Annotated in this window: 54 protein-coding genes and 2 pseudogenes (2 of these 56 only partly in view); 24 read left to right on the forward strand and 32 right to left on the reverse strand. The window is 54.2% G+C overall.

Going from position 1 to position 57310, the window contains the following annotated elements; translation table 11 throughout:
• The 5 genes in view from pta to eutS are tightly spaced (at most 12 nt apart) and all read right to left on the reverse strand, a layout consistent with a single transcriptional unit that may run on beyond the window.
• A protein-coding gene (gene pta, locus ACLW56_RS06415) for a phosphate acetyltransferase (protein WP_330982965.1) crosses the window boundary here: on the reverse strand, positions 1-88 show its 5' portion. Its footprint begins 929 nt before the window's first position; 88 of the gene's 1017 nt are visible here — the first part of the coding sequence; its start codon is at positions 86-88; its stop codon lies beyond the left edge, outside the window.
• Positions 85-888 (reverse strand): ethanolamine utilization cob(I)yrinic acid a,c-diamide adenosyltransferase EutT, encoded by an 804-nt coding sequence (gene eutT, locus ACLW56_RS06420; RefSeq protein WP_330982966.1) that lies wholly within the window; start codon positions 886-888, stop codon positions 85-87. Before eutT ends, pta begins: the two co-directional genes overlap by 4 nt.
• Positions 889-897: 9 nt before the next feature.
• The gene (gene eutQ, locus ACLW56_RS06425) at positions 898-1581 is read right to left on the reverse strand and encodes an ethanolamine utilization acetate kinase EutQ (protein ID WP_330982967.1); all 684 of its coding nucleotides are present in this window, start codon (positions 1579-1581) and stop codon (positions 898-900) included.
• Entirely contained in the window at positions 1559-2038 is a 480-nt protein-coding gene (eutP, locus tag ACLW56_RS06430; protein WP_330982968.1) for an ethanolamine utilization acetate kinase EutP, read from the reverse strand. Before eutP ends, eutQ begins: the two co-directional genes overlap by 23 nt.
• 12 nt (positions 2039-2050) lie before the next feature.
• Entirely contained in the window at positions 2051-2386 is a 336-nt protein-coding gene (gene eutS, locus ACLW56_RS06435; protein WP_330982969.1) for an ethanolamine utilization microcompartment protein EutS, read from the reverse strand.
• A 134-nt stretch (positions 2387-2520) separates the two neighbouring features.
• On the opposite strand from eutS, the pseudogene ACLW56_RS06440 reads away from it, so the two are divergent.
• Positions 2521-2607, forward strand: a pseudogene (locus tag ACLW56_RS06440) (hypothetical protein); the annotation flags it as partial.
• On the opposite strand, the gene ACLW56_RS06445 reads toward ACLW56_RS06440, so the two are convergent.
• The 3 genes from ACLW56_RS06445 to maeB all read right to left on the reverse strand — a co-directional run bounded on the left by ACLW56_RS06445 (position 2604) and on the right by maeB (position 5638).
• Positions 2604-2966: a type II toxin-antitoxin system HicB family antitoxin gene (locus tag ACLW56_RS06445; RefSeq protein WP_330982970.1), complete on the reverse strand. Its 363-nt coding sequence runs from the start codon at positions 2964-2966 to the stop codon at positions 2604-2606. The pseudogene ACLW56_RS06440 and the gene ACLW56_RS06445 sit on opposite strands and share 4 nt — an antisense overlap.
• Positions 2963-3238 carry a type II toxin-antitoxin system HicA family toxin gene (locus ACLW56_RS06450; RefSeq protein ID WP_330982971.1) on the reverse strand — a complete coding sequence of 92 codons (276 nt, stop codon included), beginning with the start codon at positions 3236-3238 and terminating at the stop codon, positions 2963-2965. The genes ACLW56_RS06445 and ACLW56_RS06450 overlap by 4 nt, the downstream gene beginning before the upstream one ends.
• A 120-nt stretch (positions 3239-3358) precedes the next feature.
• A complete protein-coding gene (gene maeB, locus ACLW56_RS06455) occupies positions 3359-5638 on the reverse strand; it encodes an NADP-dependent oxaloacetate-decarboxylating malate dehydrogenase (protein ID WP_330982972.1) in 2280 nt (759 codons plus the stop codon).
• Between the two features lie 277 nt (positions 5639-5915).
• On the opposite strand from maeB, the gene tal reads away from it, so the two are divergent.
• On the forward strand, positions 5916-6863 hold the full coding sequence (gene tal, locus ACLW56_RS06460) for a transaldolase (protein WP_330982973.1): 948 nt from the start codon (positions 5916-5918) through the stop codon (positions 6861-6863).
• 21 nt (positions 6864-6884) lie between these two features.
• Positions 6885-8879 (forward strand): transketolase, encoded by a 1995-nt coding sequence (tkt, locus tag ACLW56_RS06465; RefSeq protein ID WP_330982974.1) that lies wholly within the window; start codon positions 6885-6887, stop codon positions 8877-8879.
• Positions 8880-8953: 74 nt separating this feature from the next.
• On the opposite strand, the gene ACLW56_RS06470 is transcribed toward tkt, so the two are convergent.
• Together ACLW56_RS06470 and nudK are read right to left on the reverse strand one after the other, a co-directional pair.
• A complete protein-coding gene (locus tag ACLW56_RS06470; protein ID WP_415377605.1) occupies positions 8954-10000 on the reverse strand; it encodes a DUF1176 domain-containing protein in 1047 nt (348 codons plus the stop codon).
• A gap of 75 nt (positions 10001-10075) precedes the next feature.
• Complete coding sequence (gene nudK / locus ACLW56_RS06475) at positions 10076-10651, reverse strand: GDP-mannose pyrophosphatase NudK (protein ID WP_330982975.1); 576 nt, start codon at positions 10649-10651, stop codon at positions 10076-10078.
• A 219-nt stretch (positions 10652-10870) separates the two neighbouring features.
• Between nudK and acrD the strand changes: the two genes are divergently transcribed.
• On the forward strand, positions 10871-13984 hold the full coding sequence (gene acrD, locus ACLW56_RS06480; RefSeq protein WP_330982976.1) for a multidrug efflux RND transporter permease AcrD: 3114 nt from the start codon (positions 10871-10873) through the stop codon (positions 13982-13984).
• Between the two features lie 113 nt (positions 13985-14097).
• Here the strand turns inward: acrD and ypfM are convergent, their stop codons facing one another.
• A complete protein-coding gene (gene ypfM / locus ACLW56_RS06485) occupies positions 14098-14157 on the reverse strand; it encodes a protein YpfM (RefSeq protein ID WP_087867655.1) in 60 nt (19 codons plus the stop codon).
• A 355-nt stretch (positions 14158-14512) separates the two neighbouring features.
• Between ypfM and ACLW56_RS06490 the strand changes: the two genes are divergently transcribed.
• The 5 genes from ACLW56_RS06490 to ACLW56_RS06510 are packed head-to-tail and all read left to right on the forward strand — an operon-like array spanning position 14513 to position 17180.
• Complete coding sequence (locus ACLW56_RS06490) at positions 14513-14866, forward strand: ArsC family reductase (RefSeq protein WP_330982977.1); 354 nt, start codon at positions 14513-14515, stop codon at positions 14864-14866.
• 3 nt (positions 14867-14869) lie between these two features.
• Positions 14870-15997 (forward strand): succinyl-diaminopimelate desuccinylase, encoded by a 1128-nt coding sequence (gene dapE, locus ACLW56_RS06495; protein ID WP_330982978.1) that lies wholly within the window; start codon positions 14870-14872, stop codon positions 15995-15997.
• A 27-nt stretch (positions 15998-16024) separates the two neighbouring features.
• On the forward strand, positions 16025-16219 hold the full coding sequence (locus ACLW56_RS06500) for a YpfN family protein (RefSeq protein ID WP_330982979.1): 195 nt from the start codon (positions 16025-16027) through the stop codon (positions 16217-16219).
• Positions 16216-16482 (forward strand): hypothetical protein, encoded by a 267-nt coding sequence (locus ACLW56_RS06505; protein WP_330983076.1) that lies wholly within the window; start codon positions 16216-16218, stop codon positions 16480-16482. Before ACLW56_RS06500 ends, ACLW56_RS06505 begins: the two co-directional genes overlap by 4 nt.
• Positions 16482-17180: an RluA family pseudouridine synthase gene (locus ACLW56_RS06510; protein WP_330982980.1), complete on the forward strand. Its 699-nt coding sequence runs from the start codon at positions 16482-16484 to the stop codon at positions 17178-17180. Before ACLW56_RS06505 ends, ACLW56_RS06510 begins: the two co-directional genes overlap by 1 nt.
• A 23-nt stretch (positions 17181-17203) precedes the next feature.
• Here the strand turns inward: ACLW56_RS06510 and ACLW56_RS06515 are convergent, their stop codons facing one another.
• Together ACLW56_RS06515 and ACLW56_RS06520 are read right to left on the reverse strand one after the other, a co-directional pair.
• Positions 17204-17743 carry a DUF2058 domain-containing protein gene (locus ACLW56_RS06515; protein WP_330982981.1) on the reverse strand — a complete coding sequence of 180 codons (540 nt, stop codon included), beginning with the start codon at positions 17741-17743 and terminating at the stop codon, positions 17204-17206.
• 194 nt (positions 17744-17937) lie between these two features.
• Entirely contained in the window at positions 17938-18375 is a 438-nt protein-coding gene (locus ACLW56_RS06520; protein ID WP_330982982.1) for a hypothetical protein, read from the reverse strand.
• A gap of 478 nt (positions 18376-18853) precedes the next feature.
• Between ACLW56_RS06520 and ACLW56_RS06525 the strand changes: the two genes are divergently transcribed.
• Both ACLW56_RS06525 and ACLW56_RS06530 read left to right on the forward strand, forming a co-directional pair.
• Positions 18854-19081: a hypothetical protein gene (locus ACLW56_RS06525; RefSeq protein ID WP_330982983.1), complete on the forward strand. Its 228-nt coding sequence runs from the start codon at positions 18854-18856 to the stop codon at positions 19079-19081.
• A complete protein-coding gene (locus ACLW56_RS06530) occupies positions 19078-19473 on the forward strand; it encodes an Imm63 family immunity protein (protein WP_330982984.1) in 396 nt (131 codons plus the stop codon). The genes ACLW56_RS06525 and ACLW56_RS06530 overlap by 4 nt, the downstream gene beginning before the upstream one ends.
• A gap of 238 nt (positions 19474-19711) precedes the next feature.
• Here ACLW56_RS06530 and ACLW56_RS06535 read toward each other — a convergent pair whose 3' ends face one another.
• The 7 genes from ACLW56_RS06535 to dapA all read right to left on the reverse strand — a co-directional run bounded on the left by ACLW56_RS06535 (position 19712) and on the right by dapA (position 26884).
• Complete coding sequence (locus ACLW56_RS06535; RefSeq protein WP_330982985.1) at positions 19712-20005, reverse strand: YciI family protein; 294 nt, start codon at positions 20003-20005, stop codon at positions 19712-19714.
• 209 nt (positions 20006-20214) lie between these two features.
• Positions 20215-20910, reverse strand: coding sequence for an esterase (gene ypfH / locus ACLW56_RS06540; RefSeq protein ID WP_330982986.1), 696 nt, complete (start codon positions 20908-20910; stop codon positions 20215-20217).
• Positions 20911-20988: 78 nt separating this feature from the next.
• Entirely contained in the window at positions 20989-22974 is a 1986-nt protein-coding gene (locus ACLW56_RS06545) for a tRNA(Met) cytidine acetyltransferase TmcA (protein WP_330983073.1), read from the reverse strand.
• A 17-nt stretch (positions 22975-22991) separates the two neighbouring features.
• Entirely contained in the window at positions 22992-23867 is an 876-nt protein-coding gene (locus ACLW56_RS06550; protein ID WP_330982987.1) for a neutral zinc metallopeptidase, read from the reverse strand.
• 289 nt (positions 23868-24156) lie between these two features.
• Positions 24157-24870 carry a phosphoribosylaminoimidazolesuccinocarboxamide synthase gene (gene purC, locus ACLW56_RS06555; protein ID WP_330982988.1) on the reverse strand — a complete coding sequence of 238 codons (714 nt, stop codon included), beginning with the start codon at positions 24868-24870 and terminating at the stop codon, positions 24157-24159.
• A gap of 111 nt (positions 24871-24981) precedes the next feature.
• Positions 24982-25989, reverse strand: coding sequence for an outer membrane protein assembly factor BamC (bamC, locus tag ACLW56_RS06560; RefSeq protein ID WP_330982989.1), 1008 nt, complete (start codon positions 25987-25989; stop codon positions 24982-24984).
• Positions 25990-26005: 16 nt separating this feature from the next.
• Positions 26006-26884 (reverse strand): 4-hydroxy-tetrahydrodipicolinate synthase, encoded by an 879-nt coding sequence (gene dapA / locus ACLW56_RS06565; RefSeq protein WP_330982990.1) that lies wholly within the window; start codon positions 26882-26884, stop codon positions 26006-26008.
• Positions 26885-27037: 153 nt separating this feature from the next.
• Between dapA and ACLW56_RS06570 the strand changes: the two genes are divergently transcribed.
• Positions 27038-27607, forward strand: a complete 570-nt coding sequence (locus ACLW56_RS06570; RefSeq protein WP_330982991.1) for a glycine cleavage system transcriptional repressor — start codon at positions 27038-27040, stop codon at positions 27605-27607.
• A 2-nt stretch (positions 27608-27609) separates the two neighbouring features.
• Positions 27610-28080, forward strand: coding sequence for a thioredoxin-dependent thiol peroxidase (bcp, locus tag ACLW56_RS06575; RefSeq protein WP_330982992.1), 471 nt, complete (start codon positions 27610-27612; stop codon positions 28078-28080).
• A 146-nt stretch (positions 28081-28226) separates the two neighbouring features.
• Here bcp and ACLW56_RS06580 read toward each other — a convergent pair whose 3' ends face one another.
• From ACLW56_RS06580 to ACLW56_RS06595, 4 genes are all read right to left on the reverse strand, one after another.
• Positions 28227-29369 carry a glycerate kinase gene (locus ACLW56_RS06580; protein WP_330982993.1) on the reverse strand — a complete coding sequence of 381 codons (1143 nt, stop codon included), beginning with the start codon at positions 29367-29369 and terminating at the stop codon, positions 28227-28229.
• A gap of 5 nt (positions 29370-29374) precedes the next feature.
• On the reverse strand, positions 29375-30643 hold the full coding sequence (locus tag ACLW56_RS06585) for a GntP family permease (RefSeq protein ID WP_330982994.1): 1269 nt from the start codon (positions 30641-30643) through the stop codon (positions 29375-29377).
• Between the two features lie 69 nt (positions 30644-30712).
• On the reverse strand, positions 30713-31837 hold the full coding sequence (locus tag ACLW56_RS06590) for a sugar diacid recognition domain-containing protein (RefSeq protein ID WP_330983074.1): 1125 nt from the start codon (positions 31835-31837) through the stop codon (positions 30713-30715).
• A 50-nt stretch (positions 31838-31887) separates the two neighbouring features.
• Positions 31888-32952 (reverse strand): AI-2E family transporter, encoded by a 1065-nt coding sequence (locus tag ACLW56_RS06595; RefSeq protein ID WP_330982995.1) that lies wholly within the window; start codon positions 32950-32952, stop codon positions 31888-31890.
• A 222-nt stretch (positions 32953-33174) separates the two neighbouring features.
• Between ACLW56_RS06595 and bepA the strand changes: the two genes are divergently transcribed.
• Both bepA and arsC read left to right on the forward strand, forming a co-directional pair.
• Positions 33175-34638, forward strand: coding sequence for a beta-barrel assembly-enhancing protease (gene bepA, locus ACLW56_RS06600; protein WP_330982996.1), 1464 nt, complete (start codon positions 33175-33177; stop codon positions 34636-34638).
• A 9-nt stretch (positions 34639-34647) separates the two neighbouring features.
• Positions 34648-35004, forward strand: coding sequence for an arsenate reductase (glutaredoxin) (gene arsC, locus ACLW56_RS06605; RefSeq protein ID WP_330982997.1), 357 nt, complete (start codon positions 34648-34650; stop codon positions 35002-35004).
• Here the strand turns inward: arsC and ACLW56_RS06610 are convergent.
• Positions 35001-35822 carry a helix-turn-helix domain-containing protein gene (locus ACLW56_RS06610; RefSeq protein ID WP_330982998.1) on the reverse strand — a complete coding sequence of 274 codons (822 nt, stop codon included), beginning with the start codon at positions 35820-35822 and terminating at the stop codon, positions 35001-35003. The genes arsC and ACLW56_RS06610 overlap by 4 nt on opposite strands.
• Before the next feature lie 156 nt (positions 35823-35978).
• Here ACLW56_RS06610 and celB point away from each other — a divergent pair, with 156 nt between their 5' ends.
• Genes celB through ACLW56_RS06625 form a run of 3 tightly spaced genes read left to right on the forward strand, consistent with a single transcriptional unit; the run spans position 35979 to position 39721 of the window.
• The gene (gene celB / locus ACLW56_RS06615) at positions 35979-37298 is read left to right on the forward strand and encodes a PTS cellobiose transporter subunit IIC (RefSeq protein WP_330982999.1); all 1320 of its coding nucleotides are present in this window, start codon (positions 35979-35981) and stop codon (positions 37296-37298) included.
• 2 nt (positions 37299-37300) lie between these two features.
• Positions 37301-38254 carry a N(4)-(beta-N-acetylglucosaminyl)-L-asparaginase gene (locus ACLW56_RS06620; RefSeq protein ID WP_330983000.1) on the forward strand — a complete coding sequence of 318 codons (954 nt, stop codon included), beginning with the start codon at positions 37301-37303 and terminating at the stop codon, positions 38252-38254.
• A gap of 3 nt (positions 38255-38257) precedes the next feature.
• Positions 38258-39721, forward strand: a complete 1464-nt coding sequence (locus ACLW56_RS06625) for a leucyl aminopeptidase family protein (protein ID WP_330983001.1) — start codon at positions 38258-38260, stop codon at positions 39719-39721.
• Positions 39722-39829: 108 nt separating this feature from the next.
• On the opposite strand, the gene ACLW56_RS06630 is transcribed toward ACLW56_RS06625, so the two are convergent.
• From ACLW56_RS06630 to ACLW56_RS06650, 5 genes and pseudogenes are all read right to left on the reverse strand, one after another.
• Complete coding sequence (locus ACLW56_RS06630) at positions 39830-40531, reverse strand: DnaA inactivator Hda (RefSeq protein ID WP_330983075.1); 702 nt, start codon at positions 40529-40531, stop codon at positions 39830-39832.
• Positions 40532-40787: 256 nt separating this feature from the next.
• Entirely contained in the window at positions 40788-42077 is a 1290-nt protein-coding gene (uraA, locus tag ACLW56_RS06635) for a uracil permease (protein ID WP_330983002.1), read from the reverse strand.
• Positions 42078-42158: 81 nt separating this feature from the next.
• A complete protein-coding gene (gene upp / locus ACLW56_RS06640; RefSeq protein WP_330983003.1) occupies positions 42159-42785 on the reverse strand; it encodes a uracil phosphoribosyltransferase in 627 nt (208 codons plus the stop codon).
• Between the two features lie 272 nt (positions 42786-43057).
• Positions 43058-44488 carry a 6-phospho-beta-glucosidase gene (locus tag ACLW56_RS06645; RefSeq protein ID WP_330983004.1) on the reverse strand — a complete coding sequence of 477 codons (1431 nt, stop codon included), beginning with the start codon at positions 44486-44488 and terminating at the stop codon, positions 43058-43060.
• Between the two features lie 13 nt (positions 44489-44501).
• Positions 44502-45001: pseudogene (locus ACLW56_RS06650) on the reverse strand (ROK family protein).
• Positions 45002-45257: 256 nt separating this feature from the next.
• Between ACLW56_RS06650 and purM the strand changes: the two are divergent.
• The 4 genes from purM (at position 45258) to ppx (ending at position 50753) form a co-directional block, all read left to right on the forward strand.
• Positions 45258-46295: a phosphoribosylformylglycinamidine cyclo-ligase gene (gene purM, locus ACLW56_RS06655; RefSeq protein WP_330983005.1), complete on the forward strand. Its 1038-nt coding sequence runs from the start codon at positions 45258-45260 to the stop codon at positions 46293-46295.
• Positions 46295-46936, forward strand: a complete 642-nt coding sequence (gene purN / locus ACLW56_RS06660) for a phosphoribosylglycinamide formyltransferase (protein WP_330983006.1) — start codon at positions 46295-46297, stop codon at positions 46934-46936. The genes purM and purN overlap by 1 nt, the downstream gene beginning before the upstream one ends.
• Before the next feature lie 211 nt (positions 46937-47147).
• Positions 47148-49208 (forward strand): polyphosphate kinase 1, encoded by a 2061-nt coding sequence (ppk1, locus tag ACLW56_RS06665; RefSeq protein WP_330983007.1) that lies wholly within the window; start codon positions 47148-47150, stop codon positions 49206-49208.
• A gap of 3 nt (positions 49209-49211) precedes the next feature.
• Entirely contained in the window at positions 49212-50753 is a 1542-nt protein-coding gene (ppx, locus tag ACLW56_RS06670; protein ID WP_330983008.1) for an exopolyphosphatase, read from the forward strand.
• Here the strand turns inward: ppx and ACLW56_RS06675 are convergent.
• Positions 50733-52988 carry an EAL domain-containing protein gene (locus ACLW56_RS06675; RefSeq protein ID WP_330983009.1) on the reverse strand — a complete coding sequence of 752 codons (2256 nt, stop codon included), beginning with the start codon at positions 52986-52988 and terminating at the stop codon, positions 50733-50735. The two genes, ppx and ACLW56_RS06675, sit on opposite strands and share 21 nt — an antisense overlap.
• 316 nt (positions 52989-53304) lie before the next feature.
• Here ACLW56_RS06675 and ACLW56_RS06680 point away from each other — a divergent pair, with 316 nt between their 5' ends.
• Both ACLW56_RS06680 and ACLW56_RS06685 read left to right on the forward strand, forming a co-directional pair.
• Positions 53305-53505, forward strand: coding sequence for a YfgG family protein (locus tag ACLW56_RS06680; RefSeq protein ID WP_330983010.1), 201 nt, complete (start codon positions 53305-53307; stop codon positions 53503-53505).
• A gap of 163 nt (positions 53506-53668) precedes the next feature.
• On the forward strand, positions 53669-54967 hold the full coding sequence (locus ACLW56_RS06685; RefSeq protein ID WP_330983011.1) for an MFS transporter: 1299 nt from the start codon (positions 53669-53671) through the stop codon (positions 54965-54967).
• Positions 54968-55279: 312 nt separating this feature from the next.
• On the opposite strand, the gene ACLW56_RS06690 is transcribed toward ACLW56_RS06685, so the two are convergent.
• On the reverse strand, positions 55280-57310 hold the 3' portion of the coding sequence (locus ACLW56_RS06690) for a helix-hairpin-helix domain-containing protein (protein ID WP_330983013.1). It continues 123 nt past the right edge of the window; the window shows 2031 of its 2154 coding nt (coding positions 124-2154); its start codon lies beyond the right edge, outside the window; its stop codon occupies positions 55280-55282.

Genomic DNA, 57310 nt, shown 5'->3' on the forward strand with positions numbered 1-57310 from the left:
CCTTCAGCACCCGTACATCCAGCGCATCCGGGAACACCACCCGTGCGGGCGAGCGCTGGGCGAGTTGACGAGCACGTTCAATGATCATGGCTTCTCCCCCAGTCGCTGTTGAATTTGGCTAACCGTCAGCGGAGGCTTCGCAACGCTTAAAATCATCATCACGTAGACCGTACTGGAAAGGCGGTTGAGCGCCTGCAGGATGTCCGGTCGCATAACGTCAAAACTACGGGTGATGAAGACCTGGGCCGCCACCGTCTCCGTTTCACGGACTTTGGTACGCAGCAGATTAAGCCACGCGCAATCACGTCCGTGGCTGGCTTCAGGCACCAGATGGTCGTGGTCCAGATAGCGCAGCGGCTGATGCGAAAGCCGATGTAAATCTTCGTCACTTAAGCCGACGATAGCTTGTGCTGCCAGCGGCTCGTCCATCGCGTCAGCGCGCATAATGTTGCCCAGGCGCGAACGGATATCCGCCAGCCACGGCTGCCATGGTTGCGCCAGCTCTATCTGCAACCACACAGCCAACGCGATGGTGCTGTCCAGCGCGGCGCGAAATCCCAGGCGCGGATCGCTTTTAGCGACCATCTTGTCCGCCGTCAGATGCGTCAGCGTGTCTGGTTTCTTCAACACCGGTTGATGACACAGTTCGCAGCTGGCCTGTGGAGACGTATCACTGCTGGTTAACCCATGCACCGGCTGCGGCTGCTGTTCTTCGTTATCAATAAACAGGCTGCCCTGCTCGTCGATAAACTTAATGCGCAGATGTCGGCTTTCCAGTAATTCCCGGGCAGACGGCGTCAGGCGAGCGTCAGCGGGGAGATGAATTTCAGCCCCTTCGCTGAGCGTATGATTCGCTCTGAGCCATGCTTCGGTAATGAAATCCTTCATACAGCCGCCTTAGCAGGACTGCCAGTTCGCAGGCCAGGCCACATACAGAAACTTCACCGTCGAGGGCGTACCAAATTCGATGCTGGAGCCTTTCGGGATAAACATCACGTCCCCGGCTTTAGCAATCAGGGTTTCGCCTTCGTGGCGAACGTGCAGCTCACCTTGCAGAATCATGTCGATTTCGTCGTAGTTCAGCGTCCAGGGGAAAAAGGCGTTATCCCACTGCATGAACCCGGCGGCCATACTGCTACCGTCCTGGTCGGTCACCAGATCGGTTAACCCCACGCAGTGCGGCTGTGCGCCGTCAAAACGACCCAACTTCACGCTACTCCCGTCGATGACCTTGACGCCGCCTTTGCCGGTCACCGAGTGAAAGCTCGGCTGCATTCCGCCTTGCTCCAGCGACTGTTTCTCCTTCATGACTTTTTCCATCAGTTGGGTCACCAGGCTTTCGGTAAACTGCCCTTCCGGTAACTGTGCAATGATGGTTTCGCGAAGGCGTTGGCTTTCCGTTTTGCCCTCGTCCACCGCAGCCGGTGCCGATTCCTCGCACTCGCTGAGGGTGACGCCCAGCAGCTCCGCCACTTCGCGCGCCTCCGGGGTGATAATGCTGGCGCGCAGAACAACCGACATTTCCTGTTCGCCGCGTGCGTGGGCCGCACGAATATCGTTAGCCGTGATAAGTTTTTTCACCTGCCCTTTCCTCCTTTTGGCTGAGCTCAGTCAGATAATCCACCAGGTGCTGCACGCTGCGCGGGTCATGGTTATTGAGCTCAAAAATCGGCTCCTGAAACCCCATCCCGCGAAGGAGTTGTCGCGTTACGGCGACGTCGGCATCCGGCATGTCCGTCTTGCTGATCACGGCGATTTGTCGTTTACTGGCGCCGATATCCAACAGCCCGGCAGGTAAGCGACTTTCTTTATCATTTGCCGCGTGTATATAAATCAACGTATCGACATCCTGCAGTGTGGTAATTAAGGCGTGATACCATCGCGGATGGCTAAAATATTCCCCTGGCGTATCGATATCGCCATTTTCATTAAATTCCACGGCCTGTGTTTTTCTGGCGAGAGAATAATTTCCCTGTAGCGCATTAAAGAGCGTTGTTTTCCCCGCCCCCACCGCACCGACAAACGCAATACGTTTCATCACCGCCTCTGATTAACTTTTTGTCAGATTGCACAAAGTGAAATTTAATAACCGACCCAAACCACTGACCGTTTGTAATAACGCTTCTTCTACCGCACCGACCGAGCCGTAGATAACCAGCGCGCCGCTGAATCTATCGAGAAAGCCAATATGTACCTCTGCCGCCTTCAGGGCTAAATCACCGGCAATCATCGCGGTTTCACCTGGTGTCAGCGTCATGATGCCGATGGCGCCTACTTCGGGAACGCCAATTTTTTTCGCCAGTTCCTCGCCGGGGTGCGCAATGAGATGCGCCAGCGTGACCTGTTTCCCCGGCACAAATTCCTGAATAATGCGTTCTTTTTCCATAGCTCACCGCCTCCGCTAAAAACTGCCCTCATCGTGGCGTTTTTTTGTCAGAGTAAATAACAAAATTCGGCAAGCAGGTTTAAAAGGTGAAGTGGATCACTAAGAAAGGGAAAATAAAAAGGCGCGGGAGAAATCTGCGCCGGGAATACAATTTCCGGCCAGAAGAAGGCAGCCCGGAGGCTGCCTTGAGTGAGTTTATTCAAGTCCGGGAATGGGTTTAGCCGCGCTTCATCCGCTCGGCTAAGGTTTCAACAATATAGGCATTGACCGACTGTTGCTGCTCTGCCGCGGCGAGGCTAAGCCGCTCACCAAAAGACTCGGGATACCGCAGGGTGAAGGTTTTCACTTTTTCATCCTGCTCAAATGGCTCAATGCCATTTTCACGGCAGTCTTCCAGATATTCAGACAGTGAAATCAGCCCTTCCGACTTCAGTCCTTCAATGCTGTCGGCCACAAAATCACAATACCCCGTTAATCCGAGAAATTTCCCGCGAAACATACTCAGCTCAGGGACATAGGTGATGATCGCCGACTGGCCGTCGATAACCATAATATTGAGGATAGTTGGTGTTTTGGTCATGGCTTAACTCCCGTGCTTTCCAGCCACTCTCTCAGACTGGCCACTGCGCCCTTATCGGTATCCGGTGACGGATGAGGTCGATGAAACCGGGCGATGCTCCCATTTAACAAGAGGCGAACTCGCGATCCACTGCCCTGCTTAATCTCACCACCCAGCGCAACAACCAACGCCTCAACAGACTTCCATTTAAGCCCGGAAGAGGTTGGCACGCGGAAAATTAACTCCAGCGTCGCACGGTGGCGTGTGCTAAGTGAAACAGTACTCTCGTCCATGAGCACATCCGTGATGTCAAATTATGAAGTCATAATAGCAGCCATTGAAATGAAGTCAATTGATGAAGTCTCAAAATAAAAAGCGCGGGAGAGCCCCGCGCTGAAAGAAAGGAAAAACGATTAAAGCGGCTGAGTCTGAGCCTCGACCACCGCCAACGCCACCATATTGACGATACGGCGAACTGAAGCAATCGGCGTCAGGATATGCACCGGTTTCGCCACGCCCATCAGCACAGGCCCTACCGTCACCCCTTCTGAACTCGACACGCGCAACAGGTTATAGCTGATACGCGCCGCTTCCATGTTTGGCATCACCAGAATATTCGCTGAGCCTTTCAGCGGACTGTCTGGCATACGTTCGTGACGAATGCTTTCCACCAGCGCCGCATCGCCGTGCATCTCGCCGTCGATCATCAGTTCCGGATCGCTGGCGCGCACCAGGTCGAGCGTGTTGCGCATTTTGGTCGCAGCCGGGCAGTTTGATGAACCGAAGTTAGAATGCGACAACAGCGCCACGCGCGGCTCAATGCCGAAGCGACGCACCGTTTCAGCCGCCATCAGCGTAATCTCCGCCAGCTGTTCAGGCGTTGGATCGTCATTGACGTAGGTGTCAGCAATAAAGGTGTTGCCGCTTGGCAGCAGCAGCGCGTTCATAGCGCCCGCGGTGTGCACGCCATCGCGATAGCCGAACAGTTGCTGAATCACCGTAAAGTGCTCGTGATAGTCACCGATGGTGCCGCAAATCAGGGCATCCGCCTCGCCGCGCTGCACCATGATCGCCCCGATAACGGTGGTATTGCTGATCACATGACGCTGCGCCTGCTCCTGGGTGATCCCTTTGCGCTTCATGATGGCGTAATACTCCATCCAGTACTCTTTGAAGCGCGGATCGGACTCATTGTTAACGATTTCAAAATCGACGCCCGGCTTCATCTGCAGCCCCAGTTTTTGCAGGCGCATTTCGATAACGTTCGGGCGACCAATCAGAATGGGCTTCGCCAGCCCCAGGGTGATCAGCTCCTGGGTGGCGTGCAGGACGCGAGTATCTTCCCCTTCCGCCAGTACGACGCGTTTTGGCTCTTTGCGCGCCTGAGAGAAAATCGGCTTCATGAACAGGTTGGTTTTATAGACGAACTCGCTCAGCTTCTCTTCGTACACAGCGAAGTCTTCAATCGGACGCGTTGCCACGCCGGACTCCATCGCCGCTTTTGCTACAGCTGGTGCGATTTTCACAATCAGACGCGGATCGAACGGTTTCGGAATGATGTATTCGGCCCCGAAGCTCAAATCTTGATCGCCATAGGCCGACGCCACCACTTCACTCTGTTCAGCATGCGCCAGTTCAGCAATCGCGTGAACGGCCGCCAGCTTCATCTCTTCGTTGATAGCCGTTGCGCCGACATCCAGCGCGCCGCGGAAGATGAACGGGAAGCACAGCACGTTGTTCACCTGGTTAGGGTAATCCGAACGCCCGGTGCAGATGATGGCATCCGGACGCACTTCTTTCGCCAGCGGCGGCAGAATTTCCGGTTCCGGGTTCGCCAGCGCCAGAATCATTGGCGCGCGAGCCATTTTCTTCACCATCTCAGGGCTCAGCACTTTCGGGCCGGAACAGCCAAGGAAGATATCCGCGCCTTCAATAACATCATCCAGCAAGCGTTTACCGTCATCTTCGACTGCATACGCCGCTTTGGTTTCTGCCATATTTGGCTCGCGGCCTTTATAGATAACGCCTTTCGAGTCGCAGACCACGATGTTGTGTTTCTGCATGCCGAGCGCCACCAGCAGGTTCATACAGGCAATGGCTGCGGCGCCTGCGCCAGAGACCACCATCCGCACGTCAGAAAGATTTTTTTCAACCACGCGAAGGCCATTGAGAATGGCTGCGGTACTGATGATCGCCGTGCCGTGCTGATCGTCGTGGAAGACGGGGATCTTCATGCGCTCACGCAGTTTCTGCTCAATGTAGAAACACTCTGGCGCTTTGATGTCTTCAAGGTTGATGCCGCCAAACGTAGGCTCAAGTGCGGCCACCACGTTGATGAATTTGTCCGGATCGAGTTCGTCGACTTCGATATCGAAAACGTCAATCCCGGCAAATTTTTTGAACAGTACGCCTTTCCCTTCCATCACCGGCTTACCGGCTAGCGCGCCGATGTTGCCTAAACCGAGTACCGCCGTGCCGTTGGAAACGACGGCTACGAGGTTGCCACGGGCCGTGTATTTGTATGCCGCTAGTGGGTCTTTTTCGATTTCGAGGCACGGGGCGGCAACGCCGGGTGAATAAGCGAGCGCCAGGTCGCGCTGAGTCGCCAGCGGCTTGGTGGGAGAGACCTGAATTTTCCCTGGGATCGGGAATTCATGGAAGTCGAGCGCGCTTTGTTTTAACTGGTCGTCCATTTGATGTTCCTTTCACGTATCGTTTTTGTCAGGAGAAATCTGTTCCCGGTGCTAACCGGTGAGTATCGCCTTTTGCCACTCGGTAAACTTTGAAGGCTGCCATACTCTCGTCAATGAAAAGCGATTTTGTTAGTCATTTTTAACACTCATGTTACGGGCTGTCGTAAAGCAAGGCGAGTCCTGTCTGCTATGCTTTTGAGTTAGGTATAGCGAAATCATCCCCAAAATGCGGGCGAACGCATTCGACTAACGCTTTGCTTTGTAAGGAGCTTTTTTCATGAACCAGCTAGAAGGCATTAAAAAATTCACCACCGTGGTCGCCGACAGCGGCGATATCGAATCCATCCGTCACTATCAACCTGAAGATGCCACCACCAATCCGTCACTGCTGCTGAAAGCCGCGGGCCTTGAGCACTATACTCACCTGATTGACGATGCCGTGGCCTTTGGCAAGAAGCAGAGCCGCCGCGAACAGCAGGTCATGGATGCCTGCGACAAGCTGGCTGTGAATTTCGGTGCAGAAATTCTGAAAAGTATCCCGGGTCGTGTTTCTACCGAAGTGGACGCGCGCCTGTCGTTTGATAAAGAAAAGAGCATTGCCAAAGCCCGCCATCTGGTTGAGCTGTACGCCGCTCAGGGCATCGACAAATCGCGAATTCTGATCAAACTGGCCTCCACCTGGGAAGGCATTCGCGCCGCCGAGGTGCTGGAAAAAGAAGGCATTCACTGCAACCTGACGCTGCTCTTTTCCTTCGCGCAGGCTCGGGCCTGTGCCGAAGCGGGCGTGTTCCTGATTTCTCCGTTTGTCGGGCGTATTTACGACTGGTATCAACAACGTGAACCGATGGACCCGTACGTGGTGGATGAAGATCCGGGCGTGAAATCGGTGCGTAATATCTACGATTACTTCAAACAGCACCGCTACGAAACCGTGGTCATGGGAGCCAGCTTCCGTCGCACCGAACAAATTCTGGCGCTGGCAGGCTGCGACCGTTTAACCATCGCGCCAGCATTGCTCAAAGAGTTGCAGGACAAAGAAGCGCCTGTGACCCGCAAACTGATCCCGGCCTCCCAATTCTTTCATCGCCCCGCCCCACTGAGCGAAGCGGAGTTTCGCTGGGAACACAATCAGGACCCGATGGCGGTGGATAAACTGGCTGAAGGTATCCGCCTGTTCGCCGTCGACCAGCGCAAACTCGAAGACTTACTTGCCGCCAAACTGTAACTTTTGCCACGGAGAAGAACTATGTCCCGCAGAGAGCTCGCCAACGCCATTCGCGCCCTGAGTATGGACGCCGTGCAGAAAGCCAATTCCGGTCACCCTGGCGCCCCGATGGGGATGGCCGATATTGCCGAAGTGCTGTGGAATGATTTCCTCAAACACAACCCGAACGATCCGCACTGGTACGATCGCGACCGCTTTATTTTATCGAACGGGCACGCCTCAATGCTGCTCTACAGCCTGCTGCATCTGACGGGCTATGACTTGCCGATGGAAGAGATTAAAAACTTCCGCCAGCTGCACTCGAAAACGCCAGGCCATCCGGAAATTGGCTATACACCAGGCGTTGAAACCACCACCGGGCCGCTGGGTCAGGGGCTGGCGAATGCGGTTGGGATGGCGATTGCAGAACGCACGTTGGCCGCGCAGTTCAATAAGCCCGACCACGACATTGTCGATCACTACACCTGGGTCTTTATGGGCGATGGCTGTCTGATGGAAGGCATTTCTCATGAAGCCTGTTCCCTGGCAGGCACGCTGGGGCTCGGCAAGCTAATTGGCTTCTACGACCACAACGGCATCTCCATTGATGGCGAAACCGATGGCTGGTTCACCGACGACACCGCCAAACGCTTTGAGGCCTATCACTGGCACGTGGTGCATGAAATCGACGGCCACGATCCTGAAGCCGTGAAAAAAGCGATCATCGAAGCGCAGAGCGTGAAAGATAAACCGTCGCTGATTATCTGCCGCACGGTGATTGGCTTCGGCTCGCCAAACAAGGCGGGGAAAGAGGAGTCTCACGGCTCGGCGCTTGGCGAAGAAGAAGTGGCGCTGGCGCGTAAACAATTAGGCTGGAAATACCCGGCTTTTGAAATTCCTAAAGAGATTTATCAGGCCTGGGACGCGCACCAGAAAGGCGAGAAAGCCCAGCAAGGCTGGAAAGAGAAACTGTCGGCCTATCAGAAAGCACACCCGGAACTGGCGGCTGAATTTCTGCGGCGCATGAGCGGCGAGCTGCCGGAAAACTGGCAAACCACCGCTCAGCACTACATCGAGAAATTGCAGGGCGAACCGGCAAAAATCGCCAGCCGTAAAGCGTCGCAAAACGCGCTGAACAGCTACGGGCCGCTTCTGCCTGAACTGCTCGGCGGCTCCGCTGATCTTGCGCCTAGTAACCTGACCATCTGGAAAGAATCCGTTTCGCTGAAAGAAGATCATGCCGGGAACTACATTCACTACGGCGTGCGCGAATTTGGGATGACGGCTATCGCCAACGGCATCGCCCATCACGGCGGTTTTGTGCCCTACACCGCCACTTTCCTGATGTTTGTCGAATACGCCCGTAACGCCGCGCGTATGGCGGCGCTGATGAAAGCCCGGCAGATTATGGTGTATACGCACGACTCCATTGGGCTGGGCGAAGACGGGCCAACGCACCAGGCGGTTGAACAACTCGCCAGCCTGCGCCTGACGCCGAACTTCAGCACCTGGCGCCCCTGCGATCAGGTAGAAACTGCCGTGGCGTGGAAAGCGGCTATCGAACGCCACACCGGGCCGACCGCGCTAATCCTCTCAAGGCAAAACCTGGCCCAGATGGAACGTACTCCGGACCAGGTGAAGGACATTGCGCGCGGGGGCTACATCCTGAAAGACGCAGGCGGCAAACCGGATCTCATCCTGATTGCGACAGGTTCAGAGGTGGAAATTACGGTATTGGCGGCTGAGAAGTTAGCCGGTGAAGGCCATAACGTACGAGTGGTTTCCCTGCCTTCTACCGATGTGTTTGATGCTCAGGATGAGGCGTACAAAGAATCTGTCTTGCCTTCGAACGTTTCCGCTCGCGTGGCGGTGGAAGCAGGCATTGCTGACTACTGGTACAAATACGTTGGGCTGAAAGGCGCGATTGTCGGGATGACCACCTTCGGCGAATCCGCGCCTGCCGATAAGCTGTTCCCGTTCTTTGGCTTTACGGTGGAGAACATTGTCGAGAAGGCGAAGAAAGTTCTCGGGAAATAATACAGTTTGCCCGGTGGCGGCATACGTGATGAGCTTTTCCAGGCCTGATAAGCGCCAGCGCCATCAGGCAAAACTTATCGAGTAATCCATAACGTGGGCCAGCCGTCTGGCCCCTTCCAGTTATCACAGGTCGGCTGCCCGGCGTAACGCACCAGCCGGAAACGCTGACCGTCATAACGCCAGCGTGTCTGCACGCCACAATCGCCCTGCCCGCGTCCTTTATCGAGCGTGATAAGTTCGCGGGTCTTATCGTTAAAACTCAAATTCACCAGTTCAATTTCGCGCTCTTCTCTGTCGGGAGCCTGAAACGGCAGTCGTAACCGTATCGATTGAGCGCTGAACGGCTTCGCGCGTGACACCAGCCATGCGCGATAAATCGTGTTATAGGCACCGGATTCACAGCTCACCATCAGCAGCGCCTTATCGTCGGTCAACGGCGTGACCCACACTTCACGGCGCAGCGGATCGAGCGAGCACTGGCTGTTGCTCATGCGTAAAGTACCGTAATCGAGCAGGTCGTTAAACTCTTCGCGGCTGAATGGCGTCGGCGTTGGATTGACCTTCTTCACCACTTTGAGCGCAGGTGCAGGGGGAACGCTGAGCGGCGGCTCATCCCCTTTGCCGATCCACGCGGTTTCACTGCCGACGCGTTTTTGCCTGTCATCAATAAACAGTAACGCCGCCTTCAGCCCGACCAGCGAAATCACCTGCTTGCCGTCGTTCAGCGTGAGCGCCTGACCTTCCTGAATATGCTGCAAGAAAGTGGTGATGCCAGGCGTGTCACTGGTGGTCAACAGCCATGGCGTGAGCTGCCAGTGTTCACCCGGCAACGTCAACGGAACGCCATCCAGCTGCAAACGGGTCGCAATCGCAGGGATTTTCGGCAGCAGATTTTCCGGCCCGCCGAGTTCAATACGCAGAGAAGAGTCGTTATGTGCGCCCGCGCTGCGGCTGAGCGTCATCACCAACCCGTGATGCTGCCCGACGTTACGCGCGGTGCAAAAATTTTGGTTATTACAGGTGACCTGCCAGTCGCTGAATTCCTGTTGGACGGGCGCAGCCCAGCCAGGCATTAACGGCAGCCCGATAAGCAGCATGAGGAAAAAAAGACGGTAAGACACGAGACGACCCCAGAAGAAAAAATCACCAACAACTGGGGCGTATCCTCACCTGGTGGACCGGCTCGCTCAATCGGATTAGTCCATTAAACCGGCGCTTTGCAGATACTGCAGCAGGATAACGGCTTTGCCATCACGAATGTCGCCTCGCTTCACCATCGCGAGCGCCTGCGCAAAAGGCATTTCCAGCACTTCAATGTCTTCATCTTCCACGCCACCGCCCGCGTTGGCTCGCTGGCTGTCGTCATATTCGGCGATGAAGAAATGCACCAGTTCAGTGACGCCGCCCGGCGACATATACAGTTCGAAGACTTTACGGACATTGCTGACCTGATAACCCGTTTCTTCCACCGCTTCTTTGCGGATGCAATCTTCAGGTTCATCGTCATCCAGCAGGCCAGCACACGTTTCGATTAATCGGCCATCTTCATTGCCATTCACCCACGTCGCCACACGGAATTGACGCACCAGCACGACACTTTGTTTGCCAGGGTTATAGAGTAAAATGGTCGCGCCATTGCCACGGTCATAGACTTCACGCTTATGGCGAATCACTTCACCGTTGCTGCGCGTCAGGTCGTAGGTGATGTTGCGTAAAATGAAGTAGTTTTCCGACAGGATCTTGTCTTTGATGATTTCGATATTGAATGACATGCAGGCTCCACGGCGTCAGAAGGAAGCGTTCAAGTCTACCTTCCGTGCGCCTTTTTGTCGTTACGCACTTTTATCTTGTTTTATGTATTCTTATGCATGAAAGCGGCATGATAATTTACACTATCTCCTTTTTTTCTCCACGTTTCGCTCAGGCCTTGCCGTTACAGTGTTCAAAGCCTGTCATAACAAAAAAATACGCGTAATGAGGTCCTGATTCTAATGGCGAATTTCTTTATCGATCGCCCCATTTTTGCCTGGGTGCTGGCCATTCTTTTATGTCTGACCGGCACGCTGGCTATTCTGTCGCTGCCCGTCGAGCAATATCCTGATTTGGCGCCGCCGAATGTGCGCATCACTGCGACCTACCCTGGTGCCTCCGCCCAGACGCTTGAGAACACCGTGACTCAGGTTATCGAGCAGAACATGACCGGGCTCGATAACATGATGTACATGTCTTCCCAGAGCAGCTCCGCCGGGCAGGCCACGGTCACCATCACCTTTACCGCAGGCACTGACCCGAACGAAGCCATGCAGCAGGTACAAAACCAACTGCAATCTGCGTTGAAGAAACTGCCGCAAGCCGTGCAGGATCAAGGTGTGACGGTGCGTAAAACCGGGGACACCAACATCCTGACCATCGCCTTCGTCTCAACGGACGGCAGCATGGATAAGCAGGATATCGCCGACTACGTCGCCAGTAACGTGCAGGAACCCCTCAGTCGCGTGAACGGCGTGGGCGATATCTCCGCGTATGGCTCGCAGTATTCAATGCGTATCTGGCTGGATCCGGCGAAGCTCAACAGCTACCAGATGACCACCCAGGATGTGACGGATGCCATCAGCTCACAGAACGCTCAGGTTGCCGTTGGGCAGTTGGGCGGTACGCCGCAGGTGAATAAACAGGCGCTGAACGCAACCGTTAATGCACAATCGCTGTTACAAACCCCGCAGCAGTTCCGCGATATCACGCTCCGTGTGAATCAGGACGGTTCCGTCGTCACGCTCGGGGATGTCGCAACTGTCGAACTGGGCGCAGAAAACTACGATTATCTGAGCCGCTACAACCGCAATCCGGCATCCGGGCTTGGCGTTCAGTTGGCTTCCGGCGCCAACGAAATGCAGACCGCCGAGGCCACGCTCTCGCGTCTCGATGAACTTTCGCATTATTTCCCACACGGGCTGGAATACAAAATCGCCTACGAAACCACCTCGTTCGTCAAAGCCTCGATTCACGACGTGGTGAAAACGCTGCTGGAAGCCATTGCACTGGTGTTCCTGGTGATGTACCTGTTCCTGCAAAACTTCCGCGCCACGCTAATTCCGACCATCGCCGTGCCCGTGGTCTTGATGGGCACATTCGCCATCCTTTACTCCTTCGGCTATTCGATAAACACCCTGACGATGTTCGCGATGGTGCTCGCCATCGGCCTGCTGGTGGATGACGCCATCGTGGTGGTGGAAAACGTCGAACGTATCATGACCGAGGAAGGGCTTTCGCCGCGCGAAGCGACACGTAAATCGATGGGCCAGATTCAGGGCGCACTGGTGGGCATTGCGATGGTGCTGTCGGCGGTATTCATTCCAATGGCCTTCTTCGGCGGCACCACCGGCGCGATTTACCGTCAGTTTTCGGTGACTATCGTGTCGGCGATGGTGCTGTCGGTACTGGTGGCGATGATCCTGACGCCAGCGCTGTGCGCCACGCTGCTCAAGCCGTTACACAAAGGTGAACAACACGGGCAGAAAGGCTTCTTCGGCTGGTTTAACCGTATGTTCAACCGCAATGCTGAACGTTACGAAACTCGCGTGGGCAAGATCATCCACCGCAGCGTGCGCTGGATGCTGATTTATGTCCTGCTGCTCGGCGGCATGGTGTTCCTGTTCCTGAAGCTGCCCACTTCATTCCTGCCTCAGGAAGACCGCGGGATGTTCCTCACCTCTATTCAGCTGCCAAGCGGTTCTACACAGCAGCAAACGCTGAAAGTGGTAGAGAAGGTCGAGGACTATTTCTTCAAAAACGAAAGTGCCAACATCGCGTCTATTTTTGCCACTATCGGTTCCGGCCCAGGCGGGAACGGGCAGAACGTCGCCCGTATGTTTGTCCGACTGAAAGACTGGGACGACAGGGATGCGAAAACCGGCACCTCTTTCGCCGTTATCGAACGCGCGACCAAAGCGTTTAACAAAATCAACGAAGCGCGCGTGTTCGCCAGCAACCCGGCGGCGATTAGCGGCCTGGGCAGTTCCGCTGGCTTTGATATGGAGCTTCAGGATCACGCCGGTTTAGGCCATACAGCATTGATGGCGGCTCGAGACCAGTTGCTCGATATGGCGAGTAAAGACCCACAGCTAACCCGTGTGCGTCACAACGGCCTGGATGACAGCCCGCAGTTGCAGATTGATATCGACCAACGCAAAGCCCAGGCGCTTGGGGTATCTATCGACGACATCAACGACACCATGCAAACCGCCTGGGGCTCAGACTATGTGAATGACTTTATGGATCGCGGGCGTACCAAGAAAGTGTACGTGCAGTCCGCCGCGCCGTATCGCATGTTGCCGGACGATATCAATTACTGGTATGTGCGTAACAGCAGCGGGCAAATGGTACCGTTCTCAGCGTTCGCTACGTCGCGCTGGCAAACGGGTTCTCCACGCCTGGAACGTTACAACGGCTACTCCGCGCTGGAAATCATCGGTGAAGCCGCACCGGGCGTCAGTACCGGTACGGCAATGGATGTCATGGAAAAACTCGTCAGCCAACTGCCGACGGGGTTTGGGCTGGAGTGGACCGCTATGTCCTGGCAGGAACGGCTTTCAGGTGCACAGGCCCCTGCCCTGTACGCTATTTCGCTGCTGGTCGTGTTCTTGTGTCTGGCTGCACTTTATGAGAGCTGGTCCGTGCCGTTCTCAGTGATGTTGGTCGTGCCGCTTGGGGTTATCGGTGCGCTGCTTGCCACCTGGATGCGTGGGCTGGAGAACGACGTTTACTTCCAGGTGGGCCTGCTGACGGTTATCGGGCTCGCGGCGAAGAACGCCATTCTTATCGTTGAATTTGCTAATGAGATGAATGAGAAAGGCCAGGATCTGCTGTCATCGACGCTGCACGCCTGTCGTCAGCGTTTGCGCCCCATCCTGATGACCTCGCTGGCGTTTATCTTCGGCGTACTGCCGATGGCCACCAGCACCGGCGCGGGCTCCGGCAGCCAACATGCGGTCGGTACCGGTGTAATGGGTGGGATGATATCCGCGACGGTGCTGGCGATATTCTTCGTGCCGCTGTTCTTCGTGCTGGTGCGTCGTCGCTTCCCGCTGAAACCGAAGCCGGAATAAACTGAACAACTTTTCGACTGCACAACAAAAAGGCGACCTCATCGGGTCGCCTTTCTTATTGGTGTTGAGAAATGTGATACGTTTAAACAGTTAGCGCATTACCCACAATGGAATTATTTACGAAGCATATCTTCGATAAAATCTTTCCAGTTTCCCAGTTCATGTTCGATCATAACAACCTCTCTTATTATTATGGTTAGTGTATAAAAATAGCCTGGTGATGTGAAGATGATTGACCCAATCGCTGCGATGTACTGCCTCCGGATACCGTATAGCTAGGCTTACAGTCACTATGGTCGAGTCACCATTAATTTAATGTGACTTGCAGCAATATTTAGAAACAATAATACTCCTGCATGATTTCGCAACGTTATGCAGGCTGAGTGACATTTCATTCAGATGATTGCCTCAGATATTTCGCAGTCACAGCGGTAGGTCTGAATGCTTATTTCGCATATGATTTAAAGCTGAATAAATCTATTCTAAAAAACTGAGCGATTCACCGGTTTCCACGCAAAAGGATTAACCATGATAACGATGTATGGCATTAAAAACTGCGACACCATTAAAAAGGCACGCCGCTGGCTGGAAGAACACCAGCTTGAGTATCGCTTTCATGACTACCGTGCCGATGGCCTCGACAGTGCATTGTTAGCCACTTTCATCACCGAACTGGGCTGGGAAGCACTGTTGAATACACGAGGTACCACCTGGCGCAAACTCGACGAATCCTTGCGCACCTCCATTAACACCCCCGAGGCCGCCGCGGCGCTGATGCTCGAAATGCCAGCAATCATCAAACGCCCATTGCTCTGCGCGCCCGGTAAGCCTATGCTGCTGGGCTTTAGTGATTCCAGTTACCAGACGTATAACGAGGTGTAGTGTATGTCATGCCCGGTCATTGAGCTGGCCCAACAGCTTATTCGCCGCCCTTCCCTGAGCCCCGACGATGCGGGCTGCCAGGCGCTGATGATTGAGCGCCTGCGCGCGATTGGATTTACCGTTGAAGCCATGGATTTTGGCGACACACAAAATTTCTGGGCATGGCGCGGCAAAGGGGAAACCCTCGCGTTCGCCGGGCACACCGACGTGGTGCCACCGGGCGATGCCGATCGCTGGATCACCCCTCCTTTCGAACCGACCATTCGTGACAGCATGCTGTTTGGTCGCGGCGCCGCGGATATGAAAGGTTCACTGGCGGCGATGGTCGTTGCTGCCGAGCGCTTTGTTGCTCAGCACCCGAACCATAAAGGGCGTCTTGCGTTTCTGATAACGTCCGACGAAGAAGCCAGTGCCACGCACGGCACAGTGAAAGTCGTAGAAGCGCTGATGGCACGTAATGAACGTCTGGATTACTGCCTGGTCGGCGAACCGTCCAGTACTGAAGTGGTGGGCGATGTCGTGAAGAACGGTCGTCGTGGCTCAATGACCTGTAACCTGACCATTCACGGCGTGCAGGGCCATGTGGCCTATCCGCATCTGGCCGATAACCCGGTGCATCGCGCCGCGCCAATGCTTAACGAACTGGTAGGCATCGAGTGGGACAAAGGTAACGAGTTCTTCCCGCAGACCAGCATGCAGATTGCCAATATCAAAGCGGGCACCGGCAGCAACAACGTTATCCCAGGCGATTTGTTTGTGCAGTTCAACTTCCGTTTCAGCACCGAGCTGACGGACCAAGCCATCAAGCAGAAGGTTATCGCCCTGCTCGACAAACATGAGCTGCGCTACAGCGTGGACTGGTGGGTCTCCGGGCAGCCCTTCCTGACGGCACGCGGTAAACTGGTGGATGCGGTGGTGAATGCCATTGAGCACTATAATGAAATTAAACCACAGTTGCTGACCACAGGCGGCACCTCAGATGGGCGTTTTATCGCGCAGATGGGTGCACAGGTTGTGGAGCTGGGGCCGGTCAACGCCACCATTCATAAAATCAACGAATGCGTGAACGCCGCCGACCTGCAGCTTCTGGCCCGGATGTATCAGCGGATTATGGAACAACTGGTCGCGTAAGCGGCCTCATTTGAAGAGGTATCAGGCATGGACTGGCTGGCAAAATATTGGTGGATCCTGGTGCTGGTGTTTTTGTTAGGCGTTATTCTTAACGTTATCAAAGATCTCAAGCGCGTCGACCCGAAGAAGTACATGGCAAACAAGCCAGACCTTCCCCCGCATCGCGATTTCAACGACAAGTGGGACGATGACGACGACTGGCCGAAAGATAAGAAGTCTTGATCCTGCAACGCCCTGGCCTGATAGCCGGGGCGTTCAGTGTGCTGACAAAGAAGGAAAAAGCGTGGTTTTTCCTTCTTTGTGGTGAGCAGCCGAAAATCAATGAATTGATTTTCCTTATTGTTTGTTTCGCCACCCATGACAAAACTGTATTCGTTAGAGGTTTGTCATCAGTCTCAACGCCCAGGCAAAGCCTGGGCGTTTTGTTTTCACCCTCGCCCGAAATTGGTTATTATCCGCCTCCACTCTTTTGCCGGGCGGCCTGATGTCTACCCTTATCGATACTTTTATTGCCCCACCGTGTCACGACGACATTGGGATCCTCTGGCAGGACGACCATCTGGTGCTCATCAACAAACCCAGCGGGCTGCTTAGCCTTTCAGGGAAAAACCCGCAAAATCTGGATTCAGTGCATTATCGGTTAGTCCAGCAATTCCCCGGTTGCACGCTGGTGCATCGCCTGGATTTCGGCACATCCGGCCTGATGGTGGTGGCTCGCAATAAAGCCATCAATGCTGCACTTTGCCAGCGGTTCAGCCAGCGTTGCGTGACGAAAGAGTACAGCGCCCTGCTGTGCGGGCATCTGGAGGATGACGAAGGAATCATCGATGCGGCGATAGCCAAAGATCCGGCGCTGTTTCCGCTGATGTCGATTTGCGAAATTCACGGCAAGCCCGCGCGTTCCCACTATCGGGTCGTTGAGCGTTTTACACGTGAGGTGGAAGACGGGAAGTTGCTGCCGTTAACGCGAGTCCAGCTCACACCGGAAACCGGGCGCACGCATCAGCTGCGTATTCACTGCCAGCACTTAGGCCATCCCATTTTAGGTTGCGATTTGTACGGCGGGCTTGATTTGCCGGGTACTGAGCAAGCACCACGGCTGATGCTGCACGCCAGCGCGTTGAACTTTGTTCATCCCATCACTGGCAAAAAGATCAATGCCAGAAACGCCAGCCCGTTCTGAATGGCTGGCGTGTTGGCCGCGGTTTACCACATCAAATCGTCTGGCACTTTAAAGTCAGCATACGGATCGTCTTCGTCCTGCTCTTCCTGACTCAGGGCGCTATTGAGCACAATGCTGCTGGCATCTCGCTGCGCGATTTTATCCGCGACGCTTGCAGGAATGATGGCGTACTGAGCGTCGCTACTGCCTTCCACAAGCAGGCGTGCAATCGCCAGACGGCCATTAATAAGCTGAGTCTGGGTCGCTTTATCGACCACGATTTTTTTGATCAGCGTGCCGTCGGTAAAGTTGAAATCAATATTGCCTCTGGCGACAGTGATGCGGTTCATTTCAATCAGTTGCTTCACCTGAGCTTTGTATTCTTTCGCTAACGTCGCTTGCTTCTGCTGCTCGCTTAACTCTTTGTCACGCTCAAGCTGGGCTTTCTTATTCTCTTCCACCGCTTCACGCGCTTCACGCGCCTGAACACGGGATTTTTTGGCCGTGCGCTGAACCTTGGCGACTTTCTTGCTGGACACTAAGCCAGCTTTGAGCATCTGCTCTTGTAGGGTGAGTTTTGTCATTGTCGACTCTGAATCGTGTGGGTAATGCGGAGATTATACCTGTAATCGTTAAGGCTGTACCAGGCAAGTGCGGGCAAATGCTATGCCTGCTGGTGCTGCACTTAGCTGGCCTACAGGCACTGTATTTATTTGATTACCGTTTCCTTTAAATGAATCTCCATAGTTACCGGGCAATATTCAGAGTGCCATCATTCTCAGTGCTTCACCTGCTCACGAGCCCAGCGCGGCGCTTTCAGATCGCCCGCAAACATCCACATCAACTCGCACAACAGCCCTTTCAGCGCCTGCTCTGTTTGCGGCAGCTGAGACTGCTGACAAAGCACGTGGGTTAACGCCTGACAGTATTCACACAGCGCTTCAGCATCAGGTTCAAAGCACGCCTGAGTTTCGGGGAGCTTGTCGACAGTGAATCGCTCAATCAGGTGTTCAGGGATCGGGTCGTTAAGCGTCGGGCGCAAAAGTGCCAGACAAGATCCGATGCGCGCCAACAGCGCCATCTTGTAAACGCTCTCGTTGCATTCCATCAGTGTGACGGCCAAACGATCGCAGCACTCCGCCAGATCGGTGAAATCGGTGGCGGCGTTAAAGGGAAGAGTTAACACATCGGTATGTTGGGGAAGGTAGGAAGTCATAAAACACCCTGTGGTGAGAAAATTTATGATCGCCAGCGGAGAGGCTAATCCCACGGGTGGCGGAGCGAACAGGGTTAGCCTTACTGGTCTCACCGATCCAGCGCGTCTTGCGACGCCCCTGCCCGACCCACCATTGAGGTGTGACCGTGCGGACGACACAAAAAGGCGCTAACGCGCCAGTGTGTCGTCGGTGAGTTTACTTCAGGAGGCTAATCCCGGCACCTGATTTGGCAGGCGCGGAGGAAGGATACGACCATAGACCTACTTAAACAATGGTTATTACTGGAAGGAAGATCCCATTGCGGGATGTAATTGCTTTTGGGTTATTACATTCTTTGGAACAATGGGTTACCAGCTACTCTGATGTACGTAGATGAAAATAAAAACCCTATCAATGAGAGGTCTGAGAGGATATGTTACAACCTGCTATTTATGCCAGAATGATTCAAATTTAGCGATTAATGGAGACTTAGTGATAATGGCGATTGTATTTATCCCGACACTTGTTGCATTGCTTGAAGCAAAAGAAAAGGAGAGTGGCCGTGAACTGACCCGGCATGAGGTTGAGTCAATACGAGATAATGCTACCGCTGTTGAATTACCGACAGAAATTTCCAGAGACATGACTAAAAGCCGAGGCTATCAAGATATTGATGCGGAGGATGTTTGGAATGAATGGTTAACTCTAAAAATCAATAAATCATGAAAAATATCGACGAGTTACGCGCAGAACTTCTAAAAATCGGTGAGCAAATTGGAGGTGGGATAAGGCCCAATTATTACTTCTTCATCCCTGACAGACCTGATGGTATGGCTACTCCATATCTGGAAATTCATGATAAAGAATATCATTTCATTGTCAATGAAAGAGGTATCGAAATAGCGCGTAAAGTGACTCTTAGTGATGATGAGATTCTTTATTGGTTTGTTGAGTGCGGAGTGGTTGGGTTAGCTTCAAAATTTGCAGCCATGAACAGCTCACCTGAAAAGGAATTCAGAGATGTTTATTTTCGAAAACAATATAGTTTAATGCTTTCCATTAAACCTGAATGGGCGACAAGGAAGCGCAAAGAATTTTCAGAAATTCTTAGCGCTTAGATTCACAAATGCCATTAATTTTTTCGAGTCACCTATATCGGTAATTTGATTCTCATATCACGGCTTAGCCCACTTCGAAGTATGTAGCATTCGTTTGACACTTTGCGAAAAAGGCGTTCGCTAAAGGTCTTTTTTGAGCGAACAGCAGAAGCTGGCACTACTATGCCAACTAAAAAATGGCTACCAAAGCTATAGCGATTCAGGTCGGCTCAATACGAGCTACTGAGCCGGAATGAACTCAGAACATAGTGTCCAGCAAATGAGCTTTCATAGTGGCTTCAAAGGGAATAATTTCAGTTTTCGCAATACCCAGGGTTTGGAATGGATCCTGGCTAAGGCGAGCTTTTAGAGATTCAATGTCGTCACATTTTGCAAGAATGACGCCACCATTACGAGGAATTCGCCTTCCTGAAGCAAGAAATACGCCATCTGAGTAACCTTTCTTCAGCCACTCAACATGTTCTGACATTTGAGAATCAACGTCCTCAATTGGTTTTATATAAGTTAAAACAACAATATAAATGATGCTCATTTTAAAATCCTTCTAAAAATCAAGCTTAAAGCCATCACCAGAAGAAGACAATCTGAAGTGATGAAATGATTTTCCACCATAATAGGGAAATACCTATTTTTGTACATGAAGGAGACTTAATGGGGTGTGAGATAGTCCGCTTCTGGAACGAAAGCGCACAAAAAACACAAAAAAACGCCCCAGCCAAAGCGTTTGTCATTCAGAAAGCATTACAGCAACTCAATAATATCGTCATCCTGAGGCTTGCTGCCGCTGAGCGCTTCGTCGAAATAGTGCTTTGGCACGGTGTAGCGCAAGTGGTCGAGGGCAAACTGCATGCTGCGGTCATCAATGGCGTGACCCAGGTCGTCTACGATATCCAGCGTGGCGTCGCCGCCGACTTCCAGCAAGGTTTCTTGCGCGCTTACCGCATGCGCTAAATCAATCACTCTGTCATCGCCGCCGTGGATCAGATGCACCGTCGTGCTGATGCTGGCTTTGGTCGGCAGCGTGGCAAAGCGACCGTTGAAAGCGATGATGCGCGAAGCCAGATCCGGTGCCGCTTTGGTGCTTTCCAGCGACATTATCGAGCCCTGCGAAAAACCAATCAGCGCGGTAGCCAGTGGGCTTACGCCGCTCTCTTTCTGCCAGTAGCGGACTGTGTCGATAAACGCAGGCATCGCCGCATCGACACGCTGTTGACGATTTTCTTCCGTCACGCCCTGCACTGAAAACCACTGTCGGCCTGTTGGCCCGCACGGTTCAATGCCGCCGATGCTGACAATCAAGGCTTGCGAAAACAGCGGCGCAAACCAGCTGCCAATCTGCCCCATCGCCACCGGGTTATCGCCCACGCCATGAAACAACAGCAGCAACTGTTGGGCTGGGGCTGAGGGACTCTGTACAACAAAATGGTCGTGTTTCATGGCTCTCTCCTTAACGTGTTGCAAGGAAGTCTACGCCGCGTGGCGATAATGACCATGACATTTAACTGAATGAGTTAGTTAAAAAAATTGCAGCTTTTTCACCTGTTCAGCAAGCTGTGAACAACGACTGGCATCCAGATGTGCCAGCGCACTCGCCGCTTCCTGACGCTGTAGAGCCAGCAGCGCTTTACGCCCGCTCACGTTGACTTCCTCTGACTGTTGTTGAAGCGCGCCTCGCAGCGCTGGCAGAGGCAGAACAACGTTGTTCAGCAGTCGATTAAGACTCCCGAGCGCCGCCATCAGCGGGCGATGAGCAAACGCAAACCCTGCCAGCTCAAGCCAGTCGCTTTCATTAAGCATAGTCTCTGGCGGAATCTGTGTGTTCAGCGCCACATCTCGCCATTTATTGAGCCAGACAGCATCGCGCTCTAATCTTGCCTGCTCTGCTTCGACCAACGCTTTTCCGGCTGGCGTTAAGGGATAAACCGCCATCGCGTTATAACACCCGCTGCTGGCTTCCCGATGAGTGCCTAATCGCACCAGGTGAAAGCCGCAACGCAGCCAGAAACGCCACAGTTCGTCGGTGAACCCAAAACTGACGGAGAGATAATCGCAGTCGCGAAGCTGCGCCACGGCCCCGGCAATCATTTTCTGCCCCAGGCCCTGGCGTTGATGTTCGGGGTGAATGGCTATTCTGCTGATGCGTTTACTGCGTAGCGTCGCCGCCAGCGGAGAGCCGCCATGGGCCGCCAGTGACTGCGCCACCAGATTGCCACGTGGGCGACGGAAACCAGCCCAGACAGCCTGACTGAGCGCAGGGCTAAGCCCGCCCTCCTCCACCAGCCAGAGCGCTCCGGCAAGATGTTCCTGATAGTGAGCGCGCCAGAAATGCTGACCGGGCGCGTCCATCATTCTTCGCAGATCCAACGGCGACGTGCGGTAATGCGCAGCAGAAAGCAGGCGGTACATAGCTTCTAATCGCTCGGGAGAGCTTTGCCACTCAGCCTGTTCTACGGGCTCAATGCTCAATTCTCCCTGCGTTGAAAACGCGGGCAGTTCGTCGTCAAACAACAAAGCCTGACTGACAAAACGTTCCAGCGGGCAGCCCGCAGCCCAGCGGATGGGTTGTTGCAAGGAGAAAGCGTTTAGCTGTGGGAAGCGAGCGCAGAACTTCAACAGGAAGCCTCGCCCGGTGCCTTCGTAGCCTTGCACTGTTGTCGTCAGCAGTATGCGAGAAAAACGGCTCACCAGTTTTTCCAGCAATGGGCCGGGAATGGCGGCCGCTTCATCCACTATCAGCCAGTCGGCTTGTTCGGTGGATTGTAACAACGCATCCGGAGCCATAAAGCGATAAGCTTCACCCGCAAAGGCGGCCAGTACGTCAGTGGCTGCTTTCGCGGGAGCGGTAACCATCGCAGTGCCGGGCAACGTACGAAGATGCATTCCCGCCAGCGCAGATTTTCCTCGTCCGCGCTCCGCCGTCACGACCGCAACGCCGGGTTCTATTGTGGCAAGGGCCGCTAAAATCCTGGCCTGCTCTGCCTGAGGTTCACCGTTGGCTTCATGCCAGGCCGGGCGAGTTGACGCTTCCGGTAAGGTAAAAGGCTGATTCTGCCGCCAGACGGCCGCTTCAGCATCGCCCTTTAAAGTTCGACAAAAATGGTGGATGAAATGGGGGACAGGAATCGGATCTGCGCTGTCGCTCCAGCGGACGGAATCGCCGTCTGCCCTTTCCGACCAGCTGTCGATATCGGGAATGAGCAAGACCAGCCAGCTTCCCGCTTTCAGCGCCCCGGCCAGAGCGGCAAAGGCGGCGACGTCAAATCCTTCGCGGGCATCAAAAAAGGCGTGAAGAAATTCACGCCCGAGCAGAGTTTTTAGGGCTGAAGGTAAGCAGCAGGGTTCAGCGACAGCCTCCGGTCCAATCCAAATGCCGTCACCCGCCAGTTTCAGCCGCAGTTGCTGCGCCTGATGATAAACCCAGTCACCTTCGCCGCTCAGTACCAGCAGGCGGCGAATGCCTTGTTCCTTCATGCGCATCGCCCCGGCGGCGATGGCCTCCATATCACTCATAAGTCACTTTAAAACTGTTTGCCAAAGGTGTTGCACTGGGAAGGATCGCCGTTGTCAAAACCGCGTTTGAACCAGGAGTAGCGCTGCTCTGAAGTACCGTGCGTGAAGCTGTCTGGCACCACGCGGCCCTGGCTTTGCTGTTGCAGACGGTCATCACCGATGGCTTCGGCGGCATTCAGTGCTTCCTGAACATCACCTGCTTCCAGTACACCTTGTTGCTGCATGCTGTGGCCCCAGACGCCCGCGAAGCAGTCGGCCTGCAGTTCCATTTTCACGGACAGGCGGTTCACTTCAGCCTGGGAAGCATTCTGCTGCATCTGGCGCACTTTCGGCTCGATGCCCAGCAGTTTTTGCACGTGATGCCCGACTTCGTGGGCGATGACATAGCCCTGCGCGAAATCGCCGTCCGCGCCGAGTTTGTTTTTCATGTCATCGTAGAATGACAGGTCGATATAAACGGTGCTGTCCGCCGGGCAGTAAAACGGCCCCATAACGGATTGCCCGGTGCCGCAGCCTGTGCGGGTTGCGCCACGGTACATCACCAGCTTCGGTTGCTGATACTGACGCCCCATTTTCTGGAATATTTGCCCCCAGGTGTCTTCGGTGGTCGCCAGAATCACCGAGGTGAATTTCGCCGCTTCGTCATCATTAGGGCTTATCGAACGCTGGGTGCTTTGCTGCTGCACCATCGGCTGGCCGGTCAGCATGCCGGTGAGGTCGACACCGTAATAGCCTGCGACAACCACGACAATCAGCAGAATAATGCCGCCTTTGCCGCGCGGAAGACGAATATTGCCCCTGCCGCCCATCATTGGCGGCATCCCGCCGGAATCATTACGTCTGTCTTCGACGTTGTCGCTTTCGCGACGACCTTGCCAACGCATAACTACCTCTATCTTTCCTGATATTGATAGGATGATCGTAGGCGCTTAAGGCGCGGATTACCATAGTCAGCGAGTCAGAAAACAAAAGAGGATGCTAAGCATCCTCTGAGAGTAATGACAAACCTCCAACAAATGAAGATTTGTCATAGGTCATCGAACAAAAAATAAGGAAAATCAATTCATTGATTTTCGGCTGCTCACCACAAAGAAGGAAAAACCACGCTTTTTCCTTCTTTGTCAGCAATCTGAGAGGATGCTAAGCATCCTCTGATTTAATAAGGGTTTAGCCTTAATCCAGCTCAACACCTAAACGACGAGCCACTTCTTCGTAGGCTTCAATCAGGCCGCCGAGGCTTTGACGGAAACGGTCTTTGTCCATTTTATCCATGGTTTCTTTGTCCCACAGACGGCTGCCATCCGGGGAAAACTCATCACCCAGCACCACTTTGCCGTTGAACAGACCAAATTCCAGTTTGAAGTCGACCAGGATCAGGCCCGCATCGTCAAACAGCTTTTTCAACACGTCGTTGGCTTTGTACGTCAGCTCGCGCATTGTTGCCAGATTTTCTTTATTGACCCAGCCGAAGGTCTCACAGTAAGACTCGTTCACCATCGGGTCGTGCATGGCGTCATTTTTCAGGAACAGGTCGAACAGCGGTGGGTTCAGTTCGATACCTTCTTCAATGCCCAGGCGTTTTACCAGTGAACCGGCGGCGCGGTTACGGATAACACACTCGACGGGCACCATCTCCAGTTTCTTCACCAGGCTTTCGGTGTCAGACAGCAACTGCTCCATTTGGGTCGGAATGCCCGCTGCTTCCAGTTTGCTCATAATGAAATGGTTGAACTTGTTGTTCACCATCCCTTTACGGTCAAACTGTTCGATGCGCACACCATCACCTGCTGACGTATCGTTGCGGAATTCGAGCACCAACAGGTCCGGGTTTTCCGTGCTGTAAACGGTTTTCGCTTTGCCGCGATACAACTCAGCTTGCTTTTGCATCTTCAATACTCCGGTAAGGAAATTAACAATAAAATCGGGCTTTTCTGCCGACGCACACGTTTGCGTATCATATCAGAAAAAAGGGCCAGATGGCTCTGACCCTGTTATTTCTTATTTAAAAGCGGACCGGAAGGCGGCTACCAGCGCATCATTCTGCGACTGGGTCAGCGTGTGGCCTTTCGGATCGATGAACTGCAGACTGGTGCGGTTATCGAGGTCGCCTACCTGCAGCTTATAGTCGCCGGAGGAGAGACCCGTGTCGCTGTCAGACAGCGGTTTGTAGGTCACGGCCACGCTGCCCGTAGAGCGGGTGCTGTCCGTAACTTTCATGCCCACTTTTTCAAGCGCGGCGGGCAGTTTCTGCCACACCAGGTTGAACGGACCACGCACCACCAGCATTGGCAGGCCAGTATCATCCGCTGCGCTCTGCACATCGAACGATGCGCCCGCACGGCTTTGTGCGGCGTTCTGCGCGCTGGTCGCGTTCTGATCCAGACCGGCAGAAATCACGTTCAGCATTTCCGAACTGTAACGCTGCATGGAAGCGGCGTCAGCAACCGGTTTGCCTGCTTGTTCCAGGTTCAGCAGCTTAACCACAACAGCCTGCTGGTAACCCTGCGGCTTCACGGAGATCTGATAGCGACCACGGTACTGCTGGTCTTCATCAAGACGGTTCCACTGCACCCAATCGGTGGTCAGTGACTGCGAAGCATCATCACGCTTGTCGATGGTGTAGTTCTTCGCCTGCACGATGCTTACCACTTGTGGCCACAGGTTACCGTTGCGTCCGCTTTCCACCATCAGCGTGGCGGTGTCACCCGTGAACTGAGTGCGAGCCCCGGACACCAGCGCCAACGGCTGAGCAGGAGGACGGATGTCCAGCGCTTTACCTGTCGCACCGTCGCCACGGGCAACCGGAATGTTGTAATCGCCATTCTGGATAGGCAGGATCATCCCGGCTGGCGCATGCAGTTCAGAAAGCGGCGCCGCCTCCAGGTAAGACTCATCACCGCTGACCTGGCGCTTGTAGCGCGAATCGGAACTACAGGCCGCGAGGAGCATAATAAGTGAAACTCCCGCAACCTTTGCCAGCTGCGACTTCTGTACTGAGTAAGCCATCAAATCTCCCTAAACTTTACAGCAAACCGGCATGCTTCAGCGCGGAGGCCACGACGTCACGACCATGAGCGGTGATGGGCGTCATTGGCAGGCGCAGCGTGTCGGTTGCTACAAGTCCCAATTCCTTACAGGCCCATTTCACCGGGATCGGATTGGGTTCGACAAATAATTTATGGTGTAACGGCATCAGACGCTGGTTAATCACCCGAGCTTCCGCAAAACGCCCAACGGCTGCCAGTTTACACATTTCTGCCATTTCGCGCGCGGCTACGTTAGTGGTGACGGAAATCACGCCGTGGCCCCCTAACTGCATGAAATCGAGGCCAGTCGCATCGTCACCGCTCAGCAGGATAAAGTCATCTGAAACCAGCTCTTTGATCTGGTGAACACGACTTAAGTTCCCGGTGGCTTCCTTAATCGCGATAATATTTTTTACTTTCGCCAGACGGCCCACGGTTTCCGGCAGCATGTCGCAGCCCGTGCGAGATGGCACATTATACAGAATTTGGGGTAAATCAGTGTGTTCCGCAATCGCCTTGAAGTGCTGGAACAGCCCTTCCTGCGTCGGGCGGTTGTAGTACGGCGTTACCGTCAGGCAGCCGACAACCCCGGTATTGTTGAAACGCTGAGTCAGGCTGATGGCCTCTGCGGTTGCATTTGCCCCCGTTCCGGCAATGACCGGAATACGCCCGTCAGCCAGTTCGACAGTCATCATGACCACATCGCCGTGTTCTTCATGGCTCAGGGTAGCAGACTCGCCCGTCGTCCCTACAGAAACGATCGCCGAGGTTCCGTTGGCGACATGATAATCAATCAGTTTTTTCAGGCTGGCGCGGTCAACCTGACCTTTTTCATCCATCGGCGTGACAAGCGCTACAATACTTCCCGTAAACATGGGCCATCCTCAGTGCAGATGTGCGGACAAGAGCCTCAATGGTACGTTTGGTCTTGTTATAAAAGCAAGAGACCGGAGGCACTCAGGATGTTGTATGCCGGTTTTTTTTATGCTTTCCTAGTCACAACCCCCCTTTTCAAAGGAAGAACTGGTTTGACAGCCTCCCTACATCACTATCTGGTGATTACCGCGCTGGGTGCCGACCGCCCTGGGATCGTAAACACCATCACCCGTCACGTCAGTAGCTGCGGCTGTAATATTGAAGACAGTCGACTGGCGATGCTCGGCGATGAATTCACCTTCATCATGCTGCTTTCCGGTAGCTGGAACGCCATTACCCTGATTGAATCCACCTTGCCGCTGAAAGGGGCAGAGCTTGATCTGCTGATTGTGATGAAACGCACCACCGCACGCCCACGCGTTGCGCTGCCGTCAACCGTCTGGGTGCAGGTTGAAGTGCCTGATTCTCCGCATATTATCGAACGTTTTACCGGCTTATTTGATGCTCATGAGATGAACATCGCCGAGCTGGTTTCGCGCACACAACCGGGTGAAGATACCGCCACCGCACAGCTTTTCATCCAGATAACGGCTCACAGCCCGGCGTCGCAAAATGCAGCAAATATCGAACAAGCGTTTAAAGAGCTGTGTACAGAACTGAAAGCACAAGGCAGTATAAACGTCGTCAATTATTCACAGCATGATGAACAAGATGGAGTTTAGTAATGACCCCACTGAAAGCCGGTGACATCGCACCGAAATTTAGCCTGCCCGATCAAGACGGCGAGCAAGTAAATTTAACCGACTTCCAGGGACAGCGAGTTCTGGTTTATTTCTACCCGAAAGCCATGACACCGGGCTGTACCGTACAAGCCTGTGGCCTGCGCGACAATATGGATGAGTTAAAGAAAGCGGGTGTTGAAGTGCTGGGTATCAGCACCGACAAACCGGAAAAACTCTCCCGTTTTGCCGAAAAAGAGCTGCTGAATTTCACCCTGCTTTCTGACGAAGGCCATCAGGTCTGCGAACAGTTTGGCGTCTGGGGCGAGAAGTCGTTTATGGGGAAAACCTATGACGGCATCCATCGCATCAGCTTCCTGCTGGACGGTGAAGGTAAAGTCCAGCATGTGTTCGATGACTTCAAAACCAGCAATCACCACGATATCGTGCTGAACTGGGTGAAAGAGAACGCCTGATAGCATAACCGCCCCGAGGGGCGGTTTTTTGTTTCTGCTTTTTGGTGAGAAATTGCCGGGTGGCGCTTCGCTAACCCGGCCTACACCAGGCATCGACAATAAACATGTAGGCTGGGTAAGGCGAAGCCGCCACCCGGCAATAAAACCTATTTTGCCAGCTGCGCCATCTTCCACACCGCCGCCACATTGCGAGCGGTGAGCTTCAGGTTTTCATGTGCGCCTTCCAGCGCCTGCGGCAGGGTCACAATCCCCGGAAGAATCGCGAACGCTGCGTCAAGCCCGTACTCATAAACCACCTGATGATCGTCTTTTAATCCACCTGCCAGCGCAATCACTGGCTTGTTGTGACGCTTTGCTACGGTTGCCACGCCAATCGGCGTTTTACCGCAGATGCTTTGGCTGTCGAGCCGTCCTTCACCGGTTACCACCAGCGTGGCATCTTTGACGTGCTCATCCAGCTTCAGCGCTTCCACCACAATTTCCACGCCGGGTTTGAGCTGCGCATTGAGCAGCCCAACCAGTGCCGCGCCCATTCCTCCTGCTGCGCCTGCACCCGCCACTTCGCGTACGTCTCGCCCGGTGGTTTTCGCCATGATCTGGCCCCAGTTGTTGAGGATAGCGTCCAGTTGTTTGACCATCTCTGGCGTCGCCCCTTTCTGTGGGCCGAACACCGCTGACGCGCCATTTGGGCCACATAGCAGATTATTTACATCACAAGCGACCGTGAGTGAAACCTCCGCCAGCCGTGGATGCAGCCCGCTTAACTCAATATGAGCGAGCTTTTCTAATGCGCCGCCGCTGTGAGCAAGCGTGTTACCTTCAGCATCAAACAGCCCTGCACCCAGCGCCTGCATCATGCCTGCGCCGCCGTCGTTGGTCGCACTGCCGCCGATCCCCAGAATGATGTGCTCAACGCCAGATTCCAGCGCCGCGACAAGCAATTCCCCGGTGCCGAAACTGGTCGTATTCAGCGGATTACGCAGTTCAGGGGCCACATAATGCAACCCGGACGCGGCAGCCATTTCAATGATTGCCGTCCGCCCGTCGCCCATCAGGCCCCAGCGAGCACTTACTTTCTCGCCCTGCGGCCCTGTCACCTCGGTAAACTGATAGCGGCCTTCGGTCGCTTCGACCATTGATTCCACGGTGCCTTCGCCGCCATCGGCCATCGGCACGGTGACATAGTCCGCATCCGGATAAATCTGTCGAAACCCGGCTTCAATGGCGCGTGCAACATTGAGGGCCGAGAGGCTTTCTTTGAAAGAATCAGGGGCAATTACAATTTTCATCATCGTTATCCTGCGAATCCGAACACGCCAAACATCAGTGTAGACATGACGGCAATGGTCAAACCGACCAGCGTCTCATAAGGCATCAGCTTCAGACGCTCACGGATCTGCATGTTGACGCTGCCGCCTGTAGCGTGGAAGAAGCTGCCGTGTGGCAAGTGATCGAGCACGGTTGCGCCCGCGTGAATCATCGCTGCGCCCGCTAACGCTGAAACGCCGAGCTCAACCAGGGTTGGCGCGAAGACGCTGGACGCCACTGCGGTGCCAGCGGTTGTAGAAGCTGTCGCCATCGACATAATGGCACCCGAAACCGGTGCCAGCACCCAGGCAGGCAATCCGGAAGCCGTCAGGCCGTGGATCAGCACATCTTTCAGTTCGGAGTTGGCAATAATGCCGGCCAGCGTTCCCGTCCCCAGCAGCATAATGGCAACAGGTGCCATACGCGTCAGGCCAGCCACCATGTACTGGTTAGCGTGACGGGCGCGGCCCATCAGCATCAGACCAATCAGGCCGCCGACAGGCAGCGCAATCAGAGGGTCAATGTTGATACCGGCAATCGGGCGCAGGGAAAGCAGCACAATAGCGACCAGCGGAGCGCTGACCGACACCAGAAAACCCGGTTGATCGGCATGCGCGCCCTGAACCACGACTTCTTCCTGCGTCACCATGGTGCCTTTGCGGCTCAGTTTTTTCGCAAGGAAATAAGCCATCGCCAGGCCAAACAGCCCCGGGATCACGCCCGCCATCATGATTGAGGTCAGCGGCACGTGGAAAGCATCAGCCGCCGCAATCGCATTCGGGTTAGGTGACATCACGTTGCCCGCCTTACCGCCACCAATCATTGCCAGCAAGATCGCCGTTTTCGACAACCCGGCACGATGAGCAATCGAGAGGGCAATCGGTGCCACGGTGATTACCGCTACGTCGACAAACACCCCTACCGCGGTCAGGCAAAGTGTGGCAATCGCCAGCGCCAACAGAGCGCGTGTTTCACCGACTTTTTTAACCACCGTTCCCGCGATAGTGTTCGCGGCCCCGGACTCAATCAGGACGCCTGCCAGCACACCCGCAGCCAGAATACGCAGCACGGCGTTGGTTATCCCTTGTGCACCCGTCACCATCAGCTTCACGGTTTCAACCAGATCCGCGCCGCCAACCAGCCCGCCAATTAACGCCCCTGCCATCATGCCGTAGGCAGGAGAAACCTTTCTTAAAATCAGTAAGATGGCTACCACCAATGCGGCGATAGCTCCCAAAGTAGAGATGGACGTCATTTTTTTGCGCCTCCTTTGTAAGGTACCGGCACAGTATGAGGAAAGGCGTGCAGAATGGAGTTAGTGCTTTTAACGAAGTTTTGCTATCTGAGCAGGCGTTAAATTGTGGGAACCTACAATTTCGGTTTGCAGCTGCATGCCAATGAACAGCCAAAGAATACTCTTTAAGTCATTGATTTTAATTTGCAGGATCTCTTCGCAACGCTGAAGGCGATAGCGAAGGGTATTGACGTGGATATGCAGGTGCTTCGCGGTTTGAGTAAGCTCACAGTTCTGCTCAAACCATGCTCGCAAGGTGGTTTGCAACACACCTTTGCTGTCATTGTCCAACAGCTTCGCCCACAAACGTGACAACTCCTGTGCCTGCCAACTCTCGGAAATTTCCCCCAGCAACGCAGGCAAAGCGTAGTCATGGTAGAAGACATACTGATTTTTGAACTTCTGCCTTTTCACCATCGCCTGCGTCGCTTTCGCCGTTTGCCAGGAACGGTGCCAGCCTCTTGCTCCTGGGAAATGGCCACCGACCACGATGCGGCTGAATCCTGAAGAGCTTGCCCAGGATTTAAACGTCTGCAGCTCGCGCATCTCCTGCTGCAAATCCCAGTTTTCCCCTTTCAGGGCAATCGGCTTGATGATAATAAGTTCGTTGAAATCGCTGAATGTCACCAGATGGTCGCGTGCGCTGTTTTCGAAATAATCCAGCAGGTTGCGCAGCGCTTCGCGGTCGGGCTGGCGCAGCTCGATAATCGCCACGACGCGCGGTAATTCGGGGTCAACGCCCAGATAAGAAACCATATCGTGCAGCGCATCTGCGGGCGGTTCCCGCATGATGAGCTGGTTGATCAGATCTTCGCGGTAGCGTTTATCCCACTGCTTTTGCTCAATCAGCGCCATGTGCTCGATGACCAGCTCAGAGGCCATTTTCACCAGCTCGGCATAAGCCCGAACCTCTTCCGGCTCGCCGGTAATGCCCAGCACGCCAAGCAGTTGCCCGTGAAAGGAAATGGGCAGGTTGATGCCCGGTTTTACGCCCTTCAGCCGGTTTGCCGTAGCGGTATCAATTTCGACCACGCGGTTATCTTTCAGCGCCAGAATCGCCCCTTCATGGCGCTGATGCAGACGAGAAGGCTCGCCAGAGGCGATGATAATCCCCTCTTCGTTCATCACGTTGACCGACCATGGGATGATTTTCATCGCCCGCTGGACAATCTGCCGGGCGGTGGCTTCCTTCAGGTACTGCTTTTTCACGCTTCCTCTACCGCCGGGCTGTCCGGCCAGGCATGCACGACAGCCTTAATGAGCGTTGCCAGCGGAATGGCAAAGAACACGCCCCAGAATCCCCACAGCCCGCCGAAGATAACCACCGACAGGATAATCACCAACGGATGCAGGTTCACCGCTTCAGAGAACAGCACCGGCACCAGCAGGTTGCCATCCAGCCCCTGAATAATCAGGTACACCGCGAACAGGCTCCAGAACTCAGTGCCGAGGCCAAACTGGAACAACGCCACAAACACCACCGGAATCGTCACCACAAAGGCACCAATATAAGGGATCAGCACCGACAGCCCCACCAGCACGGCGAGCAGCAGGGAATAGTTCAGGCCAAACAGCAGGAAGCCAATCCAGGTGGCGACCCCCACCACAATCATCTCCAGCACTTTGCCGCGGATGTAGTTGGTAATTTGCTGGTTCATTTCTTTCCAGACCTGGCCTGCCAGGCCCCGGTTACGCGGCAACACGCGGCGCACGGCGTTCAGCATCTGCTCTTTGTCTTTTACCAGGAAGAACACCATCAGCGGTACCAGGACCAGATAGACCGCGAGGGTCAGCAGCCCGACCAGCGAGGCGAGAGAGTATTTCACCACTGAATCACCCACGGTCAGCATTCGGCTGCGCATGTTTTCGGCCATGGCATCAATAATCCCCGCATCCATTAAAGCGGGATAACGACGCGGCAGTGTGGCAGCAAAATCTGAGAGTTTATTGAGCATGCCAGGCATATCGCGGATCAGATTAATCCCCTGCTGCCACGCCACCGGCATCACCACAAACGCCATCAGCAGCAAAATGCCGACGAAAACGACAAGCACAATCGACGTGGCCCAGCTTCGGGAACAGCCAATGCGCTCAAGGCGAACGGTGGGCCACTCAAGCAGATAAGCAAGCACAATCGCCACCAGCAACGGGGCGAGCAGGCCGCTAAAGAAGAAGAGGATGCCGAACCCGGCAAGCAGAATGACCAGCAGCGCAATCGCCTCCGGATCGCTGAAGCGACGACGATACCACTGCATTAACATTTCGAGCATAAAATACCGTATCCCTGAATGGCGGGCAAAAGGCCCTCGGGAAGTGTATCTAAATGTCACAAAAAAGACTCCGTTTTTTGTCCTGCAGCGCACCAGACACTAAAAGTGATACAAGGGCGTTTTCAAGCGAACAACTGGGCGCTACACTGCGTGAGCGGTCGACATGGAACGTTACGCCTCGTTGTCGGTCAAACTCGCATACCCTACAGACAGGACCGAGCTATGTTCAGGCAGTTAAAGAAAACGCTTGTTGCGACACTTATTGCGTCGTTGACGCTGGGCCAGGCATTGCCCGCTTTTGCAGATACCGCAGACTCGCTGCCAGATATGGGCACCACTGCCGGAAGCACGCTCTCTATCGGGCAGGAACTGCAGATGGGCGATTTCTATGTGCGCCAGCTACGCGGCAGTGCGCCACTGGTCAACGATCCGCTGTTGGTTCAGTACATCAACGGTCTGGGCATGCGCCTTGTCGCGCACGCCAACTCCGTGCGCACGCCTTTTCACTTCTTTTTAATCAACAATGATGAGCTCAACGCCTTTGCCTTCTTCGGCGGCAACGTGGTACTGCACTCAGCGTTGTTCCGTTATGCCGACACCGAAAGCCAGCTGGCTTCGGTTATGGCGCACGAAATCTCCCACGTGACACAGCGCCACCTGGCGCGTGCGATGGAAGACCAGAAACGCAATGCGCCGCTGACCTGGGTTGGTGCCCTCGGTTCGATTCTGCTGGCGATGGCGAGCCCGCAAGCCGGTATGGCAGCGCTCACCGGTACGCTGGCAGGCACACAGCAAGGGCTTATCAGCTTTACGCGTCAAAACGAAGAAGAAGCCGACCGCATCGGGATTCAGGTTTTGCAGCGTTCCGGCTTTGATCCTCAGGCCATGCCGCAGTTTATGGATAAGCTGTTGGATCAGTCGCGCTACTCTTCGCGTCCGCCAGAAATGTTGCTGACTCACCCCCTTCCGGAAAGCCGTCTCTCCGACGCCCGGATGCGCGCCAACCAGATGCGCCCGGTCGTCGTTCAGTCTTCCGAAGATTTCTACATGGCCAAAGCGCGTATTTTAGGTATGTACAATAACGGACAGAATCAGTTGGGTACGGATTTGCTCGACAACTGGTCGAAAGGCAACATCCGTGAACAGCACGCCGCGCAATATGGTCGCGCGCTGCTGGCAATGGAAAAAGATAACTTTGCTGAAGCCACTAAACTGCTTCAACCGTTGTTGACCGCCAATCCGCAAAATGCCTGGTATCTCGATCTGGCGACGGACATTTCGCTGGGGCAGAATAAGAACGATGAAGCCGTTAACCGTCTGAAAGGTGCAGCAGAGTTGCGGACGAATCCGGTGTTGCAGCTCAACCTGTCTAACGCCCTGCTGCAGTCAGGAAAACCAGCGGAAGCAGTAACGCTGCTGAACCGCTATACGTTTACCTATAAAGATGACACCAACGGTTGGGACCTGCTGGCTCAGGCAGAAGGGAAACTGGGCAACCGGGATCAGGAATTAGCCGCACGCGCCGAAAATATGGCGCTGGTAGGCAGGCTCGATCAGGCCATTTCCTTGCTGAGTAACGCCAGTTCACAGGTAAAACTCGGCAGCCTGCAACAGTCCCGCTACGATGCGCGAATCGACCAGTTCCGTCAGTTGCAGGAAACCTTTAAACCCTATACCAAGATGTAAGGATACCCGATGCGTGATGCCGTCACGATCTATCACAACCCACGCTGTTCCAAGAGCCGCGAAACGTTAGCGCTGCTGAAAGAGAAAGGCGTTGAGCCGGAAGTCGTGCTCTATCTGGACACGCCGCCGGATGCGGCAACGGTGAAAAATCTGCTGAAGATGCTCGGCATGAAAAGCGCTCGTGAACTGATGCGCCAGAAGGAAGAGTTGTACAAAGAGCTGAATCTGGCGGACAGCGCTCTGAGCGAAGCCGATTTGATCAACGCGATGATCGCCAATCCTAAACTGATTGAACGCCCTATCGTCATTAAAAACGGTCAGGCGCGCATTGGCCGTCCGCCAGAATCCGTGCTGGACATCCTCTAATCCTGATGCCGCAGCGCTTCCAGAAAAGCCTGCGGCGTTAGCTCCCCAAGTTTCTTTTGCGCCTTCCCCGTATTCCACAATGCACACAAACGCTGAACCCACGCATCCGGTTCGCTTGCCGCCGGAATCAAGGCATTCAGAGATTCGCTGAATGTAATGGTGAATAAATCGCCAGCAGGAATGTCGCGGCGAACCCGCCCCGCGAGCTCGACCTGTAGCCATTTTACCTTTTCAGTCTCAACACATTGAATAGCAGCCGGACAACGTTCCAGTACTTCACTCAGCCAGTTTTGCACTAACGCCAGAGAGATCCCCGAATAGACCCGAGCCTGACACCAGCCGCTTAACGGCTCACGCGCCCAAAGCAAATGGTGATCGCCGCCGTCGTCCATCGTCATCGACAGCAGTCGGTAATGCACGGTTAAAGTATTCGGCTGCAGGCCCGCCTTCAGGGCTTTCTTGCCCTGCACTGCCGCTTTCTGCCGCTGATGCGCCGGGGCCAAATAACGGTTCAGCGTGGCGCGAGAGACCGGAATACCCAGCCCCTCATTCACCATAATCAGCAGTTCATCAAGCGGCGCATTCAGGGTGTCACGCAGGGCGTTGATCAACACCACCTGTTCTGATCTCATCGCTTTGTGTACTACGTGAGGCGTGGTATGCCGATCGTCAATCTGCTGCCGATTGCGCCAGCGCCGCACTGTGGTGACGGAAATGCCCAACTCTTTCGCCAGTTCCCGGTCGCTTTTATCGGACTGTTGCAGGTAACGACGCACTCGCGGCGTGGTGGTCGCGTTTGCATGCAGCTTAATTTCCATCGTCTGTTCCCAAGGTAAATTCAGAACTAATCATGTGAGACTTATGCTACTCACGCACTGGCAATGTGAGCGGATTCACCTTTCACCTCTGCGCTTTCACTGATAATCCGCAGTCATAACACACAACCGTCCAGCCAGTCTCGTGCGGAGCTCACAATGAACAATGTTCTGGGATTTTTAGAAGCGAAATTGATGCCTCTGGCCGCCAAAGCCGCCCAGCAGCGTCACCTGGGTGCCATTCGCGGTGCCTATGTCTCTTTCATGCCGTTTATTATTGTCGGTTCGATCCTGCTGGTGATTTCATCGTTCCCGAATCAGGGCTACCAGCAGTTCATGTCTCACACCTTTGGTGACAGCTGGAGCAGCATCGTCGAGATCCCGTTCAATGCGGTGTTCTCGACCATGTCGCTGTTTGTCAGCTTCCTTGTGGCCTATCGTCTGGCGGAACACTACAAAGAAGACCGCATCTCCTGCGGCATTCTGGCGCTGGTGAGTTTCCTGATCCTGACCCCGTTTATCAAAGTGGCGGAAAACGGCGGGATCACCGTGATGCCGGTCGAGTGGATTGGCAGTAAAGGCCTGTTCGTGGCGATGATTGGTTCGCTGCTGTGGACCGAGCTGTTCTGCTGGCTGAAGCGCAAAAAACTGGTCATCAAAATGCCCGATGGCGTGCCGCCTGCGGTACAGGAGTCTTTTGCTGCATTGATTCCGGCGCTGGTGGTGATGATTCTGGTGCTGGTTATCCGCATCGGTTTTGAAAATACCCATTACAACACCATCCACCAGTTCATTTATGAAGTGGTCGCCACGCCGGTGCGTCACTACGGCACCTCCTATTTTGGCGCGCTGATGACGGTGTTCAGCATCACCATTCTGTGGTCTGTCGGCATTAACTCCGGCTCGATGATCAACGGCATCATCCGCCCGCTGTGGATGGAAAACCAGACCGACAACATCGCCGCCATTCAGGCGGGCATCACGCCTCCGCACATCATTACCGAGCAGTTCTTCGACATGATCTGGATGGGCGGCGCGGGTGCCACACTGTCGCTGGTTATCGCGATGCTGATTTTCGCTCGCAGTAAAAACATGCGTGAAGTGGCGCGGCTTGGTGCCGGGGCCTCGATCTTCAATATCAACGAACCGGTGCTGTTTGGCCTGCCGGTGATCATGAACCCGATAATGCTGATTCCTTTCAATCTCGTGCCGCTGGTGCTGGTCACCGTGCAGTATGTGGCGATGAAAATCGGGGCTGTCGCGGTCACTACCGGCGTGTTTATTCCGTGGACGCTGCCACCCGTCTTAAGCGGCTTTATCGTCACCGGCCATCTGTCCGGCAGTGTGATGCAAATCATCAACCTGCTGATTGGCGCGATGCTGTATCTGCCATTTATGCGCATTGTCGATAAGCAGTACCGTGCCGCAGAAGTCGTTACCGAAAGTGAAGCCAGTGTACTGGCAAAACAGGAGTCATAAAGATGTGGGGAATTATTGCAACCTGGCGTATGGCGCTGGAAGGGGTCACTGAATCCGCGTCTGCGCTTGCCGCAGGGAATGCTGCGTCGGCCGCCGTGGTCGATGCCGTTGCTGCCGTAGAAGATTTTCCGTATTACAAATCCGTCGGCTTTGGCGGCCTGCCTACTGAAAACGGCGAAGTAGAACTGGATGCTGCGTTTATGGATGGCGACACGCTGGCCTTTGGCGCGGTGGGCAACCTTATTGATATCGCTAATCCGGTGCGTGTGGCGCATGCGCTCAGCCGTCAGCGCTATAACTCTTTACTGGTCGGCCAGGGCGCACGCGAATGGGCGCTGGAACAAGGGTTCAGCCATAAAGAGATGCTGACCGAGCGCGCCATGCAGCACTATCGCAAACGCTGCCGGGAAACGCTCGACAAAGGGCTCAGCCCGTATGACGGCCACGACACCGTCGGCATTATCGGCCTCGATAAACAAGGCTCGATGAGCGTTGCGACCTCCACCAGCGGCCTGTTCATGAAGAAACGTGGGCGCATCGGCGATTCACCGATTATGGGTTCCGGCTTTTATTGCGACAGTGAAACCGGGGCCGCCACCGCAACCGGCGTGGGTGAAGACCTGATGAAAGGCTGCACCAGCTACGAAATCGTACGCCGCATGGCGGGCGGCATGGCGCCACAACAAGCGGCAGATTCCGTGGTCTTCGAGCTGGAAGATAAGCTGATGTCACGCTTTGGCCGTGCGGGCGATTTGTCGGTGGTGTGCATGAATCGCCACGGCGAATTTGGCGCATCGACCAACATTAAAACCTTCTCCTTTGTGGTCGCCACGGCAAAACAGCCCTTGACCGTTTTTCGTGCTGAACGCCACAAAGAAAAAACCCACTATCAGCCGGTGGATGCCGACTGGATGCAGGCTTATGCCGAACGCATTCGCGCCCCGATTGAGGAGTAACCCATGGAATATCGTTTAATCACACGCTCTGCAGAGGTGACGCCGCGCAGTCATTTGATTAGCCACGCGGGCAGCCCGCTGTTAGCGGAGTTTGATATCCCGGTGCTGGCTGACATGATTGCGCATGCGAACGCGGGGCACGTTGCCGACAGCCGTTTTGCCTGCGCGCCTTTCGCCAGAATCACCCTGATTCCAGACTCTGCGTGGCAGGATGCGCTGACTGAGAGCTTGCTGACGCATCTGCGCCCACTGTTTAAATCACCCGCTAGTGAAGAAGTGGTGCTGGATTGCACTTCATTGACGGAGGAGCGCGTTCGGGATCCAGCCCTGCGCTGGTTCTTCAATCTCGATCATAACCTCGACGACCTGGGGCTGCGGAAACGCGATGAACAGCCGCTGCGAGTCAAAAAGCTCAGCGGATTCTCTCTGCCAGAGCAACAGTCAGTGATGAGCGAGGCATTTCGCCAGCAGCATGCCGTTGCGAAGGGAATGCTTGCCGCACGCCGCCTGGCGGACATTCCTTCAGAAACCTGCACACCTCAGTTTGTGGTGGAAGAAGCGCAGCGTTTGTGTGCTCACTATCCAACGCTGAAATGCGAAGTGCTGGATGAAAAAGCCATTGCTCAGCAAGGGCTTGGGCTACTGCACGCAGTCGGCAAAGGTGCTTCTCGCCCCCCTCGCCTGCTCGCCATTCACTACAATGGCGCGGAAACTGGCCCCGTTCGCAGCTACGTGGGCAAAGGCATTACCTTTGACACCGGCGGCCTGTGGCTGAAAGAAGGCGCAGGCATGTACACCATGAAATACGACATGTGCGGCGCGGCGAATGTGCTGGGGTTGATGCTGAGCATTGCGGAGCTGAAGCTGCCCGTTCGCGTCATGGGCGTGCTGGCACTGGCAGAAAACGCCATCGGCCCGGACGCGATGCAGCCTGGCAGTGTTGCCCGCGCCTGTAATGGCCTGACGGTAGAAATCAATAACACCGATGCAGAAGGCCGTCTGGTGCTGGCGGATGCCGTCGCCTGGGCCAGCCAGCGCCACCCGCAAACTCAATACATTATCGACATGGCAACGCTCACGGGTGCCGTCGTCAAAGCGCTGGGCTATGAGCTGAGCGGGCTGATGACACAGGATGAACCATTACGTTGTGCGTTAACGCAGGCAGGGGAAAAGAGCGGGGATGAAGTGTGGTCGCTGCCGCTGGATAAACGGCTGAAAAAGCAGACCGAAAGTACGATCGCGGATCTCTGTAATACGCCCACCAACAACGCCGCGATCAGTGCTTCAGCCGCCTGGCTGCTGCACCATTTCTGTCCGCCGGACATTCCGTGGGCCCATCTGGATGTCAGCGGGACAGCGTTGTGGCGTGAAGGTGGCAGAAATGTGGCTTCGGGGAGGCCGATTCCGCTGCTGGTCGAGCATCTACTCTATGACGTTAAGGTTATGGATGAGATGATGGAAAAATAGCTAAAGAAACATTCATTGTAGGCCCGCGCAAGCGCAGCGCCGCCGGGCAATTCTGCCGGATGGCGCTGCGCTTATCCGGCCTACAAAGGCAGAAAATGGCTAATGCGGTTAGAGCTTAAGGATCTCTTTCACAAAAGGAATGGTCAGCTTGCGCTGAGCGGTAATAGAAGCCCGATCTAACTGATCCAGCGTCATAAAGAGGGTTCGCGTTTCGCGGTCGAGACGCTTCATCAGGAAGCGGCAGACGTCTTCCGGCATCTCGAAGCCACGCATTTTGGCTCGCAGCTGTAATGCCTGCAGTTTGTCTTCGTCAGACAGCGGTTGCAGCTTGTAGATTTGCCCCCAATCAAGGCGCGAAGCCAGATCCGGCAAGCCCAAATTCAACTGACGTGGTGGACGATCGCCGGTTATCAGCAGACGCGTTTTACCGGATTCCAGAATGCGATTGTAGAGATTAAAAATCGCCATTTCCCAGGGTTCGTCGCCCGCCACACACTCGATATTGTCGATACACACCAGCGCCAGATGTTCCATGCCATCCAGCACTTCCGGTACAAACCAGGTGCGTTTATCTAACGGCACATATCCGACCGCATCGCCACGCTGTGAGAGTTCTGCACAGGCTGCGTGCAGCAAATGGCTGCGGCCCGCGCCTTCACGCGACCAGACATAAACGTATCCGCTGTGATCCTGGCGTAGCATGGTTTGCACGGCAGCAAGTAAAGAGGCGTTATCACCCGGCCAGAAACTCGCGAAGGTTTCGTCATCGGGCAAATAGAGTGGCAGAGAGAGCTGAGCCGGAGCGTTCAGAGTGACCTCAACATGGGACTGCAAAAAATCGCCATGAGTGTAACACAAAAGGCGTGAGGGAGAGAACCGGGCGGATCGCCCGGCGCAGATCGGTAGCGGCCCTTTCCTTATCTCAATACAAAAAATAGCGCCATATAAAAAACCAGGAAAATCAATTTATTGATTTTCGGCTGCTAACCACAAAGAAGGAAAAACCACGCTTTTTCCTTCTTTGTCCCCAATAATTACCGGGCGGAGATCCCGCCCGGTTAAAGGATCAATGCGACGACGTATCGCTGTCCGCAGCATCCAGCACCACTTCTTCCGGACGCAGGACGCTGATCAATTTGAAGATCAGGCTCAGGGCAATACCGACGATCGTCGCCAGCGCCATGCCTTTCAGTTCAGCCGCGCCGATGTGCACCTTCGCGCCGCTGACACCGATTATCAGGATGACCGACGTCAGGATCAGATTTTGCGCTTTGCTGTAGTCCACTTTGGACTCGATCAGCACGCGAATACCGGAAGCGCCGATCACGCCGTACAGCAGCAATGAAACACCGCCCATGACAGGAACCGGGATTATCTGAATCGCTGCCGCCAGTTTACCGACACAGGAAAGCAGGATCGCAATGATGGCCGCGCCGCCGATAACCCAGGTGCTGTACACGCGAGTAATCGCCATCACGCCAATATTTTCGCCATAGGTGGTGTTTGGCGTGGAACCAAAGAATCCGGAAATCACAGTCGACAAACCATTAGCAAACATCGAACGGTGCAAGCCCGGATCTTTAATCAAGTCTTTTTTGACGATGTTGGCAGTCACGACCAGGTGGCCTACGTGTTCAGCGATAACCACCAGTGCCGCAGGCAGGATGGTGAAGATAGCAAACCATTCGAAGCGTGGGGTGTAGAAAGTTGGCAGCGCGAACCAGTGCGCCTGCGAAATCGCGGTGGTGTCGACCATACCGAGGGCAAACGACAAGCCGTAACCCACCAGCACGCCAATCAGAATCGGGATAATCGCCATAAAGCCGCGGAACAGTACGGAACCGAAAACGGTCACGCCTAAGGTGACCAGTGACACGAGGATGACTTTGTTGTCGACGCTCTGCCCATCAGCAGGCAACAGGCCCGCCATGTTAGCCGCCACGCCCGCCAGTTCCAGACCGATAACCGCGACAATCGCGCCCATCGCCGCAGGCGGGAATATTACATCCAGCCAGCCGGTACCGGCTTTCTTCACGATAAACGACACCAGGCAGAACAGCACGCCGCACATGATAAAGCCACCGAGCGCCACTTCATAACCCAGCGGCAGCAGAAGCAGAACCGGGGAGATAAACGCAAAACTTGAGCCTAAATAAGCCGGAATTTTGCCCTTACAGATGAAAAGGTACAGTAACGTGCCGATACCGTTAAACAGCAGAACGGTTGCCGGGTTGATGTGAAACAGCACAGGCACCAGCACGGTTGCGCCAAACATGGCGAACAGGTGCTGCAAACTAAGCGGGATGGTCTGCAAAAGCGGCGGTCTTTCACTTACCCCGATAGCACGGCGCGTCATAGTCATTTCCTCTAAGTGGTGTTGTTGTGTTTTAGTCAAAAAAAAGCCGACTCTCAAAGTCGGCTCTTTTTAATGAATCACTTATTTAGTACCAAAAATCTTATCGCCAGCATCGCCGAGACCCGGAATGATGTATCCGTGCTCGTTGAGGCCCTGATCAATGGAAGCGGTGTAGAGTTCGACATCCGGGTGCGCTTTCTCCAGCGCGGCGATACCTTCCGGCGCGGCAACCAAAACCAGCACCTTAATGCTGGAGCAGCCCGCGTTTTTCAGCAGGTCGATGGTGGCAATCATGGAGCCACCGGTGGCCAGCATTGGGTCAACCACCAGCGCCATACGCTCGTCGATGTTAGATACCAGCTTCTGGAAATACGGCACTGGCTCAAGCGTTTCTTCATTACGGTAGATACCGACTACAGAGATACGCGCGCTGGGTACGTGCTCAAGCACGCCTTCCATCATACCCAGACCCGCACGCAGGATGGGCACAACGGTGATTTTCTTGCCTTTGATTTGCTCAACCTGCACCGGGCCGTTCCAGCCTTCGATGGTGACGGTTTCTGTTTCCAGATCGGAAGTGGCTTCATAAGTCAGTAAGCTGCCGACTTCTGAGGCGAGTTCACGGAAGCGTTTGGTACTGACATCGTGCTCGCGCATCAGGCCCAGCTTGTGTTTGACGAGTGGGTGTTTCACTTCCACAATCTTCATTCTCTTTCTCCTCTGAGGGGCAGCCACAAAAAAAATCGCGGGATTATACCGCTTTTTCCTGGAAGCGCCATACCTGTTAGATCAAGCCCAGCGATTAACACAATGTTACTTATTATAAAATAAGAACAAAAATAAACCCCGCTGGAGGTAAAAAAGCAAAAATCCTCTATTAAGAGGATTTTTTAGTGTTTGCCCCCCTCGCCCTGTGGGAGAGGGGCCGGGGGAGAGGGCATCAGACAGCTCAGGCCGGCTCAGACGAAACCGGAACCCAATTACAGAGACTCACCGTTGCTGCCGATCACCTTCTGATACCACGCAAAAGATTTCTTGCGGCTGCGCTCAAGTGTGCCGTTGCCTTCGTTATCTTTATCAACATAGATAAAGCCGTAGCGTTTTTTCATCTCACCGGTTCCGGCAGAGACCAGATCGATACAGCCCCATGGGGTGTACCCCATCAGATCGACACCATCCTCCACGACGGCTTTTTTCATTTCTGCGATGTGTGCAGAGAGATAGTCGATACGGTACTGGTCGTTGACGCTGCCGTCGGCTTCGCGCACATCGATGGCACCAAACCCGTTCTCCACAATAAACAGCGGTAGCTGGTAATGATCCCAGAACCAGTTCAGGGAATAGCGCAGCCCAACCGGGTCAATCTGCCAGCCCCAGTCGGATTTCTTCACGTACGGGTTCGAGACCAGCGCTTTGGTTTCGTCGTAATCCAGTTGCGGGTTATCTTCGGTCGCTTTGGTGGCAAACGACATGTAATAGCTGAAACCGATGTAATCCACGCAGCCTTGCTTCAGTGCCGCTTTGTCTTCTTCGGTGATATCAAGCTGGAAGCCACGACGCTGGAAGTAGTTCAGCAGATGCTGCGGGTATTTGCCGCGGACGTGCACATCGGTGAACCAGTAACGCTTATGCATGGCGTTCATCGCCATCATCATGTCGTCAGGCGCACAGGTCAGCGGGTAAATTGGGCACATGGCAATCATGCAACCGACTTGCAGCGATGGGTTAATCTCGCGGGCGATTTTCACCGCCAGGGCGCTGGCGACCAGCTCGTAATGCGCCGCCTGATACATAATCGGTTCACGATCTTCGCCCGGCTCATATTTAATGCCAGAGTTGGTGAACGGCGCGAAATCTTCGTGATAGTTTGCCTGGTTGTTGATTTCGTTGAAGGTCATCCAGTACTTCACTTTGTGTTGATAGCGCTCAAACGCCACTTTCGCGAAGCGCACAAAGAAGTCGATAGTTTTACGGTTACGCCAGCCGCCGTATTCCTTCACCAGGTAATACGGCATCTCAAAGTGAGACAGCGTGATAACCGGTTCGATACCGTATTTCAGGCACTCATCGAACAAGTCATCGTAGAATGTCAGACCCGCTTCATTCGGCTCCAGCTCGTCGCCTTTCGGGAACAGGCGCGTCCACGCGATAGAGGTACGGAAGCATTTGAAGCCCATTTCGGCGAACAGCTTGATGTCATCTTTATAGCGATGATAGAAATCAATCGCTTTGTGGTTCGGGTAGTTTTTCCCTGGCAGCACGCCGTCGGTAATTTCACGCGGAACGCCGTGCGCGCCAGCGGTCATCACATCGGCCACGCTTGGACCTTTACCGCCCTCTTTCCAGCCGCCTTCTAATTGATGCGCCGCAACGGCTCCGCCCCACAGAAAATCGTGTTTAAATCCGGACATAACAACTCCCTCTTTAACGTTCAGACTGCTGATTAAAATGGTAAACCGCGCCGAGTAAACCGGCGTCGTTGCCATGGCTGACGGTATCGATGTCGTCTTCAATACCAAACCACGTGAGATGCTGTTTCAGCTGTGCCAAAAACCCTGGTCGCTCATCTCTGAGGCTTTGTCGCGCCAGCGCTCTGCCAGCAGCACGCAGTTGGCGCCGTTTTCAATGGCTACCGGAAGAGGAGTACGTTCTTCAAGCCAGGCTTTGATAGCAAAATTATCGAACTTTCGAATGGCCCCGCCCATTTCGATAAAGCCGGTATGAGGATTCACATAGCCGGGCGCGCTGATGGCAACGCCTTCGCATTCTGGGTGGGACGTTATCCAGCTCATGATGTGTTGCAGAATTTGATCGCCGTCGCTGTCGGTGATCGTCGCTTTTCCCTTGGCGAGGATCTCGCCTTGCTGGGTGACTATCCCCATTTTTAACGCCGTTCCACCTATATCAAATGCGGCAATGTGCATTTGTTCCACTCCTCCTGAGGGCCATTTCAGAAACCGGTTTCAGTGGGATATTGTGTGCTCTGGCAGTAACCTGCAAGCATTAAACTGTACCCGGTTTCATTTTCGTGAACAGGGTCAAATTTGCCTGTCGAAGCGGCTGAAACGGGCAAAAACTCGCCAATAAAAGATATCCACCGCCCAGGCTCGCAAACGTTTGCTTAGGCTGTTAGAATGGCGCCGATTTTATTTGCTAACGCCATCGCGTGGAGACTTTGCAGTGACCGACAAAACCTCTCTCAGCTATAAAGATGCCGGTGTTGATATCGACGCAGGTAATGCTCTGGTTGACCGAATCAAAGGTGTGGTGAAGAAAACCCGCCGCCCGGAAGTGATGGGTGGCCTGGGTGGCTTCGGCGCACTGTGCGCGCTGCCGCAAAAATATCGTGAGCCGGTGCTGGTTTCCGGTACCGATGGCGTTGGCACCAAACTGCGTCTGGCGATGGATCTGAAACGTCACGACACCATCGGCATCGACCTGGTGGCGATGTGTGTCAACGATCTGGTGGTTCAGGGCGCTGAGCCTCTGTTTTTCCTCGATTACTACGCCACGGGCAAGCTGGACGTTGACACGGCTTCCAGCGTGATCACCGGGATCGCCGAAGGTTGCCTGCAATCGGGCTGCGCACTGGTCGGTGGCGAAACGGCTGAAATGCCAGGGATGTATCACGGCGAAGATTATGACGTGGCAGGTTTCTGCGTGGGCGTGGTTGAGAAGTCCGAAATCATTGACGGCAGCAAAGTGGCAGACGGCGATGTGCTGATTGCGCTGGGCTCCAGTGGTCCGCACTCCAACGGCTACTCGCTGGTACGCAAAATCATTGAAGTGAGCGGCTGCAACCCGGAAACCGAAGAGCTGGACGGCAAGTCACTGGCCGACCATCTGCTGGCGCCGACTCGCATTTATGTGAAAAACATTCTCGATCTGATCGCCAACGTTGACGTTCACGCGATTGCACACCTGACCGGCGGCGGCTTCTGGGAAAACATCCCGCGCGTGCTGCCGGACAACACTCAGGCCGTTATCGACGAAGCCTCCTGGCAGTGGCCGTCCGTGTTCAACTGGCTGCAAAAAGCCGGCAACGTCAGCCAGCATGAAATGTACCGCACCTTTAACTGCGGCGTGGGCATGGTCATTGCCCTGCCAGCGTCTGAAGCAGACAAAGCCGTGGCGCTGATGACGGAGAAAGGTGAAAACGCGTGGAAAATCGGCTATATCAAAGCATCCGATTCTGAACAGCGTGTGGTCATCAAGTAATGAAAAATATTGTGGTGCTGATTTCTGGCAACGGAAGCAATTTGCAGGCGATTATCGATGCCTGCAAGCAGAAGAAAATCAACGGCACCCTGCGGGCAGTGTTCAGCAATAAGGCCGATGCGTTCGGCCTTGAACGCGCGCGTGAAGCTGAGATCCCGGCACACGCGCTGGCCGCCAGCCAGTTCCCGAGCCGCGAAGCGTTTGATCGTGAGCTGATGCAAGAGATCGACGCTTACGCGCCGGATGTCGTGGTGCTGGCGGGCTATATGCGCATCCTGAGCCCTGAGTTCGTGGCGCATTATCAGGGGCGTTTGCTGAATATCCACCCTTCCCTGCTGCCAAAATATCCGGGCCTTAATACACATCGCCAGGTGCTGGAAAACGGCGACGAAGAGCATGGCACTTCCGTGCATTTCGTCACCGATGAACTGGACGGCGGGCCGGTGATTTTGCAGGCCAAAGTCCCGGTGTTTGAAGGCGATTCGGAAGAGGAAATCACCGATCGCGTTCAGCACCAGGAACACGCCATTTACCCTTTAGTGGTGAGCTGGTTTGTGGATGGGCGTCTGGAAATGAAAGGCAATTCCGCCTGGCTGGATGGCGTTCAGTTACCTGAGCAGGGTTACGCTTCCGAAGAATGATCCGATTGTCGGGTGGCGCTACGCTTACCCGACCTACCAAACCGTAGGCCTGTGCAAGCGCAGCGCCGCCAGGCATTTGAACGCCTCAACGCCTTAATATCCCCCAGAAAAAATTAACTGTCATACTTTGCTGGCACAATTGGACATATCAGGTCAAAGCTCGCCATAATGTGAAGGCTGTCCGCGTCAATCAACCGGAGTGTAAGTCGTAATGGGTCAGGATAAGCTTTATATCGAAAAAGAACTCAGTTGGTTATCTTTTAACGAGCGAGTTCTCCAGGAAGCGGCGGATAAAAGCAACCCGTTGATAGAACGCATGCGTTTTTTGGGCATCTATTCGAATAACCTCGATGAGTTCTACAAGGTGCGTTTTGCTGAACTGAAACGCCGCATCATCATTAATGAAGAACAAGGCATTACCGCCCATTCCCGGCATTTGCTCGGTAAAATCCAGGCCCGCGTGCTGAAAGCCGACCAGGAATTCGACAGCCTCTATAACGAGCTGCTGCTTGAAATGGCGCGTAATCAAATCTTCCTGATTAATGAACGTCAGCTTTCTGTGAATCAGCAAAGCTGGTTACGTCACTACTTCAAACACTACCTGCGCCAGCACATCACCCCCATTCTGATTAACCGCGAAACCGATCTGGTGTCGTTCCTGAAGGATGATTACACCTATCTGGCGGTGGAAATTATTCGCGGCGATGAAATTAGCTACGCGCTGCTCGAAATCCCGTCCGATAAGGTGCCGCGTTTCGTCAATCTGCCGCCGGAAACCCCGCGCCGCCGCAAACCGATGATCCTGCTGGACAACATTCTGCGCTACTGCCTGGACGACATCTTCAAGGGCTTCTTTGATTACGACGCGCTGAATGCCTACTCGATGAAAATGACCCGTGACGCCGAATATGACCTGGTGCACGAGATGGAATCGAGCCTGATGGAGCTGATGTCCTCCAGCCTGAAACAGCGTCTGACGGCAGAACCGGTGCGCTTTGTGTATCAGCGCGATATGCCGGACGCGATGGTCGAGATGCTGCGTAAGAAATTCGCCATCACCCGCTACGACTCCATCGTGCCGGGCGGTCGTTATCACAACTTCAAAGATTTCATTAGCTTCCCGAACGTCGGCAAAGCCAATCTGGTCAACAAGCCGCTGCCGCGTTTGCGCCACATCTGGTTTGATAAATTCCGCAACGGCTTTGATGCCATTCGCGAACGCGACGTGCTGCTCTACTATCCGTATCACACCTTTGAGCACGTGCTGGAACTGCTGCGTCAGGCGTCGTTCGACCCGAGCGTACTGGCCATCAAAATCAATATTTACCGCGTGGCGAAAGACTCACGCATTATTGATTCGATGATCCACGCCGCGCACAACGGCAAGAAAGTGACGGTGGTCGTGGAATTGCAGGCGCGCTTCGATGAAGAAGCGAATATCCATTGGGCGAAACGCCTGACGGAAGCGGGTGTGCACGTGATCTTCTCCGCACCGGGCCTGAAAATTCACGCCAAGCTGTTCCTGATTTCCCGTAAAGAAGGCGACAATGTGGTGCGTTACGCCCATATCGGCACCGGGAACTTCAACGAAAAAACAGCCCGAATTTATACCGACTACTCGCTGCTGACCGCCGATGCGCGCATCACCAACGAGGTGCGTCGGGTGTTTAACTTCATCGAAAACCCGTATCGCCCGGTCAATTTCGACTATCTGATGGTGTCGCCGCAAAACTCTCGTCGTCTGCTGTATGACATGATCGACAAAGAAATTGCGAATGCCCAAAACGGTCAGCCATCCGGTATTACACTTAAGCTGAACAACCTGGTGGATAAAGGACTGGTCGACCGGCTGTATGCGGCGTCCAGCTCTGGCGTTCCGGTGAATCTGTTGGTCCGCGGTATGTGTTCGCTTATCCCACAGCTGGAAGGGATCAGCGATAATATTAACGTAATCAGCATCGTTGACCGTTACCTTGAGCACGACCGAGTCTATATTTTTGAAGACGGTGGGAATACAAAAGTGTGGCTCTCCTCGGCCGACTGGATGACGCGAAACATCGATTACCGTATCGAAGTCGCCACACCGCTGCTGGATCCGCGCCTGAAACAACACGTTCTGGATATTATCGACATTCTGTTTAGCGATACGGTGAAAGCCCGATTTATTGACAAAGAACTGAGTAATCGTTACGTGCCCCGCGGCAATCGCCGCAAAGTTCGGTCACAGCTGGCGATTTACGACTATATCAAATCACTCGAGCAACCCGATTAATCTATGCCCATCAAAACCAAAACAACAAGACCGCAGGAGATTGCTGCGGTCGACCTGGGATCGAACAGTTTTCATATGGTCATCGCGCGCGTGGTGGATGGCGCGTTGCAAATCATTGGCCGTCTGAAACAGCGCGTCCACCTGGCCGATGGCCTGGATGCCAACAACATGCTGAGTGAAGAGGCGATGGAGCGCGGGCTGAATTGCCTGTCGCTGTTTGCCGAACGCCTGCAAGGGTTTTCGCCAGCCAACGTGGTTATCGTCGGTACTCATACGCTGCGTCAGGCGCTGAATGCGCCAGAGTTTCTCAAGCGGGCGGAAAAAGTCATCCCCTACCCGATTGAGATTATTTCCGGGAATGAAGAAGCACGCCTGATCTTTATGGGTGTGGAACACACGCAGCCGGAAAAAGGCCGCAAGCTGGTTATCGATATTGGCGGCGGCTCAACAGAACTGGTTATCGGTGAAGACTTTACGCCACAGTTGGTGGAAAGCCGTCGAATGGGCTGCGTCAGCTTCGCGCAGATGTTCTTCCCGGGTGGCGTTATCAGCAAAGAGAACTTCCAGCGTGCTCGCCTTGCGGCAGTGCAAAAACTGGAAACCCTGTCGTGGCAATATCGCATTCAGGGCTGGAACGTTGCGATGGGCGCGTCGGGTACCATCAAAGCCGTCCATGAAGTGCTGATCGAAATGGGCGAAAAAGACGGGCTCATCACGCCGGAACGCCTGGAAAAGGTAGTGGAAGAAGCGCTGAAGTGTAAAAACTTCTCATCGCTTAGCCTGCCGGGTTTATCGGAAGACCGTCAGGCCGTCTTTATGCCGGGCCTTGCAATCCTTTGCGGGGTGTTCGACTCGCTGGCAATTAAAGAACTTCGTCTTTCAGACGGGGCGCTGCGTGAAGGCGTGCTGTATGAAATGGAAGGCCGCTTCCGCCACGACGATATTCGCAGCCGTACCGCAGAAAGCCTCGCCAGTCAGTATCACATTGACCGTGAGCAGGCACGCCGCGTGTTGGATACCACCAATCACATGTATGAACAGTGGCTGGAGCAGAATCCAAAACAGGCACACCCGCAGCTTGCAGCGCTGTTGAAATGGTCTGCGATGCTGCACGAAGTGGGGCTGAACATTAACCACAGTGGGATGCATCGTCATTCGGCCTACATCCTGCAAAACAGTGATTTGCCGGGCTTCAATCAGGAACAACAAACGCTGATTGCCACGCTGGTTCGCTATCACCGAAAAGGGGTGAAGCTCGACGATTTGCCGCGCTTTACGCTGTTTAAGAAGAAGCAGTTTCTGCCGATGATCCAACTGCTGCGCCTCGGTGTGTTGTTGAACAACCAGCGCCAGGCGACGACCACACCACCGACGTTAAAACTGACGACGGAAACCCATCACTGGACGCTCTGCTTCCCGCACGACTGGTTCACCCAGAACGCGCTGGTGCTGCTCGATCTGGAAAAAGAGCAGCAGTACTGGCAGGACGTGACAGGCTGGATGCTGAAAATTACGGAAGAAGAATCACCAGATATCGCGGCCTGACGCTGGTTTATCTTTCTGTTCGGCAGCCAGATTCTCTAACGGTTCTGGTTTGCCGATACAGAAGCCCTGCAGGTAATCAATTCCCAGCCCTAACGCCGCATCACGAATTTCTTCCGTTTCGACATACTCCGCGACCACCTGCATATTCTTCATTCTTGCCAGATGGCAAATCGAAGAGACAATCTGGTAATCGAGGCTGCTTGAGAGCAGATTCATGATAAAGCTGCCGTCAATTTTGAGGATATCCGCGCTCACTTTTTTCAGGCGCGCATAGCTGGCATAACCCGTACCAAAATCGTCGATGGCGATTCTGCAGCCCAGCGCCCGTAGCTGTTCCATGTTCTGACTGGCTTGTTCAGGATGGCTCAGCGACTGACTCTCTGTTATCTCAAAGATAACCTGCCAGCCCTGAATATTGTGCCGTTTGAGGTGTTCCTCCACGGTTTTAGGGAACCGGGAGCCACAGGCCGATGACGGCGAGATGTTGATCGACAATCTTAAGCCCGGCAGCACGTCACGGTGCTGGTCCATAAAGCGCAACGTATTGTCGAGAACCCATAAATCAATTCGTGATGAGAGGCCGAACTCATGCGCTACCGGCAGGAAGTCATCCGGCGCGATGAGCTGACCATCTTCGCCTTCCAGGCGTAGCAGAACCTCATGATAGTTGTCACCGCGAGTCCCAACGATGGGCTGAGCCATCAGCTGAAATTTCCCATGTTCAAGCGCCAGCTGCAGATGATTCATCATCTTGATTTTGTCTTTCAGGCGCTGTTGCAGGTGCATGGCATTGCGGTGTTGCAAGCTTTCCGGTGAACCGGAAACTAGCGATAAATGGGCAATCGTGCTGAGCTCGCCAAGCAGCATCGGCAGCTGCATCACCGGGCTGCGAACATGGCAGTAGCTCACCCCAACGTTAGGTTGCAGCGGCATACCGTCCCAGACAAAGCGAAATTTTTTGATGCGCGCATCAATAGCCTGAATACGTGATTCATGCGCCTCTGTATTAAGACGAATCACCAAATCATGTCCGGAGAGTTGGTACACACTTTCGCCCGGAAGGAGTTCAGGCTCCAGCCATTTGCCGATATTTTGCTTGTACTGAATACGCAGCATCATGCCGTAGTGACGACCCAATACTTCAAGTTCAGGAACACGTAAGAAGCACAGCACCGACCATGGCGTAGCGGACAACTTGCGGCTTAACGCCCACAGGTTTGGCATCTGAACCACAGGGTCGATAAAGGCCATGCGTCTTACACGAGCGTGAATATTGCGTTGCTGCGTTGCCAGCATTGCCATGTAAACCACGATAAACGAAAACACCAGATAGCTGGACGAGGTGATCGCCAGCTGATTGCTGTAGTTCGGGTAAATCGGTATGTAACGATAATAGAAGTGAATGCTCACAATCAGGACTATTGTCCAGACCAGGGACATTAACCGGTAGCCAAAACGCATCGAGCCCCAAAGCATGACCGGCAGCAACAGCGACAACGTGTAGTTAGTGGTAAAAATCGACGCGGCATTGGCGGTGGGGATGAGCAACAGGCCCATAATGACCAGCAGCAGCATCGACCACACCCCCATTTCTGCCACCGTGACTTTGCGGTCGATTTGCAGACGAAGCTGCGAGACAAAAGCGCGCAGATGCAGTGGGTTACGAATGATACGGATAATCAAATAGCACATCGGCACGCCTGTCAGGCAGCCGACCAGCATTGACTGGTAGTTGATCAAACTGTGCAGTGTTAAAGGCCCGGCACTCGCCGTGGAGATCCGTGCCGGCAATATCTCAAAGAAAACGGAGAAGAGCAGCAGTAGCTGGAAAATGCTCGCTGGGAAGAATACTTGCCAAAACAGACGCTGCGACATCAGACGATCGGTGCCGTAGGAAATGTGGTTGCGCCGCGGAGCGAACACGCGATAGCCGCCCCAGCTCAACACAATAGGGATCAGGAAATAAAAGATGATGCCGACTTTTTCAGGCGCGCTCATGCCCTGACCGATGATCAGCCAGATCCCTAATACAATCCCGGGAAGCGCTTCCCAGCCAAAAAACAGCATGAAGCTGAGCAGCAAGGCTAACGGCAGGTAATAAAGCGCGACAGTACCGCCGTCAATGCGAGTGAAGGTGTTCACGCAGCGGGCAAGAGGCAACAGAAGCGTGGGCAGAAACAGGGGGAGTCCCCACCACTTATCCCGATTCTTTTTATAAAGTTCAGTTAACTGCATACATGCTCAACAGAAACCCCAACTCCTGATGGGCAGATTCAGACAGGCATCCCACCTGACATAAGTTCACCGCGATGATTTCACTGCGCGGAGCTGGACAAAGGATTGTAATTATCACGGGGGCTTAATATTTGACTTAAATCAATAAAACCGGTTTCAGTTTTGATTAAGGCGCTGAATTTTCACCTTTCCCGGAGAGAAAGCAATTCACAGGTAATTTGAACATATTTTATTCAATTGTTAATTGACCCTGTCCGCTCGCTGTGCCTTAATGGGCTCATCGCCCGATATCGGGTATGCTAAAAGGACCCCTTCAGTGAGCCAGGCTACGCCAATGCGCAAACGACACCAGTTCAACACTCGTATGACGCGGATTATCATTCTTATCAGCTTCCTCTTTTTCGCAGGCCGCTTTATCTACTCGTCTATCGGCGCCTGGTACCATCACCAGGACAAACAAGCCGCACAACAATCCAGCCAGGTGACTGAAACACCCGTTCGCGACGAGCAAGACTGACGGCAACAGTGCTCAGATAGCCTCCTGACGGCCCTGCTGCCGTAGCAAGATCATTCCGAAAATACTTTCCTGTCTTCCTGTATTGGCCGCTGCATTTGCATCCTTTGGAAAAACCAAGCACGATAAAGATGCCTACTTAACGACCAGCCATACAGGGAGATGTATGAAAAAAGTCCTCAATACTTTTCTGCCTCTGTACACCACTACCCTGTTGATGCTGCTCGGCTCGGGCCTGCTGACGACCTATATCTCTCTACGCCTTGCGCATGAAGAAGTCAGCGGCACCTTAATCGGGGCTATCACCGCAGCGAACTATCTGGGGTTAGTTATCGGCGGAAAAGTCGGCCACAACCTCATTGCCCGCGTCGGGCATATTCGCGCTTATGTGGCCTGTGCGGGGATCATTACCGCCTCGGTGGTCGGGCATGGGCTCAGCGACTTTATCCCCTTATGGATTTTTCTGCGCTTAATCATCGGCCTGTGCATGATGTGTCAATACATGGTGCTGGAAAGCTGGCTTAACGACCAGGCCGAGTCATCACAGCGCGGTGCCATTTTCGGCCTTTATATGGTCGCGACTTATTTAGGTCTGTGCGGAGGCCAGGTCATCCTGATCATGGCCGCCGGAATGGGCCCAGCCATGCTGCTGATTGTGGCACTGTGCTTCGCGTTGTGCCTCGTCCCCATTGCACTCACCACCCGAACCACCGCGCACCCGATGTCCCCTGCCCCGATGGAACTCAGCTACTTCTTCAAAGCCATTCCTAAGCTGCTGGCCGCCACGCTGGTGATGGGAATGGCTGCAGGCTCTTTCTATGGCCTTGCTCCGGTATATGCCATTTCGCAGGGCTTGAGCACACAGCAAATCGGGTTGTTCATGGGAGTCACGATTTTCGCCGGGATGGTGTCTCAATTCCCGTTGAGCTGGTTATCCGACAGATATGACCGCCAACACCTGCTGTTTTATACCGCCCTGCTGTTTGCCGCCGCTTCACTGCCGCTTTCGCTGTTTCCGCATCTGGGCTATTACTGGGTGCTGGGCATGGCCTTTCTCTCCAGCATGGCGATGTTCTCCCTTTATCCGTTGGGCGTGGCGATTGCCAACGATCGCGTCGCCCCAGAACGTCGAGTGTCACTGACAGCCTGTCTGCTGATGGCCTTCGGTGTGGGCGCCTGTATCGGGCCACTGATCACCGGCGCAATCATGCAGCCCTTTGGCGGGAATGTACTGTATCTGTGCTTTACCCTTTGCGGCGTGATTATCGGCAGCATCAGTTGGATCAGAAAACGCCAGCCAGAAATCATCGTCGACGCCCCACTGCCTCACGTGGTGATGCCAGACAGTCTGACTTCTTCGCCGCTGGCGGTGGCGCTTAATCCTGGAATAGATGAAGAGGTGATTCAGGAAGTGATGGCGGATACACCTGAAACAGAAGCGGCAGAAGAACCGGTCAGCTCGTAGTCACCACTCAGACAAAAAAAACCTCTGACACGCAGAGGTTTTGATTTTGTAGGCCAGGTAAACGTTAGCGCCACCCGGCATGTCTCATGCGGACATTATTCCCACTCGATTACAAATGGACTAAAACTTTATTAATATAAACAATATATTAATAAAGTTTTCATGTCTAAGACCATGAAAAGTACCATTACAGCCCAACCCCGTGCAAAATGCACTTTTAGCAACGCGATTTGGCACTGGTGGGCGACAGCGGCAAATCATTTATTAGCTTCCACTTACGCAATCAAGTCGGCATAAGATCCTGCTTTTAAATTAAATTTTCCTCGTACCTTTACATCCTGGGTATCTAGAGCAGCCCCAGAACTGCCCGTAGCGCCCGGAACGCCGACGCATGGGAGAACCACAACTCGGACAGGTGGGAGTACCAGATGTGGGAGTTACGCGCGATGGGATAGATATAGTTGCGCGAGGTGCACTGGACGGCTGAGGTGCAGGTATCGGCGGCGTTACCATCACAGCAACGGTCGAAATCGGAACCGAAATGCCCAATTCTCGCAAATCTTGTTCGGCTTGTGCCCGAGCAGCTAGAGCATCCGCAAGTGCCCTGTCGTCTCTTGCCTTGGCAGGTAGCGAATCGAGGAGAGCTTTGGTGTTTCTCAGGGTACACAGCCCGTTGCGTATTGTGGATTCCAGTCTGGCCTTTTCCGCTGCAAAACGCCCGCGCAGTGCCCTTTCGTCGGCAACGTCCTGAGCGTTCGGTGTCCGGTCATATTTGAACTGGGATTCGTGCCCACGCCGCCATGCTACCAGCTTGCCTGTCATCACGTCACCGAATCCAGGAACGCGCAGGACAGCGTTTTGACTCACATCGGCGGCGGTTTCGATACCGAAGGATATGAGCGTTGCAGTTTTAACCGGGCCAATGCCAGAAATGTTCGCACGGCGTATCGAGAAGCGATCAAGATAGGCATTTCGCTGACGCGACTCCCGGTTGGACTTCATCACCATCAACTCACGCGCGAGAGCGTTATCAAGGCCCTTGTAGGCAACGATAGCAACATCGAGATCGCCGCGCACCTTCACAACTTCGGTCATGCTGTTGCGCTGAAGAAAGGCATTCAACTCGCACTGTAAGCGTTCATCAGCATCTTTAAAGGCTTTCTGGAAGGGACTGGACTCAACTTCGCGGTCAGAGAAGGTGACCCACCCCCAGATTATCAACCCAATCCACACAAACCACACCGGGGTAGCGAAGATGAAACCAGCGATGGCGCCGATCATCATGAGCAATCCAAGCAAAGCGCGCTTACGCTTTCCGCTCCTAGCTACGCTGAGCGTATCACTGGCACCACATAGCATAGCCGGAGTGGGCAGCAAGTCCGCGACTGTTGGGAAGCGGAACGCGAGAATCTCGAGGATTGCCTTTTCTGTGCCGCGCTCATCTGTCCGGATGTTCGGGTCAATGGTGGTCAGATCAGGGAACATGTCAAAACCGCTGTTACACATCAGCTTACACCAGACACAGCCTCCAGCATTGCTGGGGTAATAGTGCGTATTGACCTTGCTACAATGGTTCAGTGAGCCTTCAAGAGAGCTCAGAGCGTGAATCCAGTCCAGTGAGGTTGGACGCGCCCCCGGTGAAAGCCCAAATGCCTTCTCGAATTCGCGGGAGACCACTGTCGGGAACATGTCGAGTGTCAGTGAGGCGGGCGGTGGAGTGGTTTGGGTAGCGGCTTGGCGTATGAGAGAAAAGGCAAACCGGTTCTGAGCAATGGCATCGTTCATCGAAATGTCTGGCCCGTTGTACCGCCCCGCGTATGGGTGACGCCCCATAAAAAGCAGGTGAAAAATTGCAACAGCCAACCCGAAGTTATCGTGTTCTATGGTTCGCTGAACGGATGCGAGGTTCTTTCCGTGCAACTCAGGCGGGGTGAAATCGGGGACACCGACAACACACGGATAGGATTTTCCGTTCAGGCTAAACTGAAAGCTATCTGCATCAATCAAGGCAACAGTCGCGTCCTGCGCCACAAGCACGCCGGAGTGGTTTAGATCTCCGATGATACATCCTGTCTGGTGCACTTTCCCAATGGCCCGTGCGACATTGAGCGCGGCATGAACAACGAATCGATAGTCCGCCTTCGGAAAATAGCGCTGGCGGGACTTCGGGCTGTATAGCTCATGTATTGGACGATAGCCCGAGACAAGCCGCATGACAAAGCCAAGGAAATTGCCTTGATGGTCGGTCACCACGTCGCCGGGATAGGCAACGAGGTCAGTCTTGACAGCAAGGCCTTCACCCACCATCGCCCGTACCTTTTCTTCACGTTTGGCACGCAGACT

This window comes from Pantoea sp. sgz302252, from assembly GCF_047713085.1.
Taxonomy (GTDB): Bacteria; Pseudomonadota; Gammaproteobacteria; order Enterobacterales; family Enterobacteriaceae; genus Scandinavium.

Bases quoted from the DNA above. Each gene is read 5' to 3' on its own strand.
- purC (WP_330982988.1), bottom strand. From the start codon at position 24,870: ATGCAAAAGCAAGCTGAGTTGTATCGCGGCAAAGCGAAAACCGTTTAC.
- ppx (WP_330983008.1), top strand. From the start codon at position 49,212: ATGCCCATCAAAACCAAAACAACAAGACCGCAGGAGATTGCTGCGGTC.
- ACLW56_RS06450 (WP_330982971.1), bottom strand. From the start codon at position 3,238: ATGGACGAGAGTACTGTTTCACTTAGCACACGCCACCGTGCGACGCTG.
- maeB (WP_330982972.1), bottom strand. From the start codon at position 5,638: ATGGACGACCAGTTAAAACAAAGCGCGCTCGACTTCCATGAATTCCCG.
- tal (WP_330982973.1), top strand. From the start codon at position 5,916: ATGAACCAGCTAGAAGGCATTAAAAAATTCACCACCGTGGTCGCCGAC.
- arsC (WP_330982997.1), top strand. From the start codon at position 34,648: ATGCGTGATGCCGTCACGATCTATCACAACCCACGCTGTTCCAAGAGC.
- ACLW56_RS06510 (WP_330982980.1), top strand. From the start codon at position 16,482: ATGTCTACCCTTATCGATACTTTTATTGCCCCACCGTGTCACGACGAC.
- dapE (WP_330982978.1), top strand. From the start codon at position 14,870: ATGTCATGCCCGGTCATTGAGCTGGCCCAACAGCTTATTCGCCGCCCT.
- eutT (WP_330982966.1), bottom strand. From the start codon at position 888: ATGAAGGATTTCATTACCGAAGCATGGCTCAGAGCGAATCATACGCTC.
- upp (WP_330983003.1), bottom strand. From the start codon at position 42,785: ATGAAGATTGTGGAAGTGAAACACCCACTCGTCAAACACAAGCTGGGC.
- ACLW56_RS06550 (WP_330982987.1), bottom strand. From the start codon at position 23,867: ATGCGTTGGCAAGGTCGTCGCGAAAGCGACAACGTCGAAGACAGACGT.
- nudK (WP_330982975.1), bottom strand. From the start codon at position 10,651: ATGTCATTCAATATCGAAATCATCAAAGACAAGATCCTGTCGGAAAAC.
- ACLW56_RS06535 (WP_330982985.1), bottom strand. From the start codon at position 20,005: ATGAGCATCATTTATATTGTTGTTTTAACTTATATAAAACCAATTGAG.
- ACLW56_RS06525 (WP_330982983.1), top strand. From the start codon at position 18,854: ATGGCGATTGTATTTATCCCGACACTTGTTGCATTGCTTGAAGCAAAA.
- ACLW56_RS06685 (WP_330983011.1), top strand. From the start codon at position 53,669: ATGAAAAAAGTCCTCAATACTTTTCTGCCTCTGTACACCACTACCCTG.
- ACLW56_RS06515 (WP_330982981.1), bottom strand. From the start codon at position 17,743: ATGACAAAACTCACCCTACAAGAGCAGATGCTCAAAGCTGGCTTAGTG.
- celB (WP_330982999.1), top strand. From the start codon at position 35,979: ATGAACAATGTTCTGGGATTTTTAGAAGCGAAATTGATGCCTCTGGCC.
- ACLW56_RS06625 (WP_330983001.1), top strand. From the start codon at position 38,258: ATGGAATATCGTTTAATCACACGCTCTGCAGAGGTGACGCCGCGCAGT.
- bamC (WP_330982989.1), bottom strand. From the start codon at position 25,989: ATGGCTTACTCAGTACAGAAGTCGCAGCTGGCAAAGGTTGCGGGAGTT.
- bcp (WP_330982992.1), top strand. From the start codon at position 27,610: ATGACCCCACTGAAAGCCGGTGACATCGCACCGAAATTTAGCCTGCCC.
- ppk1 (WP_330983007.1), top strand. From the start codon at position 47,148: ATGGGTCAGGATAAGCTTTATATCGAAAAAGAACTCAGTTGGTTATCT.
- ACLW56_RS06585 (WP_330982994.1), bottom strand. From the start codon at position 30,643: ATGACGTCCATCTCTACTTTGGGAGCTATCGCCGCATTGGTGGTAGCC.
- ACLW56_RS06675 (WP_330983009.1), bottom strand. From the start codon at position 52,988: ATGCAGTTAACTGAACTTTATAAAAAGAATCGGGATAAGTGGTGGGGA.
- ACLW56_RS06545 (WP_330983073.1), bottom strand. From the start codon at position 22,974: ATGGAGGCCATCGCCGCCGGGGCGATGCGCATGAAGGAACAAGGCATT.
- eutP (WP_330982968.1), bottom strand. From the start codon at position 2,038: ATGAAACGTATTGCGTTTGTCGGTGCGGTGGGGGCGGGGAAAACAACG.
- bepA (WP_330982996.1), top strand. From the start codon at position 33,175: ATGTTCAGGCAGTTAAAGAAAACGCTTGTTGCGACACTTATTGCGTCG.
- acrD (WP_330982976.1), top strand. From the start codon at position 10,871: ATGGCGAATTTCTTTATCGATCGCCCCATTTTTGCCTGGGTGCTGGCC.
- ACLW56_RS06580 (WP_330982993.1), bottom strand. From the start codon at position 29,369: ATGAAAATTGTAATTGCCCCTGATTCTTTCAAAGAAAGCCTCTCGGCC.
- ACLW56_RS06595 (WP_330982995.1), bottom strand. From the start codon at position 32,952: ATGCTCGAAATGTTAATGCAGTGGTATCGTCGTCGCTTCAGCGATCCG.
- ACLW56_RS06445 (WP_330982970.1), bottom strand. From the start codon at position 2,966: ATGACCAAAACACCAACTATCCTCAATATTATGGTTATCGACGGCCAG.
- ACLW56_RS06620 (WP_330983000.1), top strand. From the start codon at position 37,301: ATGTGGGGAATTATTGCAACCTGGCGTATGGCGCTGGAAGGGGTCACT.
- purN (WP_330983006.1), top strand. From the start codon at position 46,295: ATGAAAAATATTGTGGTGCTGATTTCTGGCAACGGAAGCAATTTGCAG.
- ACLW56_RS06610 (WP_330982998.1), bottom strand. From the start codon at position 35,822: ATGGAAATTAAGCTGCATGCAAACGCGACCACCACGCCGCGAGTGCGT.
- dapA (WP_330982990.1), bottom strand. From the start codon at position 26,884: ATGTTTACGGGAAGTATTGTAGCGCTTGTCACGCCGATGGATGAAAAA.
- ACLW56_RS06590 (WP_330983074.1), bottom strand. From the start codon at position 31,837: ATGAAAATCATCCCATGGTCGGTCAACGTGATGAACGAAGAGGGGATT.
- ACLW56_RS06500 (WP_330982979.1), top strand. From the start codon at position 16,025: ATGGACTGGCTGGCAAAATATTGGTGGATCCTGGTGCTGGTGTTTTTG.
- ACLW56_RS06520 (WP_330982982.1), bottom strand. From the start codon at position 18,375: ATGACTTCCTACCTTCCCCAACATACCGATGTGTTAACTCTTCCCTTT.
- ypfH (WP_330982986.1), bottom strand. From the start codon at position 20,910: ATGAAACACGACCATTTTGTTGTACAGAGTCCCTCAGCCCCAGCCCAA.
- tkt (WP_330982974.1), top strand. From the start codon at position 6,885: ATGTCCCGCAGAGAGCTCGCCAACGCCATTCGCGCCCTGAGTATGGAC.
- eutS (WP_330982969.1), bottom strand. From the start codon at position 2,386: ATGGAAAAAGAACGCATTATTCAGGAATTTGTGCCGGGGAAACAGGTC.
- uraA (WP_330983002.1), bottom strand. From the start codon at position 42,077: ATGACGCGCCGTGCTATCGGGGTAAGTGAAAGACCGCCGCTTTTGCAG.
- ACLW56_RS06490 (WP_330982977.1), top strand. From the start codon at position 14,513: ATGATAACGATGTATGGCATTAAAAACTGCGACACCATTAAAAAGGCA.
- ACLW56_RS06645 (WP_330983004.1), bottom strand. From the start codon at position 44,488: ATGTCCGGATTTAAACACGATTTTCTGTGGGGCGGAGCCGTTGCGGCG.
- ACLW56_RS06530 (WP_330982984.1), top strand. From the start codon at position 19,078: ATGAAAAATATCGACGAGTTACGCGCAGAACTTCTAAAAATCGGTGAG.